The sequence below is a fragment of the Paenibacillus sp. PAMC 26794 genome, assembly GCF_000316035.1.
In the GTDB taxonomy this organism is placed as follows: Bacteria; Bacillota; Bacilli; order Paenibacillales; family Paenibacillaceae; genus Paenibacillus.
This window is the reverse complement of record NZ_ANHX01000059.1, coordinates 1-57671: the sequence shown is the minus strand read 5'-3', so window position 1 is coordinate 57671 and position 57671 is coordinate 1. Positions and strand designations below refer to the sequence as shown.

At 47.9% G+C, this 57671-nt stretch carries 54 protein-coding genes, 1 pseudogene and 1 riboswitch; of the genes and pseudogenes, 40 read left to right on the top strand and 15 right to left on the bottom strand.

The features are described 5' to 3' along the window. Positions 1-62 precede the first annotated feature (62 nt). The 4 genes from D829_RS0120530 to D829_RS0120515 all read left to right on the top strand — a co-directional run bounded on the left by D829_RS0120530 (position 63) and on the right by D829_RS0120515 (position 4526). The gene (locus D829_RS0120530) at positions 63-1283 is read left to right on the top strand and encodes an MFS transporter (protein WP_017690807.1); all 1221 of its coding nucleotides are present in this window, start codon (positions 63-65) and stop codon (positions 1281-1283) included. Positions 1284-1301: 18 nt separating this feature from the next. Then, on the top strand, positions 1302-1724 hold the full coding sequence (locus D829_RS0120525; protein WP_017690806.1) for a universal stress protein: 423 nt from the start codon (positions 1302-1304) through the stop codon (positions 1722-1724). A gap of 241 nt (positions 1725-1965) precedes the next feature. Continuing rightward, complete coding sequence (locus tag D829_RS0120520) at positions 1966-3390, top strand: aldehyde dehydrogenase family protein (protein ID WP_017690805.1); 1425 nt, start codon at positions 1966-1968, stop codon at positions 3388-3390. Between the two features lie 323 nt (positions 3391-3713). Continuing rightward, positions 3714-4526, top strand: coding sequence for a TipAS antibiotic-recognition domain-containing protein (locus tag D829_RS0120515; protein ID WP_017690804.1), 813 nt, complete (start codon positions 3714-3716; stop codon positions 4524-4526). A 151-nt stretch (positions 4527-4677) separates the two neighbouring features. Here the strand turns inward: D829_RS0120515 and D829_RS0120510 are convergent, their stop codons facing one another. After that, on the bottom strand, positions 4678-5175 hold the full coding sequence (locus tag D829_RS0120510) for a GAF domain-containing protein (protein WP_017690803.1): 498 nt from the start codon (positions 5173-5175) through the stop codon (positions 4678-4680). A 185-nt stretch (positions 5176-5360) separates the two neighbouring features. Here D829_RS0120510 and D829_RS0120505 point away from each other — a divergent pair, with 185 nt between their 5' ends. From D829_RS0120505 to D829_RS0120495, 3 genes are all read left to right on the top strand, one after another. After that, complete coding sequence (locus D829_RS0120505) at positions 5361-5657, top strand: hypothetical protein (protein WP_017690802.1); 297 nt, start codon at positions 5361-5363, stop codon at positions 5655-5657. A gap of 199 nt (positions 5658-5856) precedes the next feature. After that, on the top strand, positions 5857-6429 hold the full coding sequence (locus D829_RS0120500) for a GNAT family protein (RefSeq protein WP_026081309.1): 573 nt from the start codon (positions 5857-5859) through the stop codon (positions 6427-6429). A gap of 47 nt (positions 6430-6476) precedes the next feature. After that, complete coding sequence (locus D829_RS0120495; protein ID WP_026081308.1) at positions 6477-7982, top strand: MDR family MFS transporter; 1506 nt, start codon at positions 6477-6479, stop codon at positions 7980-7982. Positions 7983-8456: 474 nt separating this feature from the next. Here D829_RS0120495 and D829_RS0120490 read toward each other — a convergent pair whose 3' ends face one another. Beyond that, entirely contained in the window at positions 8457-8918 is a 462-nt protein-coding gene (locus tag D829_RS0120490; protein ID WP_017690799.1) for a MarR family transcriptional regulator, read from the bottom strand. Between the two features lie 347 nt (positions 8919-9265). Here D829_RS0120490 and D829_RS0120485 point away from each other — a divergent pair, with 347 nt between their 5' ends. From D829_RS0120485 to D829_RS0120475, 3 genes are all read left to right on the top strand, one after another. Further along, a complete protein-coding gene (locus D829_RS0120485) occupies positions 9266-10597 on the top strand; it encodes an MFS transporter (RefSeq protein WP_017690798.1) in 1332 nt (443 codons plus the stop codon). A gap of 207 nt (positions 10598-10804) precedes the next feature. Next, positions 10805-12154, top strand: a complete 1350-nt coding sequence (locus D829_RS0120480) for a hypothetical protein (protein ID WP_017690797.1) — start codon at positions 10805-10807, stop codon at positions 12152-12154. 49 nt (positions 12155-12203) lie between these two features. After that, complete coding sequence (locus tag D829_RS0120475) at positions 12204-13247, top strand: hypothetical protein (protein ID WP_017690796.1); 1044 nt, start codon at positions 12204-12206, stop codon at positions 13245-13247. 79 nt (positions 13248-13326) lie between these two features. Here the strand turns inward: D829_RS0120475 and D829_RS34105 are convergent, their stop codons facing one another. Together D829_RS34105 and D829_RS0120465 are read right to left on the bottom strand one after the other, a co-directional pair. Beyond that, positions 13327-13524 (bottom strand): type II toxin-antitoxin system death-on-curing family toxin, encoded by a 198-nt coding sequence (locus tag D829_RS34105; protein WP_241230801.1) that lies wholly within the window; start codon positions 13522-13524, stop codon positions 13327-13329. A 197-nt stretch (positions 13525-13721) separates the two neighbouring features. Further along, positions 13722-14015, bottom strand: coding sequence for an AbrB/MazE/SpoVT family DNA-binding domain-containing protein (locus tag D829_RS0120465; protein WP_017690794.1), 294 nt, complete (start codon positions 14013-14015; stop codon positions 13722-13724). A 179-nt stretch (positions 14016-14194) separates the two neighbouring features. Between D829_RS0120465 and D829_RS0120460 the strand changes: the two genes are divergently transcribed. The 3 genes from D829_RS0120460 (at position 14195) to D829_RS31620 (ending at position 16691) form a co-directional block, all read left to right on the top strand. Beyond that, positions 14195-14926, top strand: coding sequence for an ABC transporter ATP-binding protein (locus D829_RS0120460; protein ID WP_017690793.1), 732 nt, complete (start codon positions 14195-14197; stop codon positions 14924-14926). A 21-nt stretch (positions 14927-14947) separates the two neighbouring features. Further along, a complete protein-coding gene (locus D829_RS0120455) occupies positions 14948-16195 on the top strand; it encodes an ABC transporter permease (RefSeq protein ID WP_017690792.1) in 1248 nt (415 codons plus the stop codon). A 112-nt stretch (positions 16196-16307) separates the two neighbouring features. After that, entirely contained in the window at positions 16308-16691 is a 384-nt protein-coding gene (locus D829_RS31620) for a hypothetical protein (protein WP_017690791.1), read from the top strand. A gap of 362 nt (positions 16692-17053) precedes the next feature. Here D829_RS31620 and D829_RS0120445 read toward each other — a convergent pair whose 3' ends face one another. Continuing rightward, positions 17054-18322 carry an NAD(P)/FAD-dependent oxidoreductase gene (locus D829_RS0120445; RefSeq protein ID WP_017690790.1) on the bottom strand — a complete coding sequence of 423 codons (1269 nt, stop codon included), beginning with the start codon at positions 18320-18322 and terminating at the stop codon, positions 17054-17056. A gap of 195 nt (positions 18323-18517) precedes the next feature. Between D829_RS0120445 and D829_RS31615 the strand changes: the two genes are divergently transcribed. The 3 genes from D829_RS31615 (at position 18518) to nadE (ending at position 21818) form a co-directional block, all read left to right on the top strand. Then, positions 18518-20212 carry an ATP-binding protein gene (locus D829_RS31615; protein WP_017690789.1) on the top strand — a complete coding sequence of 565 codons (1695 nt, stop codon included), beginning with the start codon at positions 18518-18520 and terminating at the stop codon, positions 20210-20212. 222 nt (positions 20213-20434) lie between these two features. Next, positions 20435-20869 carry a BrxA/BrxB family bacilliredoxin gene (locus D829_RS0120435; RefSeq protein ID WP_017690788.1) on the top strand — a complete coding sequence of 145 codons (435 nt, stop codon included), beginning with the start codon at positions 20435-20437 and terminating at the stop codon, positions 20867-20869. A gap of 139 nt (positions 20870-21008) precedes the next feature. Continuing rightward, complete coding sequence (gene nadE / locus D829_RS0120430) at positions 21009-21818, top strand: ammonia-dependent NAD(+) synthetase (RefSeq protein ID WP_017690787.1); 810 nt, start codon at positions 21009-21011, stop codon at positions 21816-21818. 124 nt (positions 21819-21942) lie between these two features. On the opposite strand, the gene D829_RS0120425 is transcribed toward nadE, so the two are convergent. Next, positions 21943-22758 carry an alpha/beta fold hydrolase gene (locus tag D829_RS0120425; RefSeq protein ID WP_017690786.1) on the bottom strand — a complete coding sequence of 272 codons (816 nt, stop codon included), beginning with the start codon at positions 22756-22758 and terminating at the stop codon, positions 21943-21945. A gap of 185 nt (positions 22759-22943) precedes the next feature. Here D829_RS0120425 and acpS point away from each other — a divergent pair, with 185 nt between their 5' ends. Both acpS and mutY read left to right on the top strand, forming a co-directional pair. Then, the gene (gene acpS / locus D829_RS0120420) at positions 22944-23342 is read left to right on the top strand and encodes a holo-ACP synthase (protein WP_017690785.1); all 399 of its coding nucleotides are present in this window, start codon (positions 22944-22946) and stop codon (positions 23340-23342) included. Positions 23343-23371: 29 nt separating this feature from the next. Next, positions 23372-24736: an A/G-specific adenine glycosylase gene (gene mutY / locus D829_RS0120415; protein ID WP_017690784.1), complete on the top strand. Its 1365-nt coding sequence runs from the start codon at positions 23372-23374 to the stop codon at positions 24734-24736. 317 nt (positions 24737-25053) lie between these two features. On the opposite strand, the gene D829_RS0120410 is transcribed toward mutY, so the two are convergent. Continuing rightward, positions 25054-25665 (bottom strand): superoxide dismutase, encoded by a 612-nt coding sequence (locus D829_RS0120410; RefSeq protein WP_017690783.1) that lies wholly within the window; start codon positions 25663-25665, stop codon positions 25054-25056. A 418-nt stretch (positions 25666-26083) separates the two neighbouring features. On the opposite strand from D829_RS0120410, the gene D829_RS0120405 reads away from it, so the two are divergent. The 8 genes from D829_RS0120405 (at position 26084) to D829_RS0120370 (ending at position 32956) form a co-directional block, all read left to right on the top strand. Continuing rightward, on the top strand, positions 26084-26509 hold the full coding sequence (locus D829_RS0120405; protein ID WP_017690782.1) for a GNAT family N-acetyltransferase: 426 nt from the start codon (positions 26084-26086) through the stop codon (positions 26507-26509). A gap of 324 nt (positions 26510-26833) precedes the next feature. Next, a complete protein-coding gene (lepB, locus tag D829_RS0120400) occupies positions 26834-27439 on the top strand; it encodes a signal peptidase I (protein WP_017690781.1) in 606 nt (201 codons plus the stop codon). A 171-nt stretch (positions 27440-27610) separates the two neighbouring features. After that, positions 27611-29491: a tRNA epoxyqueuosine(34) reductase QueG gene (gene queG / locus D829_RS0120395; RefSeq protein WP_017690780.1), complete on the top strand. Its 1881-nt coding sequence runs from the start codon at positions 27611-27613 to the stop codon at positions 29489-29491. A 20-nt stretch (positions 29492-29511) separates the two neighbouring features. Further along, positions 29512-30543 carry an HD domain-containing phosphohydrolase gene (locus tag D829_RS0120390; RefSeq protein WP_017690779.1) on the top strand — a complete coding sequence of 344 codons (1032 nt, stop codon included), beginning with the start codon at positions 29512-29514 and terminating at the stop codon, positions 30541-30543. A gap of 165 nt (positions 30544-30708) precedes the next feature. Next, the gene (locus D829_RS0120385; RefSeq protein ID WP_017690778.1) at positions 30709-30972 is read left to right on the top strand and encodes a YneF family protein; all 264 of its coding nucleotides are present in this window, start codon (positions 30709-30711) and stop codon (positions 30970-30972) included. Between the two features lie 51 nt (positions 30973-31023). After that, entirely contained in the window at positions 31024-31617 is a 594-nt protein-coding gene (folE, locus tag D829_RS0120380) for a GTP cyclohydrolase I FolE (protein ID WP_017690777.1), read from the top strand. Between the two features lie 189 nt (positions 31618-31806). Beyond that, the gene (locus D829_RS0120375; protein ID WP_017690776.1) at positions 31807-32661 is read left to right on the top strand and encodes a hypothetical protein; all 855 of its coding nucleotides are present in this window, start codon (positions 31807-31809) and stop codon (positions 32659-32661) included. Between the two features lie 70 nt (positions 32662-32731). Next, on the top strand, positions 32732-32956 hold the full coding sequence (locus D829_RS0120370) for a hypothetical protein (protein WP_017690775.1): 225 nt from the start codon (positions 32732-32734) through the stop codon (positions 32954-32956). Between the two features lie 148 nt (positions 32957-33104). Here D829_RS0120370 and D829_RS0120365 read toward each other — a convergent pair whose 3' ends face one another. After that, the gene (locus D829_RS0120365) at positions 33105-34385 is read right to left on the bottom strand and encodes a Fe-Mn family superoxide dismutase (protein WP_017690774.1); all 1281 of its coding nucleotides are present in this window, start codon (positions 34383-34385) and stop codon (positions 33105-33107) included. Positions 34386-34535: 150 nt separating this feature from the next. Continuing rightward, complete coding sequence (locus tag D829_RS0120360; RefSeq protein WP_017690773.1) at positions 34536-35561, bottom strand: alpha/beta fold hydrolase; 1026 nt, start codon at positions 35559-35561, stop codon at positions 34536-34538. Between the two features lie 359 nt (positions 35562-35920). On the opposite strand from D829_RS0120360, the gene D829_RS0120355 reads away from it, so the two are divergent. Together D829_RS0120355 and thiC are read left to right on the top strand one after the other, a co-directional pair. Beyond that, complete coding sequence (locus tag D829_RS0120355) at positions 35921-36664, top strand: IclR family transcriptional regulator (protein ID WP_017690772.1); 744 nt, start codon at positions 35921-35923, stop codon at positions 36662-36664. Between the two features lie 148 nt (positions 36665-36812). Beyond that, a riboswitch (TPP riboswitch) is annotated at positions 36813-36926 on the top strand. Between the two features lie 418 nt (positions 36927-37344). Continuing rightward, entirely contained in the window at positions 37345-39129 is a 1785-nt protein-coding gene (thiC, locus tag D829_RS0120350) for a phosphomethylpyrimidine synthase ThiC (RefSeq protein ID WP_026081306.1), read from the top strand. A 534-nt stretch (positions 39130-39663) separates the two neighbouring features. Here the strand turns inward: thiC and D829_RS0120340 are convergent. From D829_RS0120340 to D829_RS0120325, 4 genes are all read right to left on the bottom strand, one after another. Next, positions 39664-40350, bottom strand: a complete 687-nt coding sequence (locus D829_RS0120340) for a hypothetical protein (RefSeq protein WP_017690770.1) — start codon at positions 40348-40350, stop codon at positions 39664-39666. 179 nt (positions 40351-40529) lie between these two features. Continuing rightward, positions 40530-40697 (bottom strand): hypothetical protein, encoded by a 168-nt coding sequence (locus D829_RS33785; protein WP_017690769.1) that lies wholly within the window; start codon positions 40695-40697, stop codon positions 40530-40532. Between the two features lie 465 nt (positions 40698-41162). Next, positions 41163-41981: a zinc ribbon domain-containing protein gene (locus D829_RS0120330; protein WP_017690768.1), complete on the bottom strand. Its 819-nt coding sequence runs from the start codon at positions 41979-41981 to the stop codon at positions 41163-41165. Positions 41982-42054: 73 nt separating this feature from the next. Beyond that, positions 42055-43005: a YafY family protein gene (locus tag D829_RS0120325; RefSeq protein WP_017690767.1), complete on the bottom strand. Its 951-nt coding sequence runs from the start codon at positions 43003-43005 to the stop codon at positions 42055-42057. Between the two features lie 84 nt (positions 43006-43089). On the opposite strand from D829_RS0120325, the gene D829_RS0120320 reads away from it, so the two are divergent. From D829_RS0120320 to D829_RS0120300, 5 genes are all read left to right on the top strand, one after another. Beyond that, the gene (locus tag D829_RS0120320) at positions 43090-43785 is read left to right on the top strand and encodes a response regulator transcription factor (RefSeq protein WP_017690766.1); all 696 of its coding nucleotides are present in this window, start codon (positions 43090-43092) and stop codon (positions 43783-43785) included. Further along, a complete protein-coding gene (locus D829_RS0120315; RefSeq protein ID WP_017690765.1) occupies positions 43778-44866 on the top strand; it encodes a HAMP domain-containing sensor histidine kinase in 1089 nt (362 codons plus the stop codon). The genes D829_RS0120320 and D829_RS0120315 overlap by 8 nt, the downstream gene beginning before the upstream one ends. A 99-nt stretch (positions 44867-44965) precedes the next feature. Then, a complete protein-coding gene (locus D829_RS0120310) occupies positions 44966-45829 on the top strand; it encodes a D-Ala-D-Ala carboxypeptidase VanY (RefSeq protein WP_017690764.1) in 864 nt (287 codons plus the stop codon). 28 nt (positions 45830-45857) lie between these two features. Further along, entirely contained in the window at positions 45858-46418 is a 561-nt protein-coding gene (locus D829_RS0120305; protein WP_017690763.1) for a VanZ family protein, read from the top strand. A 13-nt stretch (positions 46419-46431) separates the two neighbouring features. After that, a complete protein-coding gene (locus D829_RS0120300; RefSeq protein ID WP_017690762.1) occupies positions 46432-46641 on the top strand; it encodes a hypothetical protein in 210 nt (69 codons plus the stop codon). Between the two features lie 139 nt (positions 46642-46780). On the opposite strand, the gene acnA is transcribed toward D829_RS0120300, so the two are convergent. After that, positions 46781-49495 carry an aconitate hydratase AcnA gene (gene acnA, locus D829_RS0120295; protein WP_017690761.1) on the bottom strand — a complete coding sequence of 905 codons (2715 nt, stop codon included), beginning with the start codon at positions 49493-49495 and terminating at the stop codon, positions 46781-46783. Positions 49496-49872: 377 nt separating this feature from the next. Here acnA and D829_RS0120290 point away from each other — a divergent pair, with 377 nt between their 5' ends. From D829_RS0120290 to D829_RS0120260, 7 genes are all read left to right on the top strand, one after another. Next, positions 49873-50877, top strand: coding sequence for an amidase domain-containing protein (locus D829_RS0120290; protein WP_026081304.1), 1005 nt, complete (start codon positions 49873-49875; stop codon positions 50875-50877). A gap of 138 nt (positions 50878-51015) precedes the next feature. Continuing rightward, entirely contained in the window at positions 51016-52116 is a 1101-nt protein-coding gene (locus D829_RS0120285) for a D-alanine--D-alanine ligase (RefSeq protein ID WP_017690759.1), read from the top strand. A gap of 30 nt (positions 52117-52146) precedes the next feature. Then, positions 52147-52470, top strand: coding sequence for a hypothetical protein (locus tag D829_RS0120280; RefSeq protein WP_017690758.1), 324 nt, complete (start codon positions 52147-52149; stop codon positions 52468-52470). A 155-nt stretch (positions 52471-52625) separates the two neighbouring features. Then, positions 52626-53627 carry a UV DNA damage repair endonuclease UvsE gene (uvsE, locus tag D829_RS0120275; RefSeq protein WP_017690757.1) on the top strand — a complete coding sequence of 334 codons (1002 nt, stop codon included), beginning with the start codon at positions 52626-52628 and terminating at the stop codon, positions 53625-53627. 98 nt (positions 53628-53725) lie between these two features. Further along, positions 53726-54598: an inositol monophosphatase family protein gene (locus D829_RS0120270; RefSeq protein WP_036661747.1), complete on the top strand. Its 873-nt coding sequence runs from the start codon at positions 53726-53728 to the stop codon at positions 54596-54598. A gap of 55 nt (positions 54599-54653) precedes the next feature. Next, positions 54654-54944, top strand: a complete 291-nt coding sequence (locus D829_RS0120265) for a hypothetical protein (protein ID WP_017690755.1) — start codon at positions 54654-54656, stop codon at positions 54942-54944. A gap of 303 nt (positions 54945-55247) precedes the next feature. After that, positions 55248-56570 (top strand): stalk domain-containing protein, encoded by a 1323-nt coding sequence (locus tag D829_RS0120260; protein WP_017690754.1) that lies wholly within the window; start codon positions 55248-55250, stop codon positions 56568-56570. A gap of 865 nt (positions 56571-57435) precedes the next feature. Here D829_RS0120260 and D829_RS33780 read toward each other — a convergent pair. Further along, positions 57436-57671: pseudogene (locus D829_RS33780) on the bottom strand (hypothetical protein); the annotation flags it as partial.

Genomic DNA, 57671 nt, shown 5'->3' with positions numbered 1-57671 from the left:
TTTCACTGCTATTTTCAAATAAAAAGTTTCACCACATAAATCATTCACAGGAGGAATTACGTATGAAAAGAGAGCCATCATTACCGGACGAATTGCCGTCATCACGTGGAGGCTTGCTGTCTCAACCGAGAGCGGTATGGGCGGTCGCCTTTGCATGTATCATATCCTTTATGGGTCTGGGTCTGGTTGACCCGATCTTGCCTGCAATTGCAGATCAGCTGCATGCTTCCAAAAGCCAGGTGTCGCTGCTATTTACCAGCTATAACGCTGTAACCGGGGTAGCGATGCTGATTACAGGTGTCGTATCCAGCCGGATTGGTGTGAAGTGGACGTTGCTCAGCGGTATATTATTGATTATTATCTTCTCCTTCCTCGGCGGTACCTCAGACACGGTAGGTGCACTGGTTGGTTACCGCGGGGGTTGGGGACTAGGGAATGCGTTGTTCATCGCAACGGCGTTATCTGCTATTGTGGGACTGTCCACGTCAGGGACAGCCAAAGCGATCATTTTGTACGAAGCAGCACTTGGTCTCGGGATTGCGGTTGGACCGCTGCTTGGTGGTGAGCTGGGTTCCATCTCTTGGCGCGGCCCGTTCTATGGGGTGGCTGTCCTGATGGCGATTGCCTTTATAAGCATTACATTTATGTTGCCCAAGATGGCCAAACCGAAAACACGCAGTTCTTTTTCCGATCCATTCAAAGCATTAAGTTATCCTTCACTGAAAACATTGGCGATTACCGCCTTCCTGTACAACTTTGGTTTCTTTACCTTGATGGCTTATTCACCTTATGTGATGAATCTGGATGAGCATGGCTTGGGTTATGTATTCTTTGGCTGGGGACTGATGCTGGCGATTACGTCTGTATTCGTCGCACCAAGATTGCAACGCCGATTCGGTTCGGTGCCGTCCATGAGTGTCATGCTTACATTGTTCGCGATTGATCTGGTTGTTATGGCAGTAGGTACGGTGATGGGTTCACCAACTACCGTTATTGTTGCAGTCATTGTAGCGGGGATTTTCCTTGGGATTAACAACACGTTGATTACAACGGCTGTTATGGAAGCTGCACCTGTGGAGCGTTCTGTTGCTTCTGCTGCATACAGTTTTGTTCGTTTCATGGGTGGTGCACTTGCTCCATGGCTTGCAGGTAAATTGTCCGAGTGGTTCCTGCCAGAAACGCCGTTTTATTTTGGCGCATTAATGGTTCTGATTGGTGTCGTGGTACTGCTGGTACGCCGTCATCATCTGCGGGATATCGATTACGCCATTACATCTCATTAATTCACAGGAGGAATTGCAATGCTGAAACATATATTGGTTGCTGTTGATGGATCGGATCATGCGCATAAGGCTTTGGAACAAGCACTGATCCTGGCTGAAGATATGAAACAACCCGCAAGTCTGTTGATCGTGCATGTTAATCCGGCCATCTCCATTAATGAACCTGCATTGGGTGTTGATCTGGAAGCTCGTATTGCCGAAGAAGGGCAACATATTATAGAACCGGTGACTAATCAATTGTACGGGCGTGACGTTGCGTATGAAACGCTGCTGATTGCAGGTGATCCCGTTAATGAGATCTGCCGTGTGGCGCGTGAACGAGATTGTGGAATGATCGTGATGGGTACCGGCGGGAAAGGCATGCTCGCAGAGATGATCGTGGGCAGTGTCAGCCATGGCGTGTTAAAACATGCAGATTGCCCCGTCCTGACGGTTAAATAGGTTGTGAAATCCTTTATAATGCAATAGCTCAAGATCGCCACAATGGCTCATCAGGTACGTTACAAGCTATGATTGCCGAAGACCGTAGTGGGTTGATGGAACAGAAATAGTGTATAAATAGATTATATAAATTGAACTGAACTTTTACATGAGACAGCGATTGTATGGTTGTTCTGTCATCGAAGTGGCAGTGTAATATTCTTTAGTTCAATAGGTTCGAAAAGAATGGAGGATGCAGCATATGAAAAAACAACATCTGTTTATCGGTGGCAAACCCACCGAATCCGTAGATTATAAAACACTTCAAGCACCATACTCCGGGGAAACGCTGGCAGAAGTCTCGTCGGCTTCAGCAGAGGAAGTGGAGGCTGCTGTTGCAGCTGCGGTTCAAGCTGGGAAGGCAATGCGCCAGATGCCTGCACATCAGCGTGCAGATATTCTGTACAAGTTGTCCTCCATGCTTGAAGAACGCAAGGAAGAAGCAGCGCGAATCATTGCACTTGAAGCGGCGAAGCCGATTACCGCAGCACTGGCCGAGGTTGACCGGACGGTGGAAACGTATCGTTTTGCCGCTGAAGAAGCCAAGCGACTGACCGGAGAGACGGTTCCGATGGATGCAGCCAAAGGTGGGGAAGGACGTATCGGCTATACGATGCGGCAACCTCTAGGTGTCATCGGTGCGATTACACCGTTTAATTTTCCAATGAATCTGGTAGCCCACAAGGTAGGTCCAGCGCTGGCAGCGGGCAATACGATTGTTCTCAAACCTGCGGAGCAGACGCCTCTGTCTTCCTATTACATCGCTAATCTGCTTCAGGAAGCCGGATTGCCGGATGGTGCACTGAACGTGGTGAGTGGTGACGGCAAAACCATTGGTGATGTGCTTGTTGAGCACCCTCGTGTTGCTCATATTACGTTTACAGGCAGTCCAGCGGTAGGCACGAGCATTCGTAGCAAAGCAGGACTAAAACGCGTGACATTGGAGCTTGGGTCGAATGCAGCAGTGATCGTGGATAAGGACGCAGATCTGGACAAAGTGGTTCCTCGTTGTGTGACCGGTGCTTTCACGTATCAGGGACAGGTATGTATCTCGCTACAGCGGATTTACGTACATCGTGATATTTCGGATGAATTCATCCAGCGTTTTGCTGAAGCAGCTAAACAAGTGGTGGTCGGAGACCCGCTGAGCCCGGATACGGTGGTTTCTGCGCTGATTACCTCCAAGGATGTACAGCGTACACTCGACTGGATTGAAGAAGCCAAACAGGCAGGGGCTGAGGTGGTAGCAGGCGGTCAAGCTGAAGGAGGCATTCTTCGTCCAACGGTATTGATTAACGTTCCGCGTGATGCCAAGGTATCCTGTCAGGAAGTGTTTGCACCCATCGTTGTGATCAATACGGTAGATTCCGTTGAAGAGGGTATTGAACATGTTAACGACTCAATATATGGGCTTCAGGCAGGCGTATTTACAAACGATATCCATACCGCCCTCCATGCTGTCGATCAGATCGAAGCAGGTGGAGTTATGATTAATGATATTCCCACATTCCGAGTGGATCACATGCCCTATGGTGGGGTGAAACAAAGTGGGATTGGGCGTGAAGGTGTAAAATATGCTGTAGAGGAAATGACGGAATTGAAGTTTGTCATGTTTAACAAAGGGTGATTCGCTTCGTATCCTGTGCCAGAATAATGGCACAGGTTTTTTTATATGAAGATCATGGAAAAAGTTTTCAAAAATACATGCGGATTCTTAGCCGACTGCGGGTTCACATCTGATGAGACGGGTATAACATAGTTAACATACCGCAACATAACTGACCAAACGCCGCTCATATCACCGAAGCATGATGTACCCATCCAGAGCACGAGCGGAATGAATCGGTACAGCATTGCCGAAAGTTTTATATTCTCTCATTATTCAAATAAAATGCAGTATGAATTAAGCCTGAACTCTGGAGTTGCAGGACAGGCAGGAGGTGTATTCAAATGGCATATTCCATGGTTGACGTATCGGGAATGTCAGGCGTAAGTCTGAACGAGCTGAGCCAGTATGCGGAGACAGGTCTTCTGAATCCTGCATTTGGGGATGTAGATGAGGACATCTATTATGAAAAGCAGGAATTATTGAGACTCCAGCAAATCCTTTTCTGTAAGGAAGTAGGTATGAAGGAGAATGAGATTGCCCCAATGCTCCGGGATAATCCTCAGGATGTCATACGCATCATGAAGCAGCATAGCATTGATATTCTGGAGAAGGCACTCCGTCTGCATGGATTGATTCAGACACTGGACAAAACGATCTCTCATTTGCAAGATGAAAAGGAAATCGATGAACATGAACTTTATTTCGGTTTTGTAAATAAGGGGCGTCACCAGTTGCTGAATGAATCGGGTTCTGACCCTGTAGTCACTAATGATATGAGCCATGTGCAGACAGACGGTGCTCAGAGGTCCGACATCCAATCTTCCAATTCATCCACATTGCCTGAAAATCAGGAGATGAAGTCAAAAGAAGATTATCTGGATTCCCAGGCGAAAATTGATCAAGTTCATCTGGACTTGCAACAGGCCATTGAGGATGGATTGGAGCCCGGTAGTGCGAAAGTACAACAGATTATTGGCAGGCATCTTGAATGGATCAAAGGTTATTATACACCCACAGCTGAGATCTATCGGGATTTGGCCAATCTGTATGTAGAGCATAAAAATTTCCGTCAGATGTATGATGGTTACCACCCGAGGCTGGCTGAATTCCTGCGGGATGGGATGATGATTAAAGCGGAACATGATTTATCCTAGATGCATAAAGTAACATGGGCGAGCAAGAACATGGGTGTGAATCATAATGGATAACAAAGAGCGCAAACCTCTGAGAGGACTGCGCTCTTTGTTATTACGGGTTCTTCATCATCGTGTGTGATGAGACTCCGATCACCTTATTCATCATTTCCTAAAGGGGTATGGTTGCCTCCAACTGCTCTGTGAGCAGGCTTACGGCTTTCTCCAGGAAGACGCGGTCTTCGTCGTCAAAACGGTTTTTGATCGGGCTGTCGATATCCAGCACCCCGTACAGTTCGCCGTTTTTAATAATCGGCACGACAATCTCACTGTTGGATGCTGCATCACAGGCAATGTGGCCTGGGAAGGCATGAACATCATCAACGACCAGGGTACGTTTTTCCGCAGCAGAAGTGCCGCATACACCACGTCCCAGTGGAATTCGGATACAGGCAGGCAGTCCTTGGAATGGCCCGAGGACCAGTTCTTTTCCATCATACAGATAGAAGCCGACCCAAGTGGTATCGGTCATAAATACATTGAGCAGCGCAGCAGCGTTCGCCAGATTGGCAATCGCACTAGGTTCATCGCGGATCAGAGCACTTAACTGTCCCAGGACGGCGGTGTGCTGCTCACTTCGTGTTCCTTCATAGGAAACAGCTTGAAACATGGTAAATCACCCTCCCGAGCAAAATGGTACTTATTTTCAAGATAGTGCAGAGGATGCGGTTAGTCAAGCGGAGGATTTCGGAAAGGGAAGGGAATACCTGAAGAATCCTCCTGTTTCTCAGCTTCTTGGGTGGGGTAATTACTTAGCAACCACGGAGGGCTATAACCCGGGAAGGAGCTTGGCTTATGCATGCAGAGGTACAGAATCTTTTTGTACGGATTCATCTACTATATATCGCGCAAAATCAGGATTTGAACGTTAGCGAGGCACTGCCTCTATTGGAAGAACGGGGATATCGCGTTGGAGAGCGGGAGATCAAGCAGGAGCTTGAACACCTGACACAGGAGAACTTCCTGACCGCCCACGGGGATCAATGGAGCCTAACCGGGACTGGCATTGAAGAATTCAAGGAAATCACGGCTGTGTTTGGCCGGGTTAGCGATGAATTACTGGGGAAGGGCAAGAAAACGTCCAAAGCTTAAAATTCATTTGGACAAGCCATGATTCCGTAATTCACTCAAACTTGAATGGATCCATACGTACAACAAGACCGGGAGCGAAATTGGCCCGGTTTTTTGACGTGTGTCCATGACTGAATAGTTGCCATTCGGCGCAGGTTATGATTAGATGACTAGTGAATATTATGGTCTGCGGAGATAGATCGGATCGGAGTGTCTTTATATGTATAAATGCAAAGGAAGAATTCCCGAAATGGAGACTGCGCGGCTTCGTCTGCGTAAAATGCGTCGCCGGGATGCGGCCCAGATGTTCGTATGCTGGTCAGATCGCGAGGTGACCCGTTACATGAATCTTGCACCCATGATTGGGACAAGCGAAGCGGCAGACATGATTGGACTGCTCAACCAAATGGCAGGAGAAGAGGATGCGATCCGCTGGGGGATTGAACTCAAAGAAACAGGCAGGCTCATCGGCAGCTGTGGCTTTAACACATGGCAGCTTGAAGGCGCATTCCGGGGTGAGATCGGTTATGAGCTAGGACGTGATTATTGGCGTCACGGTTATATGACGGAGGCTTTCTCGGCATTGCTGCCCTTTGGGTATGAGACCATGGGTCTTAATCGAATTGAAGCGCTGGTTGATCCGCGTAATCTGGCTTCCGGCGAGTTCCTGACAAACCGGGGCTTCACGCGAGAAGGGCTGCTGCGACAGGTGCAGCATACGTCCACCGGATACAAGGATATGGTGATGTATTCCATGTTGTATGATGAGTTCCTTCGTAAGAAAGGTAAATAAAAGAGAGAAACGAAGAGAGAAGGGTTTGTGTGAATGCAACTGGAGGTTTGAAGCGCAGTTTTATCTTGACGGGGCTGTTGCTCGCGACATTTCTGTCAGCGATTGAAGGCACCGTGATTGGTCCGGCGGGACCAACCATTGTCAGTGAACTGGGGAGTGTACAGCTGCTTAGCTGGATTTTCACCGCATATCTGTTGACGATGGCAGTGAGTACGCCCATTTTCGGTAAAATCAGTGACTTGTATGGACGAAAGCCTGTATTTCTGATTGGCTGTGCTTTATTTTTACTGGGTTCACTCCTGTGCTGTCTGTCGCAGAATATGGAGCAGTTGATTATTTTCCGGGCTATTCAGGGGATTGGTGCGGGGGCGGTAGTTCCTGTTACATTTACGATTATCGGGGACATCTACGCCATTGAAGAACGTGGCAAAATCCAGGGCTGGATTAGCTCCGTGTGGGGTATTTCCTCTCTGGCAGGGCCGCTGCTTGGCGGTTATTTTGTAGACAATCTGGGCTGGCAGTGGATCTTTGGTTTTAATGTGCCATTTGGTTTGCTTGCGATGTGGTTTGTATTCCGTTATTTGAAGGAAGATATCTCTCCACGTACAGCCAAAATTGATTATGTCGGTGCACTGACCTTCACAGTGGGTATTACCGCATTGTTGTTTGTCCTGTCGGCAGGTGGGCAGTATTATGCCTGGAGTTCTCCGTTGATTGTTGTGCTGAGTGTGGTCGCCGCTCTGTTTATTATTTTATTTTTCGTGGTGGAAAAAAGAGCTCAGGCCCCTATGGTTCCACTACATTTGTTCCGAATTCGGGACATCCGTGTGGCGAATATCGCCGGACTCCTGACCAGTACTTTGATGATCGGCCTGACCAGTTATTTGCCGCTCTGGGTGCAGGGGGTTCGGGGAGGAAATGCGACTGAATCCGGGCTGCTGCTCGCGCCGATGTCGGTGGGTTGGCTCATTGGTAGTGTGATGGCAGGCCGCCTGTTAATGAAAATTGGATCACGTATGACCGCATTGATTGGGTTAACCGGAATTGCGATTGGATCGGGTGGACTCTTTCTGGTCGGCGGGACATCCCCGCAGGCTGTGCTATTTATATTGACCTTTATTTATGGTCTCGGTTTCGGTTTTGCGTTTACGATCTTCACCATTATTGCGCAGTCTTCTGTAGGGTATAAGGAACGTGGTTCCTCTACGGCACTGCACACGTTCATGCGTACGTTGGGACAGACGATTGGTGCAGCGGCTTTTGGTACTTGGTTGAACTATCGGATCTCCACGTTATCGAGTGAGCAGAATCTGGCGGAGGCTGGGATATCGGAGAGTGATCTGAATGAACTGCTCGCACCACATACGGATGCAGCCCTATCTGATGACAAATGGGCGTTGCTGCGTAACGTGCTGGAAGGAAGCTTGCATTCCCTGTTTGTGATTATGTTTGTCATTGCATTGGTGTCGTGGGTAACGACGCTGGCTTTACGCAAACGTTTAATTGTACCCGAAGATGCAGATGCTCCACCGCAGCCACAAGGCTCGAAGTAAAAAGTGGATATATATATACAAAAAACATATGAAAAACCGGATTCGCCGATGTCAGGCAAATCCGGTTATTTTTGTTGATGGCACACGTGCAGTGGACTAGAGTACATCTTCAAACTCAGGCAAGTGATATGTTTGGGATGTCTGGGTCAAAAGCATTTTGAAGTACAGGCTGGTTAATCCTAGTCAATCATCCAGACGAAATTCTAAGGAACTGAGGACGTCTTATTTGACCTTCTGCTCCTCTTTTTAAATTGTAAGGAACATGAGACACGTTATTCCCCGAAATCACCTGGAAAACACGTTGTAAACGGCTGTTTATTCAAAGATAGCGTGTGTCAGATTCCTTAGAATGCTGCGAGCGCTTCAAACCCCTGAGTAAGACGTCACAGGTTCGTTAGCGTTAGCGCTCCCGCTCCATATCTGCTCCAGTACATTCTGTTACGCTCCGGTTTTCGGCAGGTTTGAAAAGACGCTCTAGCTGCTTGCTGATAAACGGTCTGCAGAATGTGCAAGCCTTCCCAAAAGTTCGGACAGCAATTCCTTGTCTTCCTCACTTAGTCCACTTACAGCCCGATCAATCTTCAACGCATAGCCTGGATAGATGTCATCCATGGTGCGCTGTCCTTCTTCGGTCAGTTCCACAAAGATGATACGTCTGTCTTGCGGACAATGTTTGCGGTGTAACAATCCTTTTTGCTCCAGCTTATCAATCACATAGGTCACATTGCCACTTTGCAGCAGAAGTTGTGCGCCAACCTGTTGAATCGGCTGAGCTCCTTTCATATATAACACTTCGAGCACCCCGTATGCGGTGGGGTTGAAGCCATGCACTTTGCTTCCGGATACAGCGTGTTCATTCACGCTCTTGAATGTCTGGGCCAAGGTGCGGTACAGATGAAGTGAACGTTCGGTTCCGATTTCTTGTAATTCCAGCATGCTGATCCCGCCTTTTCAGATTAGTTTTATAAGTTGAAATGATGAAGAGGGGTCCTCTCCGTTATGCTGTTCATGTAAAAGAGTATTTCAACTTATATGAGTTGGTTAGTTATGTTTGACGATTCAGGTTGTCGCCATGGTTTAATTGTAAACTTCTATTTCTACGAAAAACATGCGATATGTCACAAGATTTGCATTTTTAGCATTTAAAATTTGATCATTCATCATGCTGAAAAATTATCCTTCAGATGTCGCTTTTTCTCCGCCTCTGGCAGGAGGTTGAGTCAAGGGCTGCTCTATATAATGAGTTCATACTATGAATTGGAAGGTAATGGAGGAGAAGAAGGATGACAAGTGAGTTAACGTTTGAGGTACAACGACCGCTGAAGAATAACCGATCTTTTGTAACATTGATGGTGGCACAGGCCATTTCCAATCTGGGTGATTGGCTACATCTGCTCGCAATCCTGACCCTCGTGGGTATCCGCTGGAATGCAACGCCTTGGGAGATTACATTTGTCACACTTTCCGCAGCACTACCCATTCTGTTGACAGGGCCATTCGCAGGCACGCTTGCAGATCGCCTGAACCGAAAATGGCTGATGATTGTAGCTGATGGTGCACGGATTATCATCGTGGGTGCGTTAATTTTTGCTGACCAGATCTGGCACATCTACATACTGCTTGTCCTCAAATCCCTGTTCGATGTCATGTTCTCTCCGGCCAAAAACGGAAAGCTGAAGGAAATTGTACCTCGCGAACAGCTTGCGCAAGCTGTATCCATCAGTTCGGTGATCGAACAGATGTCCAAAATTATTGGTCCAGCGCTTGGTGGACTGCTGGTAGCCGCTTTTGGCATCACCTGGTGTTTTGTTCTGGATTCAGCGTCTTTTCTGATCTCCGGCATCATTTTATTGTGGATTCCTGGAACTCGGGTGATCCAATCTGCAATTCATAACGTAACAGAAGTAGAAGAAGAGACAGCTGGGGGTGTTCGCAACCGCCAAAAAGATTCTTTTTGGAAGGAAACACAGGAGGGCATCCGCATGCTCGCATCTCTCCCTTATGTAGGAACGTCTCTGATTTTGCTTGCTTCAGCCATACTTTTTCTGCAATTTGCTGATTCACAGACTGTGGTGTTATTCAGACAACTTCCCGGAATTTCAAGTGATCTGCTGGGATGGTGCGTGGCAGCAAGTGGCGTAGGTACTTTAATTGCAGCGATGAGTGTGCGGAAGTGGAAGCATGCAGGGCATGTTTTGAAAATGGGTCTGGGTACCATACTCATGGGTCTGGTTATCGGCGGAGCCGGAATCATTGTCGTGGTCTGGCCGTCTGCCGGACTTAGTGCGCACCTGCTGCTTATATCCGTCTTTGCCCTGGCAGGTGTCGGAATAGGGTTTGCGATTGTACCCTTTCAGATCCTGTTGCAGGAACAGACACCTGAGGCGATGACAGGCAGGGTGTTTGGAACGGTAGGTAGCGTGATGACAGCCAGTAATATTATGGGCCCGGTGGTAGGCGGATTCATGGTCACCTCTTTTGGTGTAGTGCCGGCTTTTGTCTGTTCAGGCATTTTGCTGACCCTGCTTGGGTTGATTTATTTGATGAAACGTAGCGGGGAAAAAGCCGATCGGAATGGCTCCCTTACAGCCAAGACAATGATTGCAGGCGACTGAAAACAGGCCGGATCTTCTAAGGTTAGAACAGTTAAAATGAAGATTCGAATGTACTTCAAATTTTAAGGTTTTGATTAAAAAGCGTTTGAGTAAACGCCTTCACATTTAATGAGGAACAGGCATAAATCCCTGTATTCTAATTATTCCTAGGGGAAAACTCATATGCCTTGTCCCACCAACGCATTAGCGGAAAGGGGGTGAAGCAACTTGAATGTAAAGTTACCAAAATCGATTGTGCGTCTTGGAAGCATACCACTGGCTATACTTGCCGGGACTTTGCTTCTCGGAGTTGGATCGTCACATGTATACGCGGATGATGCTCAGGTATCTTCTGAAAAACCGACCAGTGGATTGTCGCTAAATCTGTTTTCGCGCGATTCGGATGGCGGGTTGAATCTGACTCCGTCAGTATCGGTATCCACACCACTGCTGGATGTTGAAGTTCCATCGATCAAAGCGAATGAATCCACAGGTAAGCTGAGTGTATCTGAGCTGAAAGTAGATACACCGCTTGGATCGGCCGGAACATCAGAGATTGGGATTGATGCGAAGAAGGGAACCGTCGAACTGCCGTCTGTACAGGCGGATACACCGGTGATCAAAGCCGATGTATCAAGCAGTCAGGTGAACCTCAACGAAGGTACAGCTTCCTTGCCTGGCGTTACCGCAGAGGTACCCGAGGTGATCAAGGCAGAGACGTCTGCTGTGAAAACAGACCTTCGGCAGGGCAAGGTTGAATTGCCTTCCGTGAAGGTGGATGTACCTGAAGTTACTTCGGTCAATATCTCCTCATCCCGTGTGGATCTGAGTAAGGGAAATGTCCAGCTGCCATCTGTGAAAGCAGAAGTTCCAGTTGTAGACGTATCCGCTGAACTCAATCCTGATCAGGAAAAGGTGGAGATTCCAAGTGTGAAGCCGGAACCGCCTGTAGTCACTCCGGAAAAGCCGACGCTCGTCAAAACACCGAATGGTGAAACTTCCAATACGAGTGCACTCGCAGATCCTGTTTCATCTCAGAACAACGAGGAAGGACAGGACGCAGTACAGGTTACGGGCAAAGTGATTGAAGTCACCCCGGAATCAGAAGTACGTCCAGAGCAACCTGTTGTTCCGCAGGCATTGCCTGTGGAAGGAACCGATCTGACGCAGGATTCCGATGTTAGTTCAGGTTTGCCAGACAACGAGTTATTCCTCGTAGAGCAGCCATCTGCTGAACCATCTGTCACTGAACAAGTGCAGAGTAACCAGGAAGCCGATCTGAAACAAGATGATGCTGATGCAACATCTCCATTGCAGCCTCGCACAGAACGACCAGCAAGTTGGTCTGTTGCAGTAACTTCTCCCGGAGCAGCTAATGCTTCCGCCGGGACAAGCTCTGGTTCGTCCGGTGTAACTGGAGGCGGAGCAACCGCTCCAGCCGCTGCACTTCCGGGAGCAACAACGGGTCTGGTTACGCCAGATCACGATTTTTCCTTCCGAATGGAACGGCTCGATGGGTTCAGTCAATGGTCACAGGCACCGCCTGGGCGACCGCCGCAATATACCTCTTTCTCTTAGGCAACAATGGTGTTAATTCAACCAAAATTGAGAAGGAGTGTATATAATCATGAAAAAAGTGAATCGTTGGGTAAAATTGTTGGTATTGTCGGGTACGTTGGTGGCTGGATTGCTGGGAGCTTCGCAGGCAACTTACGCAGATAGCTATAGCAATAACAGCAGTGGCAATCTGGATCTGAATGCAGGTTTGCGCCTGGAGCTGGGATCTCTTCTGTCAGGACACCGTGACACTGGTTACGGAAACAATGGTAGCTACGGAGGTTCATCCAGTGCAACTGGAGCATTGAATTTGGATCTTGGCCTTAATGCCGGCTTATCTTCCGAGAGTATGAACCGTTACAATGATCGTTCTTCCGACCACACAGTTGAGCGTAGCAGTTCTGGCAAGCTGGGCCTTGGCCTGAATGCCAATGTGTCGGGAGAAGGTACAACGATGAGCGACTATTCACGAGGCGGCGAGGATCGGAACGTAAACAGCAGCTATGCGAGTGAAAGTCGTGGAGCACTGGATCTCGGTCTGAACGCAAAAGCAGAAGGAGAGAGTGCAACAATGGCTCAATCCGAACGCAACAACAGCGTGAAAGACAGCGAGCGTAACACGAACAGTAGCTATGCGAGTGAAAGCCGTGACGTACTGGATCTGGGTCTGAACGCGAAAGCCGAAGGAGAGAGTGCAACGATGGCTCAATCCGAGCGCAACAACAGCGTGAAAGACGGCGAGCGTAACACTAACAGTAGCTATGCGAGTGAAAGTCGTGGAGCACTGGATCTGGGTCTGAACGCAAAAGCAGAAGGAGAGAGTGCAACGATGGCTCAATCCGAGCGCAATAACAGCGTGAAAGACAGCGAGCGTACCGTGAACAGCAGCTATGCAAACGAAAGCCGCGGTGCACTGGATCTGGGTCTGAACGCGAAAGCGGAAGGTGAGAGTGCTACAGTAGCTCAAACTGAACGCAACAACAGCGTGAAAGACAGCGAGCGTAATGTGAACAGCAGCTACGCAAACGAAAGCCGTGGCGCACTGGATCTAGGTCTGAACGTGGATGCGGATGCAGAGAGTGAAACTACATCTGTGGTGGAGACAAATCGGTAATATGAGATTTTCACTGTAATATGAAGAAGCAGGGGCTCCGGAACCCCTGCTTCTTTTTTGCATTTATAAGACATATCAGTTAGCGTTCTTCTGAATGTTCTTCTAATAAGCGTACTATCTTTTCAATTGTATACTCGCTTTCGGCAATGTTGACCATAAATTCTACGGCATATTTACGTTCCATCTGCAAATGGTAGCCATTCACTCGCAGAAAGGACTTGGTTACAAGATAAGCTGTACGTTTATTTCCGTTATTGAAACAGTGGTTTTTAACCAATGACTCTAATAAGGCAGTAGCTCTATCAAATATGGAAGGGTAGGTATTCTCTCTAAACAAACTTTGGAGAGGTCTATTTTATCGCAGAATCCAACAAAGCAGAATCCTTAACCCCAGCTTGTGCTGTATCATTCATCTTCTTCATCATAAAATGGTGAGCGGCTACTACTTCTTCAATGGAAAGGAATATGGTCATCTTAACGATCCCTTAAATCATTAAGGATATCCTCATCTTCTTCGAAAACGTCGAAGAAAGCTTCCAGTACTTCGGGTCTTACATTTTCGGGTATTTTCATTTGTTTAACCTTTTTTAGTACAATTTCTCCCTGACTGTTTTCAATAAATTCAATCTCATTTCCCTGAGAAAGATGGAGCTTATCAATCAAAACCTTAGGCAAGCTAATGCCCAAGCTTTTTCCCATTTTTCCCATTTTGCGAGAAAGAATTTTTCTTTTGGAATGCTCCTCTTTCATATGAGCCCCACCATTCATGATATATTCCTCTTATAGTATGATCCAACTTATAAAAGTAAAACGTTAGTATGTAATAACATTAATACATGAATTGTAAATCAAAATGCTCAAAATGATCAAACATACAACCCGCAACTCGATTACAATAAAACATAAAGAATGAAATAAACGCCTGATCAGAACAGGGAGTGAATGATATGGGAACGGAATATAAAAGCACGGAAGTACAGGAGTCCATATTGGACGTACATATTACAGAGGCAGGATACGAGCCAGGACAATCGACCATACGCAATATTCGAATGAATGTGGCACGAGGAGAACTGGTAGGTATTATCGGACCAAATGGTGCGGGCAAAAGTACTACAATCAAAACGCTTCTTGGTCTGTTGGAACATGCGAACTATGAAGTGACGATTGGAGGAGATGGTCGTTATGCCTATATCCCGGAGCAACCGGTTTTTTATGAATATATGACCCTATGGGAACATCTTGATTTGGCCGCAGCAGCGTATGAAATGGAGGAAGAAGCTTTTGTTGCCAGAGCGGAGGAACTGTTGGTTCGCTTTGGCATGGACCATGTTCGGAATGATCTTCCAGCTAGTTTTTCGAAGGGCATGCGGCAGAAAATGATGCTGATGATCGGATTTCTGTCTTCACCGGATATTTATATTGTGGACGAGCCGTTCATCGGACTGGACCCTCGTGCCACCAAGGATTTTCTGAAATTGCTCGATGACGAACGTCGCCGCGGTGCGGGTGTGCTCATGTCTACGCATGTACTGGATACCGCTGAACGAATCTGCGACCGATTCATTCTGATTGCTTCGGGCAGATCTGCTGCCGAGGGAACATTGGATGAGATCCGTGAAGCGGCAGGATTGCCGGAAGCCTCTTTGTTTGACTGTTTCGATATACTGACGTCTTAGATAGAGAGAGGGTGAGAGAGGATGGAAACTTCCCAGCGTTATACACCACTTCGTTTATACAGGCGAAGACGCAAAGAGCACTTCAGGGAACAGATGAAAAATCTCAGACTCGTCGTGGATTGGACGGTTTGGGTATACCTGCTTGTTCCGGGTCTGCTCTATCTGATTGGATGGTACACGAGTCTGTGGACCAAATCACTGCCTGCATGGGCGACAGGATTACCGCTCCCCGTACTGACTGGGCTGATTGACGTCGTTATGCTTACCGGTGGTGTGTTGATATTTGTGGAGGAAGCGGATGTATTATTTTTGAAATCAAGGCCGTTGTGGATGCGAACGCTAATGAGGCAAGGGCTCTACCGGTCCTGTCTGCAACATCTGGGCAAAATGATCCTGATTACAGCGCTGACTGCTCCCCTGTGGTCCCGTGTCTATGAGATGTCGAATCTCCAGATTGCACTTATGGCTGTCTGGTTCGGTGCAGTAGCGTCATTCCAAGCCATAACACTGCATATGACGAAGGTACGATATACAGGATGGCGGCGCTGGATTCGGATGATTCCTCTCGTCATTGGCATAGGTTATATGACCATTAATGCCACATCATGGATGCATGGACAGACGTGGGAAATCTTATTTGGAATCGTAATTATCATGCTTCTTCTAATTACAGTTGGACAGATGAGGCTATTGATGAAGGGAACGTTTGAAGGGGATGTGCGGGAGGATCTGCGGAGCAGGCTGCAGCTTACAGCTCTAATGTTAAGCCGGGCAGTGAGCAAGCCGAAAGCCCCACGAACACGGTCCATTATCTTCCGCAAACCGCGTAAACTGTTACGCAATCGTTCCATCGCGAATCGGACAGCGGAGATTGCTTTCAAGGCATTTTTCCGGAACTCGGCCACGATGAAATTGTATCTGCAGCTTGGCGGACTATCCATCGCAGCAGTTGCATTGCCACCTTTTCCGGTCAATGTCATCGTGTGTGCGTTATTAATCATCATGTTGACGGTGATGTTTTATCGTTCTTGGGACGTTTTTGCCACGTCGGACTATGTTCAGCTTATAACATATGACTCGGAGGCGCTGCATCTTGCAGGTTCAATGATGGTTCGGATGTTGTTCATCCCGATTGGTATTCTTATGGGATTCACGCTGGGATTGGCCTGGCTCGGCTGGATCGTCGGTATTCTGACAGCTGCAGGTGCGGTGGCTTTCGGACTCTGTGTCTTATCTATTGCCGGATGGGTCCGGCTGACCCGCGCCTAAAGGAATTCCTTTCTAATTCGGAGCATATCACGCGCTAGTTCTGCCCATGCTATAGAAGAATAATCTCATCTATGGATGATGAGAGATTAGCTGTAGCAAGGAGGAAGAGACGATGATGGATAATAGCGAACTACAGGTGCACTTTTCAGACGATTCAGCGTTGAATGCCGCAAGGGCAACCTTGGAGGAATTGGGATATAAGCCGTATCAGTCCGGCCCGCTGGAATTGTACATCCCTACAGATCGCCAAGATCCTCTGTCTGCCGTAGAGATTGTACAATCTCATGGAGGAAGTGCCGTATTTGCCTCACAAACGGAAGAACTGGATCAGTTTCAGAATATATCAATTCCGGCTCATCTCGTGAATGAAGACTGGAATGAGGGTTATGCGAGTGAAAACCAGGGAAATCAAACTGAGCAAGGCAGACATAACTATAGCGATGACCCGACATACGATGATTCGGCTGATGGATTCTCAGGCAGTGTGAAGGCATAGAAGCATCACAAGCTAAGAGCAGTTCGAGCCAATTTATCCAAAATGGAACAATGCCCAAAAACCCCGATCGTCCACAGATGTGGATATCGGGGTTTTTAACATCTGAAGCAATTCATCATGCACTTAAATGTGTAATACCTAGTAGTGAGAGTTCAAAAAGTTCGGTTTTCAGTGCCGAGAAGATGGAATGAAGCTAGAAATGGAGTAGCGGAGCGTAGGAAAACTACGTGAGCAACTACAATGTTTCTGAAGGAAACATACTTCGTAAGCATCAACCTATTTCGGCTGAATTTCATATTCGATGCTGATGATGCCATTAGGCATGATTCGTAATCAAAAGCGGACTTTTTGAACAACCTCTATTATAGTTTAGCGTGTTTATATTCTGCTGCATGCATGCCAGCCGTATATCCTGTGGAGAATGCAGCGGTGATATTATATCCTCCCGTGTAGCCGTGAATATCCAAAACTTCACCGCAAAAGAATAGTCCAGGCAGCAGCTTGGATTCCATTGTTTTTGGGTATATCTCCTTTAAGTGGATTCCTCCCCCAGTAACGAAGGCTTCTTTGAGCGATCTTGTTCCGTCTGCACGGAAGGTAAAAGCCTTCATGAGCTCGCACAAGTTGCTTAACATGCCTTTGGGGAAATGGTGGAACGTGAGGTCATCGCTGATCTCCGCGCGTTTCATCATTAATGGAATCATGCGTTCAGGAACCCATGTTTTTAAAATGTTTTTGACAGCCTTGCGGGATTCTTGTTCCAATACCTGTTGCACCTGTGCTTCCAATGCACCTGGGGACAGCTCCGGGAACAGATCAATGCTCATAATGACCTGTGGGTTTCCAGACTTCATCTGAACCTTGCGGATAAATTGGCTGCAGCGCAGTGCAACCGGTCCAGACACTCCAAAATGCGTGAAGATCATATCCCCGCGATGAGAGATGACTGTTTTTCCTTTGGCATCCACTACGGATAGGGCGATATCCCTCAAAGACAAACCTTGCAGTTCTTTGGACTGAATCCAACTCTCTCCAGACACAATGGGCACTTCGGTCGGATATAACTCTGTAATGGTGTGACCCGCAGCCTCAGCCCAGGGATAACCGTCTCCGGTAGATCCGGTTTGGGGTACGGACTTGCCGCCGGTAGCAATGATGACAGAGCGCCCAAGAATAGTTTTACCAGATATCAATTTAACACCCTGTACCTGCTGACCGTTCTGAATAATTTCCTTGACCGGTTCTTTGGTGCGAATCTCAACGCCGAGGGAGACAATTTTGCCTACCAGCGCATCCACGACTGTTTTCGCTTTATCGGTTACAGGGAACATTCTGCCGTTGTCTTCTTCTTTCAGGGCAATTCCGAGATTCTCGAAGAAACGCATGATTCCCTGGTTGTCCAGATTCTGAAACGAACTATATAAAAAGCGTCCATTACCCGGAATATATCGGATGAGTTCATCCGTTTCCTTGGCATTGGTTACATTGCATCGACCTCCGCCAGAGATGCCGAGTTTACGACCCAGTTGATCTCCTTTATCCAGCAGAAGCACGGAGGCTCCATGCTCGGCAGCAGCAACGCAAGCCATCAGGCCCGCAGATCCACCACCAATTACAATGACATCATACATATGTTATTACCCTCTTTTTTTATTGATTTTGTCTGTTTTACGAAAAATGTGTCTACTCCTGGCTTTTTCTGAAATATAATGGAGTTATGAGCAGTTCTATTGTGCAGTCTTAAGGGATATATTGTAATATACTGTCGCCTATGTTTTAATCAGAAATACATGAGGGAATGTGCAGGCAGAGGAGGAGATGGCATTGTGGTTGCGTTAAAGGACATGCTTTTACAAGTACTGCTGGCAGGGTCGGCGGTATTTCTGATTCCCTTATTGCGTCTGGTACTCTCCAAGCGGGCTATTGCCAGAATGGAACATGCCGGAACCGTTCATACCAGTTTTGCTGTGACAAGTGTCGCGAGCATGTTATTGTGTCTGCTGTTTGCGCTCTATGCAAGCCCGATGGCCGTACCCATATCATTAAGCATCGTACCTGTGATACTTGTTATTTTGTATTGTAAGTCCGCTATAGGCGTAACGCTGTCCATTCTACATATTCTCTTCTATTTTCTTTTTGCGCATCCCTATGATTTGTACGGATTTCTCCTTCATACGGGCATTCTTCTCTATCCTATTGTATGGTTGTCTGCCAAACGATTCAAGCATAATACACCTTCACGCAAAATGGCGATCCTCATCATCCTGATTACAATGGAACTGGTTGTAACGAGTCTGTTATGGATCGCATCCCTCCAGAATGAATCCACATACTCTGCGACCTACATGATACTTACAGCACTTGGATATACCGCTGGAGCCATTGTTGCGGGCAGTCTGAGTCTGCTATGGCTGGAACGGATGAAGCACTATCGTGGGCTGGAGCAGCATCTCTCGGAAGTCCACGACCGATACATAGCCGAAACGGAGAAACTTCATCAGATTCTGAACGCAGTGCCTCTCTCCATTGCCACCGTAGATAAACAAGGCACAGTCATGTTTGTCAATGAGATGATGGAGCAAACGGCAAGGGAGCAGCTACCTTGTACCTCCACGCCTGATCTCATTGGACAGCCTGCCAGTCAATTTGTTGAACAAGGTCAGGCGGACAAGATGGATAAAAGCATTCGCAGAGCCGTCGTTCATGGTGAGATTAGTGGGTTGACCGTTCGTTACGGTGCACATGTATTTCAGTCCCGAACCGTACCGATTTATGCCTTTTCATCAGAGTCTGCGAGAGAAGTTACAGGAGCCATGCTGATCATTCAGGATATCACGGAGCTTGAGATGTTGCGAAGTGAACTGGATAATGTGGATCGTCTCAGTCTGGTGGGGCAGATGGCTGCAAGCATTACGCATGAGGTGCGTAATCCAATGGCGGTTGTGCGTGGCTTTCTTCAACTCATGCAGGAAAAGAGTCCTGACTCCCTCGATCACTATTACCGGATCGTTCTGGAAGAGCTGGACCGGGCCAACAGTATCATTAATGATTTCTTGTCTTTGGCTCAGAATCGTATTGCCGAGAAAGAAGAATCCCAGCTGCACGATATCATACATGAACTGAGTCCGTTGTTATGGGCGGATGCGAACCTGCGTGGTCAGAGTATTGAACTCATGTTGGCCCATAATGTGCCGAAGCTGCATCTCAATTCTAAGGAAATCAAACAGGTGGTGTTGAACCTGGCCCGTAACGGGATGGAAGCCATGAATGAGAAGGGTGTGCTTACGCTGGAGACACGGATAGTGGATGATAAGGTGGAACTGTGTGTACGTGACACAGGACCTGGTCTACCCAGAGTGAAGAAGGAAAAGCTGTTTGAACCTTTCTATACGACAAAAGCCAAGGGAACCGGACTTGGATTGTCTATGTGCCTGAGTATTGTGGAACGACATAATGGAACCATTACTGTGGAATCGGAGGAAGGCCAGGGCACGACCTTCAAAGTGGCATTTGAACGTTAGTCATTCAGCATATTTTGCCAGACATTGAGACATAATATTATGGAAGAAGCCTCTCCGCAGGCGGTTTCTGAATCTTGCTTTCATTGCTTATGGATGTATAATAGGAATAGCACATCATTACATCCATAATGTTCGATATGAATGTAACGTTGTTTTGGAGAGTTTATTGGCCTTTAATTTTATCGAGATCATAGAACAACCATTTATAAGGAGTGAAACCGAATGTCGATGTCATTTGATCAATACATGAAAGATATGGTTCAACCGATGCGGGATGATTTAACTCGTCTAGGAATCCAGGAGTTGCGTACTCCTGAAGAAGTGGAAGCAAGTCTTCCGGATGCAAAAGGAACAGCGCTGGTTGTCATTAACTCTGTATGCGGATGTGCCGCTGGTCAATGTCGCCCAGGTGTGTCCCAAGCACTTCAGCACGATATTACACCGGATCACCTGTACACTGTATTTGCTGGTCAGGACAAAGAAGCAACTGCAAAAGCACGTGAATTCTTTGCACCGTATCCTCCATCTTCACCGTCCATCGCTCTGATGAAAGACGGAGAACTCGTTCACTTTATCGAGCGTCATCAAGTGGAAGACCGTTCTGCAGAGGATATTGCGGCTGATCTCAAAAGTGCATTTGACCGTTACTGCCGTTAATTCGCTCCAATAGAACGCCCCGCCCTTCGGATCACCGATGCCGGGGCGTTTCATTTTGGATAGATAAGGTTATTGAACCATTCGGACCTTTCAAGCTGGACATCAAATTTCATTCATTTAGAAACGGGGTGTGTGAACGATGAGTTTGCAACAACAGATCATCGCTGAATTGAAGGTTAAACCAAGCATTAATGAAGAAGAGGAAGTACGCAAGCGTGTTGATTTTCTGAAGACGTATGTGAAAAATGCGGGTGCCAAGGGTTTGCTGATTGCGATCAGCGGCGGTATTGACAGTGCAGTGGCTACGGCGCTTTGCAAAAAAGCGACGGACGAGCTTACGCAAGAGAACAACCAAGAGTACAAAACGCTTGGTGTGTTCCAACCTTATGGTGAACAATCCGATATCGACCACAGCTACGCTGTAGCCAAAGCATACGATCTAAAGCATGTCGTGGAAACCAATATCGAAGATGCAGTTAACGAGATTGCGCTGGAAGTGGAGCAAGGTTTCAAATCCTTGGGCAGCCCACGCCATATGACTCACCAAGGCAAAGGTAATGTCAAAGCGAGAACTCGTATGGTTATGCAATATGCGCTTTCGTTTGAAGAGAACCTGCTCGTTGTAGGTACGGATCATGCGTCCGAAGCCATCACGGGATTCTATACCAAATGGGGCGATGGCGCTGTGGATATCACACCACTGAGCACCCTGAACAAACGTCAGGTACGCCAGCTGGCAGCATATCTGAACGTTCCACAGGCTGTTTTGGACAAAGCACCATCGGCAGGGCTATGGGAAGGTCAGACGGACGAAGATGAGCTGGGAATTTCGTATGAAGCGAACAGCGACTATCTCGAGGGCAAACAGATCGATCCGGCTGCACAAGAGCGCCTCGAAGCGTTCTATACGCGCACACATCACAAACGCAATGCCATTCCTGGTATCTAATACGGGTGATGAGCATGATCGTTATATAGGGAATGCAAAAGAGTCACTGCTCACGCAGTGACTCTTTTTGTTATGTGGAACGAGAAATCGCAAAAATCCAGGTGACTACTATATTAAAGATGTGTTAGCTATTCCAGTCTTTGATCTGTTGCAGGGTTTGGGTGATGGCTTGCTCCAGTTGCGGAGTGGTTTCTTCAAATGGATGTACCGTATTAAAGGTGTGGTTCCCTTCAGGTATCTGGTGCCATGGGATATCAGGGCGGGCTTGAACAAGTGCGGCAGAACCGTCCCGTAGACGCGGGGGATCTTCTGTTCCCTGAATGAGTGCGACTCGCACAGGTGAAGAAGCCAAGCGATCAATGATAGCGTAACGTTCGCTATGCTTGTCCAGGTCTTCCAGAATAGCCACGTCCAGTGGCATCTGCTGGCCTGTTCGTCCGTTAACGACATGGCTGCGGCCATGCGTACGCATTTCTTCTTTTTGCTCCGCTGTGAAGAGATCCAGATTGGTTACGCCATTCCAGGAGATGACACCTGCCACCTGCTCGGGATGATCCAGTGCATAGATGAGACTTACGCCCGCACCGCGGCTATGACCAACCAGGTATACAGGAAGTCCAGTGAATTCAGGTTGTGTAGCCACATGTTCCAGTACCAAGGCCAGATCGGCAAGCTCCCGGCTGTAGGTATTGACTGCGAACTTTTCAAGTTCAGAGAATTGCTCCAGATATTCGCCGATACCGTTGTGAGAGAAATTAAAGGTCAGCACATGATGCGTCTGGCTTAGCTGTGCAGCTGCGTAGGGGAACATGCCCCAGTCTTTGAAGCCTTTGTATCCGTGAGACAGAATGATAACACCTTGAGCGGGTTGTTGTGCAGGAAAAAAGTCGCCGCGAATGATCGCATCTACGTCAGTGGGCAATTCAAAAGTTATGGGCATTATTCAGACCTCCTAAGAATTTCAGACGATTCCTAATTCATATTTTAGCATATATGGTAATGCGGATAGGTACTCGCTTCTGATCGCCCCTCCTGCTACAATAGAATACGTGTTCGGAGAGTTACGGATCATGTGATTGAATGGAGATCTTTTACAGTATAAAAGATTAAGCGGGTGAAGCGTTGATGATATATGGCATTGGTAATGATGTGCTGGAGATTGGACGTATGCGGAAGTTATTGTCCGGTCGCCATGCGGAAGCTTTTCTGAAACGAATTTTAACGCCAGCAGAGCGGGAGATCGCGGTTCGTCGAGGGAAGCGGATGACGGAGTTTATATCCGGTCGATTTGCAGCGAAAGAAGCGGTGTCTAAGGCATTTGGCTGCGGTATTGGTGGTGTCATGGGATTCACTGACATTGAGGTGCTGCCTGATGGGACAGGACGTCCCGTGGCCTCGCTGTCCAGTCAAGCCTGGGAACGTCTGCAGCTGCCATATGATAAGCAATATGACATTCATTTGAGTATTACACATCAGACGGAATTGGCAGCGGCCTTTGCGATCGTGGAACAGATGGAAAAGTAGTTAGCTTGGCAATAGGAGAGGACGGAAATATGGGTTTACAGGAACAGAAACGACATTTCAGCGTGAATTTGCTGGACTGGTATATGGTCAACCGACGGGATTTGCCGTGGCGTCGCCACAACAATCCGTATTTTACATGGGTATCGGAGATTATGCTTCAGCAGACTCGGGTAGATACGGTAATTCCGTATTTCAATCGTTTTATCGGGAATTTCCCGACCGTGCAAGCTTTAGCGGAGGCACCCGAAGAGGATGTGTTGAAAAATTGGGAGGGACTCGGTTATTACTCCCGTGCACGTAATCTTCAGGCAGCCGCGAGACAAGTCATGGAGCTGCACGGAGGCGAGATGCCGCAGGACAAGCCGGCTGTCTTTGCATTAAAAGGGGTGGGCCCGTATACTGCCGGGGCCATTCTCAGCATTGCCTTCAACCAGCCGCAGCCTGCGGTAGATGGCAATGTCATGCGGGTACTGTCCCGATACTTCCTCATCGATGAGGACATTATGAAGGGCAGCACCCGGGTGTTGATGGAAGAGCTCGCAGGAGAGCTCATTCCGGAAGGGCGGGCGCGTGATTTCAATCAGGCGCTGATGGAGCTTGGTGCGCTGGTGTGTACACCCAAAGCGCCGCACTGCCTGACTTGCCCGGTCATGGAGCAATGTTCCGGCCGCATCGCCGGAAGAGAGCTTACACTGCCGGTCAAGACCAAGGCGAAGCCGCCGCGCCCTGAGCAGCGGCTGGTCGCGATTGTGGAGGGCCGCGGTGCTCATCGCGGCCAAGTGCTTGTGCGCCAGCGCCCAGACACGGGCCTATTGGCCCGCATGTGGGAGCTGCCGCATGTGCTCGCGGCGCCCGCCGCAGCGAGCAAGAAGGCGGCGCCGCTGGCGGATGAGCCGGCCATGGCATTGCTGGCCGGCAGTCTGTGGGCGGAAGGCTTCGCTGCCCGCCCGGAAGGGCTGGCTACCCATGCGGAGCATGTGTTCAGCCACATTGTCTGGAGCCTGCAGGTGTACAAGTGTACCGAGCAGGACCAGAGCAGTGAGCTTCCGCTGATCGCAGCGGAAGCCAGAGCCGCCTACGATGCACAGGCGGCAACAAGGCAGGGCACAGCCTCATCATCAGCTGTGTCACCTGAGTCAGACACAACGCATTCATCGGAGCCAGGCACGCCTAATGCGCAGAATACCTTAACATCGCTTAACGATGGAGAGATGTTGGCACCATCTGATGTTAGTGACCTAGCGCTGAGCACTGCGACACTGACAGGTAAAGGCGATGGCTTGACCTACCGCTGGATCGGTCCGGAAGATATGGACAAGATGGCATTCCCGAATATATTTCTGAAGCTGATCAGCAGTTATTTTGCCGGTGCGTATGATCAAGTGAATGAGTAGATGGGGGAGCTAACGAACTCCAGAGGTCTTATCATGTGGATAAACGACAATTATAAATTCTAACGAACCTGAGTGACGTTATCATAGCTCAAATCAACCCAAAAGTGCGCATCCAAGCCCGTATTTGGGGAAATAGCTACTCTGAGATTCGTTAGGTTCGCGATACGATGAAATATGGAGCAATAGCGTGTCTTGGGTTCGTTAGAAACAAAACACCCATTAACTCTAACTATAGCGATAGCAAAAATAGAGCCTGATCACGGTCACGACGACCGAATCAGGCTCTATTTTATGTTAACTGTTGCATGCTAACAGTCTTATTTTGCAGAAGCGTAACGTTTGTTCACTTCATCCCAGTTGATTACATTCCAGAAAGCGGCGATGTAGTCAGGACGTTTGTTTTGGTAGTTCAGGTAGTAAGCGTGCTCCCATACATCCAGACCCAGAACCGGAGTCAGACCTTCGAAGAGAGGGCTGTCTTGGTTAGGTGTGCTAGTGATGGACAACTTGCCATCTTTGCCAACTACGAGCCAAGCCCAGCCGGAACCGAAGCGAGTTGTAGCTGCTTTAGCGAAATCTTCTTTGAATTTATCATAGCCACCCAGTTCGCTATCGATTGCTGCTGCGATATCGCCTGTAGGAGCGCCGCCGCCGTTAGGTCCGATGATTTCCCAGAACAAGCTGTGGTTAGCATGTCCACCACCATTGTTGCGAACCGCTGTGCGGATGCCTTCAGGTACGCTGTCAAGGTTAGCAATCAGATCTTCCAAGCTTTTTTCTTGCAGTTCAGGAGCGCTTTCCAGAGCTGCGTTCAAGTTAGTTACATAAGTATTGTGATGGCGATCGTGGTGGATTTCCATCGTTTTTGCATCGATATGTGGTTCCAGTGCGTCGTTAGCGTAAGGAAGTGCTGGTAATTGAAAAGTCATAATGAAATACCTCCTGAGATTTTAGTTTTTTTGAAAACAGGTACATATGTAATAATACCCTTGCCACTAATATTAAACCGCATTCGAGCTAATTAAGCAACATTTTTGTTTATTAAGTCCCCCGAGTTGTTGATCTAATGATGGGCCAGAGACAACAAACATATTTTACCCTTTATTCAACTATTTATGTGTTTTCAGACGTTAAAATGGATGTAAAGTTTAATATTCGTATGTAAACGGTTACAATTAAGCGCTTTCAAAAGAAAATGCGTGTTTTATGGAGAAAAGTATGGTTTAATTGACGAAGAAGCGGTATTTTCTCGTTTTTTGTCATTATATGAACATTGGGTTTTTGGTAAAAAGGGATTCCCTTTTTGTAAAAACCTCATCTAAGCTAACGAAAAGGGAGATTTAAGACATGCACGTTCGTTCCTTTCAGTTGAGTGATGCAAGCCAGATGACGGAGCTTCTCCAGGTTGCACTATCGGAAGAGTGTTATGAGAACACGATGGGCCCGTTTGCCCGTCAATTGTCATGGGATTCTGACCTGATCATGGTTGCTGAAGAAGAGGGAGACCTCGTCGGCGCTTTGATCGGTACGATTGATCACAACCAAGGTTGCATCTACCGTATTGCGGTACATCCAGACTATCGTCGCCGTGGAGTCGGCAAAACACTTGTCGAGGCTATGGAACAGCGGTTCCAGCAGCGTAAAGTCAGCCAGGTATGGGTGGCGGGTGATGAGCACAACAAAGTAGCCATGCCTCTATATGAAGCAATGGGTTACGGTGCCAATCAGATTATGAGCGCTTTCCAGACTCTTAGTATTTTGTCTAAAGCTTAGTTTGCATGTTTAAAAAGAAATAAAAAAAGATGTTCATTTCATATTAGGCATATCTCTTTAACGTGTAAGAACGTGAGGGATGTGCCTTTCTATTTATATGAGTGTTCTTCACGTCATATTCCTCTGGTTTTCTCATTTTCTAACATACTTCGGAGTCTCCGAATTCTATTTAAATTAACGCGACTATCCCGGCTGTATTCATAATATTCAAGGTATTGGTGCTCATAACCAATTGTTTCACTCCCTCAAATGAAGTAGACTGAAAGGGAGTATGATCACCATGTTACAAGTTTAATTCAACTAATTAATAAATGAGGTGTCCCTTTGAATCCCAATAATCATTCAATGGAACATGTGGCTTCCGAGCAACATAATGAACCGTCAAAGCCTGAACAACCGGGGAAATCCTGGGTTGTCGAGCTGTGGGACTGGGTCAAAACGATTGTTGTTGCTTTTGTAATCATGATGATGCTGAACCTGTTTGTGTTCAATCTGTCGATGGTCAAGGGACAGTCCATGCAGCCGACACTGGTTGAGAGAGATCGCCTTTTCGTCAACAAAATCGTATACCATCTGGGTACTCCTTCCCTATCAGATGTGATCGTACTTCGTGATCCAAGCGAAGGCGTGGAGAAGAAGGATTTTCTGGTGAAACGGATCGTTGGACTTCCGGGAGATACAATTGAGGTTAGGGATCACCATCTATATGTGAACGGCGAGCAACAAGCGGAAACGTACACCGATATTGAGGTGCAGGACCCTGATTTTGGCCCAATCACATTGGAGCCGGATCATTTCTTCGTGATGGGGGATAATCGTCATGAAGGCAAAAGTAAGGATAGCCGAGTGTTTGGCAGTATTACATCCGACCAGATTGTAGGCAAGGCTGAATTTATTTTCTGGCCGTTTTCTGAATTGAAGAAATTGTGAAATGCTGACAGGACAACAACTTCAGACTTCATTTTGCGTTAAACCATATAGACTCATTCCGTTTGAATTCAAGTATGCAAGGCATATATAGAAATTAACGCCTGTCCTCTTACCGTGAGGCGGGCGTTCACTATTTACGGAATAAGTGTCGGAAGAAGAGAGGGAAGAAAAATGACGAGCGTACAGACCGGGGCAGCACAGGATGCCTCCGTATGGGAGAAGTTAAAACAGGAGATCAAGGCAGCTGGCCCCGGACTGGGCATTGATGATATCGGATTTGCTTCGGCTGATCCCTTTGTTTCCCTGAAGTCGCTGCTGGAGCAGTCGCGGGATAAGGGGTATGCTTCAGGCTTTGAAGAGCCGGATATTGAAAAAAGGGTGCACCCCGCCTTAAAAGATGGCGAGCCCGCTTCACTTATTGCAATAGCCGTGGCATACCCATCCAAGATGGTAAATCCACCGAAGTCGGAGCCTGGTGCGTATCGAGGCATTTTTGCCCGTTCGGCTTGGGGTCAGGATTATCATCAGGTCCTGCGTGTAGCGATGGACAAGCTGGTAAACTTTATACGTGAACGTGTACCTGAGGCCATGATCGAAAGCATGGTAGACACCGGAGCACTGGTAGATCGTGCGGTGTCCCAGCGTGCGGGGATTGGTTTTAGCGCCAAAAACTGTGCCATTATATCACCCAAATTCGGTTCATGGATTTTTCTCGGAGAACTGGTAACGAATATTCCTTTTCAACCAGACACACCTGTGACCGAAGACTGCGGTGAATGTACAAAATGTATTGATGCCTGTCCTACAGGAGCATTGGTGGGGCCGGGGCAGTTGAATTCACAGCGTTGTATTTCTTTTGTAACCCAGACGAAAGGGTTTGTGGATGAAGAATTTATGCTGAAAATAGGCAACCGTCTGTACGGTTGTGACACGTGTCAGATTGTCTGTCCGAAGAACCGGGGCAAGAACTGGGATCACCATCCCGAGTTTCACCCCGATCCGGAGATTGTGAAGCCACTCCTGCTGCCGCTGCTGGACATCGGTAACCGGGAATTCAAGGAACGTTTCGGTCAGAGTTCCGCCGCTTGGCGGGGCAAGAAGCCGATTCAACGCAACGCCGTTATTGCCCTGGGCAATTTCAAAGACAAAAGTGCTGTACCCAAACTTACAGAAGTACTAAAACGTGATCCGCGCCCGGAGTTGCGGGGAACCGCAGCCTGGGCGTTAAGCAGAATTGGAGGAGAAGACGCCATGAGAGCAATTGGGGAAGCTGCCGCTAACGAACAAGATGGGAACGTACTAAGCATGCTGCAGAAGGCCGAGGAGCGACTGAGTTCGTCCGAGACCTTACCCAAACAGCCACAGGCTGGACAAGTGAGTGAGAAACAGCCAGAGGAACAGAACAACGAGAACAATGCCTTGCGTGCGTTACAACAGGATTTGAAAATGGAAGCTGGGATTGAACCGGGTAGTGAGCAGTCTGCACAGCCTGCCAAACCGGAAGCCGCAGCGTGGAAACCTTCAGCCGTTACGGGTCTTCATGGCAAGCCCGTATACTACGACGAGGTACTGACACCGATTGGCACTCTTACGTTATGCGCGACGGATGAAGGACTGTGTCACATCGATTTTGGCGCCTTTCACGTACGCGAAGCTCATCTGCAACAATGGGCACGCATCTGGATTGGCGAGTATCGATATGAGAAGAATGAAGAGAAGCTCAGCGAAGCTGCAAAGCAGGTACAGCAGTATTTTGCAGGGGAGAGAAAAACGTTCGACTTGCAGCTTGATCGGCTTGGAACACCATTCCAGCTACAAGTATGGCAAGTTCTGTCCGATATACCTTATGGAGAGGCCTCATCACACCAACAGGTTGCGGAAATCATCGGCAGACCCAAGGCTGTTCGTGCAGTTCTGGACGCCATTAGCAAGAATCCGATTCCGATTATTATTCCCTGTCACCGTATCAGTGGTAAAGACGGTACCCTGGTGGGTTATGTAGGCGGTCTGCAAACCAAGGAGCAATTGCTCGCATTGGAGCAGCTATCGTAACGTAAGAGCGGGGGACGTTCATGAAGTATGTAAACGTGGAGAGCGTGGAAGCGGGGGAGCTTCTGGGCAAGACGGTATATTCCAGTAACGGCACGGTACTGCTGTCTGCCGGAGTCCAGCTCACCGTATACATGGTCAATACGCTGAAGCGTATTGGCGTGACCATGTTATACATCCAGGATGAAGCGTATAAAGATGTGGATGCAGAAGACATTCTGGATGAAACCACGAAACGGGCAATAATTAACGAAATGAGTGTCACACTCGAATCCATTCGATCTGGGAAAGACTGGAGTCCGAGAAAGGTTGCCCTCAGTATAGAGAAGTTGCTGAATGATGTACTGAACGGGCGTGAAATGCTTGTGCAGCTCACCGATATTCGTACTAAAGACAATGCACAGTATGTTCATGCGATGAATGTATGTTTGTTGTCTTCGGTCATCGGACTGAATATGGGACTCAATTATAATCAACTGAAGGACCTTGCTGTGGGGGCATTATTGCATGATATTGGCAAAGTGGGGGAACCTCCTGGCAGTGGCTCTGCTGCAAATTCTTCGCTGCACCATACATGGCGTGGATTTGAAGTGATTAAGAACAAACGGGAGTTCAGTCTGTTGGTCGCCCATACGGCCCTGCAACATCATGAGCATGTAGATGGTACAGGCATGCCGAGAGGGATCAAGGGGAGTGACATTCATCTGTTTGCGAGAATCGTTAGTGTGGCTAATATCTATGATAATCTCATTAATGGTTTATCCAAGGACAGTTTGATGCCACATGAGGCCTGTGAAGAGATGATGGCGTTGTCTGGTACAAAGCTGGATCGGGACATTCTGATTGAGTTCAACAAGAGTGTATCCGTGTATCCCAATGGTACAGCGGTACGACTGTCCACCAAAGAGACTGGAGTCATTGTGCGTCAACATCGGGGATTGCCCGGCAGACCTGTAATCAGGGTGGCGCGCGGAAGTACGCGTTATTCTCTGGATGTAGTTGAAATTGATCTGGCTCAGCATACAACCGTTTTCATTGAAGCCGTCATGACGTAGCTTGCGTGCGGTTCAACTGGAAAATCCGTTTGCTCAAGGCGTGCGGAAATGCTATGATACTTTCAGGAAATCCGCTCTGTGTCAGGTTTGCAACATGTGTGTCGAACATCATGAAGTGACACGGATTATCAGGCTTTTTAGAATGCATACAGAGGTGTCTAAGAGATGGATATTGTTATACCGATTATTACATTGATTGTTGGTCTGGTCGGGGGATTTTTCATCGGGGTGTTCTACTTGCGTAAACAACTTGAGAAAATGCAAAGCAATCCGGACATGCTTCAGAAAATGGCGAAGCAAATGGGCTACAACCTGAATGGCAAGCAAATGCAGCGTGCCCAGCAGATGATGAAGAATCAGCAGCCAGGAGCGAAAATGCCTCAGCCGCAACAGCATCCTGCGCGTAAAAGTTCGGGCCGCCGAAAATAATAGCAGGGAATAACTGCTTACCTTATGTGGTTCGAAAGGAGGCGTTTGGCAGTGGCTGGCGTTAAAGATTATATGAATTCAAAAGTATCCGACAATCGGGAAAAGATCGAGTATCATGTAGAGCAGATCCTGAAATTGATCGGAGAAGATAGTACACGTGAAGGGCTGCTTGAAACGCCTGCACGTGTGACCCGAATGTATGAAGAAATTTTTGGCGGATATGACGTAGACCCGCGCGATGTGCTCGGTGTCACGTTTGACGAGAATCATGAAGAACTGGTTATCGTCAAGGATATTGTCTACTACAGTCAGTGTGAGCACCACATGGCGCCGTTCTTCGGCAAGGTACACATTGGGTATGTACCAAGCGGCAAGATCGTTGGTTTGAGCAAAATGGCTCGTCTGGTCGAAGCAGTAACACGTCGCCTGCAAGTTCAGGAACGTATTACTTCACAGATCGCTGACATTCTGACAGAGGCCGTTGAGCCTCACGGAGTTATGGTCGTTGTGGAAGGCGAGCACTTGTGCATGTGTTCCCGCGGCGTGAAGAAACCGGGAAGCAAGACGGTAACGTCTGCTGTACGTGGTTCTTTCCGTGAGAATCCGGCACAACGTGCGGAGTTCTTGTCTTTGGTGAAAGATTAAGATCAGGTATGTCCACTCGTTGGACAAGCCGGATGTGTAAGTTCCTTTGGTTTTGGAAGCAGCAGTTTCTAAGCCATAGGATGTGATATAAATAAGCCGTGTTCCCTAGGAACCGGCTTATTTATATATGCGTTGTCATTCCTATATACTGGATACATATGAATTCGTTAAGCCGGAGGTAATGGAACGATGAGTGTACCTTCCCATTCAGATCAACCGGTTCAGCCGGAAAAGGGACTACAGACAGATAAACAGGCTACATTGCGTCTGCAAATCTGGGAGACACCACTCACGCGACAAGGTAGTAGTGTACTCGAAGCTTTTGCTTGGGAAGAAGTTATGTGCAGGCGGGTTGGGGCAGGGCATCTACCTGTTGCACATATATGGAGACACCCAGATGCCTTTGTAGCGGGTCTGCGTGACCGCAGGTTGCCACAGGCTGTAGAAGCGATGGAACAGATTAGAAGCCAAGGGACAGCGGTCTGTGTTCGGCCTTCCGGTGGAGCGGCAGTACCCTTGAACCCAGGGGTAGTTAATGTGTCACTGATTCTGCCTAATCCCGGACATGCCATCAATATTCATGATGATTTCCGGGAGATGGCTTCGATTATTGCCGAGTCGCTAACGCCGTGGTCGAATCAGGCGCAGACAGGCGAGGTTCAGGGTGCTTTTTGCCCGGGAGATTATGATGTCAGTGTAGGTGGGCTGAAATTCTGTGGTATTGCCCAGCGCAGGCAGGCAAAGGCGTATATTATTACTGCTTTTATCATCGTGGACGGTCAGGGTGATCAATTGGCAGCAGATGTGCGACAATTCTATCAGCATGCAGCAGGTGGGGCGAGTGAAGGATATCCTGATGTTCAGCCTGGCACGATGGCAAGTCTGAAAGAATTGGCAGGTGTACCTTCAGCTGCGGCATATACTGCGGCTTTGGTTCGGACACTGCGCGATCGCTATCCACAGGCGGAGACCGGCAGGGTGCTTAGCGTTGGCTCTGAAGAAGTACGCCTGACAGCTGAGCAGATGAAGCTGCGCTACGATTAACACTTTTTACTAGGGCTTGGAATTGGTTAATAGAGATGATATGATGTGATTTCGGAAGGAGAGTGTTAGGATGGACACATTGAGATATACGTATTTATATGAGGTTGTATCATCAGGCGAAAAATCCGAGTTCAGCCAAATGGCAACAAGCAAGGAAGAGGCTGCTGCACTGATCGTTGCACGTATAGCCGATCTGGAGTTTACAGATGAGTCTGATATCAAGCTGGGCGATCTGATCTCCATTAGCAAACAGGTTGGCGACAACTATGTGGCGTGCGAGGGCTGTGCTTCTTAAGTGAACATTTAGAAATAGGAAGTCTCTCAAAATACAAGCAAGTCTCTTTTTACAGGAGGCTTGCTTTTTTGTATACACCAAAAAGAGATATCGTTCAGTCATTCGGCTGGAGATATCTCTTTTTCTCTAATCCATCTAACTCCAAGCCTTAATAAGGCGGCCACAACAACTTGCGTGCCGTTTCGTAACGCTCGGCAACAGCGGGCCAGTAGACAACATTCCACCAATCCTCGATATACTTTTTGCGTTCGTTTTGATGTTTCAGATAGTAGGCATGTTCCCACACATCCAGTGGCAGGAGCGGTACGATATCGGACTGGGACAGGTTCTGGTGTTTTTCCGCCTGCAAAATCTCCAAACGATGTGCTCTCGGGCTCCAGACAAGCATCGCCCAGCCACTGCCTTCCACCTTGTTCGCGGCTTCTGTGAATTGATTCTTAAACGCTTCATAACTCCCGAAATCTCGCTTGATCTGCTCTGCCAGCATACCGGAAGGTTTGCCGCCGCCAGCAGGATTCATAATTGTCCAGAAGATCGTATGCAGGTAGTGGCCTGCCCCATTGAAGGCGAGTTCACGTTCCCAATGTTTGATGAGTTCAAAGTTATTCTTTTTTCGCGATTCCGCCAGCTTCTTCTCTGCTACATTTAGTCCATCCACATAAGATTGATGGTGTTTGTCATGATGGATACGCATCGTCAGCTCATCAATATGTGGCTCCAGCGCATTGTACGCATAGGGAAGGGGAGGCAGTGTGTGTCCTCCAATGGGAACCGGCTTTTCTTTTACGGGAGGTGCTGTAGAGCTGGGTGTGGCTTGTGTTGTTCCGGTAGAAGGCGGTTGAATGGTTGCGGATTGGATCTGAGCTGAAGCGGCAGGTGCATTTATATTCCCCTCTGGAGAAGTTGGAGCTTCTGAAGCTTGGCGATGCATGCTTCCTGACCCTGACGTATGCAACGCATTTTCCAGAAAAAGTGACGGCTCCGAATCCGTTTCACGCAAGATGCCAGGTTGGCCAAGCGTATCCAATACGCCCAGAAAATACTCTGATTCGCGGATAAAATGCAGAATGAGTACTTTGGCAAGCGGAACAGCTTGCACAGCAGCACTTTGTTCCAGAAGAACATACAGCTGTTTGATGAACTCTCTCGATTGCTGCCGAGCTGCCAACACAAGTTGATCAATACAACGAACAATGTAGGGAGCAGGCGGATGGGTTCCAGGCAATAGTTGTTTTAAAAGCTGATTGGCTACTCGCTCACTGTTTGCAAAGGTAACCTCCCATTCCTCCAGTAACTTGACGTATGGGGGCTCCAGATCAGGAACCAGGGCACGAATGACGAGTGTATGTTCTTTCTCCTGCTCTTTCCAGAAACGGATTTCCTCCAATGTCCGCAGAGGCAGCAGGTGACCATATCCATACCAGTTCATCTATGTTGAACCTCCTTCAGATGAAATTCATTGCATGAAGACTGTCTGTTCATGCGTCCCAAGAGTATATTCCGCGAGCTTGTTGTCCTATGAGTGCAAAAAAAAAGAGCCCCTGAGGGCTCTGGAAAAAATTCAATGATTGAAATTTGGTTATTCTCCATTATTCGTGTTTTGCACATCGTCACTGCTTGTTTTCGTTACATGACTCAGGAAAGTTGAGACACGGCGCAGATATTCCTTTGGATGCTCCCGGAAGATCAACTCATGATGCGCATCCTGGACAATCCATACATCCGAGTACGGATTGGTCTGGTTGGCGGCAAGTTGCTCCGCAATTGGATAAGGCGCCTTCTCGTCCTCTGTACCATGGATGAAGAAAATTGGGAACGGATAATCTTCCTTTTTCACTTTCTGGTATGGAATCTGTTGCAATCCGGTACCATTCAGAACAGGGAACAACAGATTCATGATCTCCAGTGTAGGCTGACGCGGGAGATCGATCTGGTTATGAATGTTGTGGTACAGCGTATCCGGCTCAAGCAGGAACGTACTGTCCAGAATCATTGCATCCACTTCCTGTGTAATCAGTCCGGTTTGAAGCGCCGTACCGGCACCCATGGAGAAACCCCAGACAACCAGTTCCTGCGCACCGCGCTGCTTGGCGAACTGAATGGCACCCAGCAATTGCTGTGACTCAGCTTTGCCACCTGTGGCTACAGCTTTGTTCACCTGTGAGGCGAAGCCATAATCGAACATGACCACGTTGAACCCAAGTTGATGGGCATAGTGTGCCAGGTCATACATGGGTACCCATGTTTCTTCACGATTGGCACCATAGCCGTGACTGAAAATAATCGTTTTGCTTGCAGCATTGTCAGCAGGTATATACCATCCCTGCATCGTCCGGCTGCCATCTGCTGCCGGGAACGTGATGTCTTCGTACTTCATGTTCTTGGCCTGCATTGGATTGGAGAAGACCGGTGCTACAGTAGGATTGGATAATACCCATGCGATATAACCATGCAGTGCAATAAAACAAAACAGTAGAAAAAATACAACGGAGAGCAGCAACGCTACGATAATATGTTTGAACCGAATCAGCCTCGGTGATAGGGAAGAGGGCAGATCGGACACTTTTGTATGCAGCGGGGCTTCGCTCTGGGATGTTTGATACATGAATGCCCCTCCTTTGAAGTTCAGTTGAAGATAACAACGACATGAAAAGAGAATTGCGTCGATTTCAGAGCCTGCTTCAGAGCGATATCTTAATGTAATATATCTTTATCGTATGTTCCAATATAGTCAAAGTCAATTGATTGAGGGCATTTGTTACGCAATTGTTATATAGTTCTTAAGATATATGGGTAACATTCCCTTAGTGTGTAAATTACAGGGTATTAAGTCTTATAAAAAGGATAAATTTACACGTTGGCCTATTTCGATTTTGGCTCTTTTTGGTTTACAGATGAGACCGTTTCTCATATAATTTATGTAACCAAGTTTCATGTGATGAAACATGAGGAGGGCATTATGCCATGGAAGATCGTAAGTTAACCGTCCGGGCTGTGGAACGGGCGCTGGATATATTATTATGTTTTACCACACGCAGTGATCTGGGACTCACCGAAATTGCCAGCCAGATCGGCCTGCACAAAAGTACAGTGCACCGTTTGATGGCTACGCTGGAGGATCGAGGGTTCGTGATCCGCGATGCAGCAACAGAGAAGTACCGACTTGGCATCCGAATCTGGGAGCTGTCAGCTCATATGTCCCGCAGTGATGATCCGGCTATACTGCTGTTGCCTGCAATGGAGCGACTGAGAGATCGATTGGGGGAGACCGTGAGTCTGTATCTGCGTGATGGCAGTGAACGGATTCGGATTCAGGCTGTGCAAAGTGATCAGGCGATCCGCCGTGTCGCTCCTGTTGGCGTTAGACTCCCGCTGTCTGTTGGCGCTTCCAGCAAAGTCCTGATGGCTTTTGCCACGGACGAGGATCGTGAAGAACTGATGAACGGGCCGGAATGGCCGGTGTTTATTGATCCGGCGGTGTATTTGGCGCAAATGGGAGACATCCGGGATAACGGATATGCGACGAGTTATGAGGAACGTGAGCCGGGAGCTGCCGCGGTATCTGTACCGATTATGGATCGCAGAGGCAATATTGCAGCTGCCCTCTCGGTCTCAGGGCCTGTCAGTCGACTCTCGCAGGAGACATTGCATGAATACGCACCTGTGTTGAAGGATGCTGCTACGCAGATGGGGCTCATGTTATCCTGATGTTGAGGTAAGTTTTTTCTCCAATTGAGTTGGTGTTCTGGAATATAAAGGTTGTTTTTATGTTCCGGTTGCGCTACTCTGTTATGGACGGCCCAGCGGGGCCAGCTTCATTAAATATGAACGGCGGCTTATGTAAGCCGCAACTTGTTAACGTTACTGGGGGAGTCCGAATTGTCCGGACTGAGACGGAATCGCATGAGATTCCGGACCCTTTGCACCTGATCTGGATCATACCAGCGTAGGGAAGTAATCGGCGATATGACCACAACCACCACATGATGTGACCCTTGTAGGGCTCTGTTAAGGAGCTGCATGAAGGTGCATTATTGGTGATGGACATAAAAGTCGGTTCCTTCGGGGACCGGCTTTTTTATATACAGGGAACAGGCGATATAGCGCGGATTCTATGGGCTTCTTTTTCGATAACCTGCAAAAGTGGGCTTGGATGAGGGGGGAAGTCACCATAGATCCATGATCTGTGCTGACTTCCGGTCTGTTGTGAACTGTACATAAATAATGTCTCCCCTGGTCTGGTGTAGGATCGCTCTTTCTTCTCTGTATTGCGCATGATTGGGACAGGTACGTAAGCGAGCTAATGATGAAACCAACCAAACAAGCGACGAACACTGAGGAGGAGACAAGCGAACATGAGTACAGGAAATCAAACGGGACAACAAGCGATGGAACAGGAACATAACGGTCAGCAGGTGGAAAAGGAAACAGGGGCGGCCGGACGGGTTCAGCCCTTTCCGGGCAGCCGCAAAGTCTACATTCAGGGCTCACGGCCGGACATTGCTGTACCGGAGCGTGAGATAGCCCTTCATGACACGAATACTCCCCAAGGGGTGGAGCATAACGAACCGCTGCGTGTCTACGATACGAGCGGCCCCATGACCGATCCCGCATTTCATGCGGATATCCGTGCAGGTCTGCCATCCCTGCGCACACGTTGGATCACAGAGCGTGGCGATGTCGAAGCGTACCAAGGCCGTACAGTTAAACCGGAGGATAACGGACTAAAGCCCGGAGGGAAGAGAGCCGGCGCTGAAGAGTACCCCGGATTACGAGGCAAACCGCTGCGAGCACAGCAAGGACGCTGTGTGACCCAGATGCACTACGCGAGGCAGGGAGTCATTACGGCAGAGATGGAGTTCGCCGCCATTCGTGAAGGCGTGGAGCCGGAATTTGTAAGGCAGGAGCTGGCGAGTGGACGGGCCATTCTGCCATCCAACATCAATCACCCGGAGAGTGAGCCGATGTTGATCGGTCGTCATTTTCATGTGAAGATCAATGCCAACATAGGTAACTCTGCCGTCTCTTCCTCCATTGAGGAAGAGGTGGAGAAGATGAATTGGGCAGTACGCTGGGGATCGGATACGGTGATGGATCTGTCCACAGGCAAAAACATTCATACCACCCGGGAATGGATTATCCGCAATTCACCTGTGCCGATTGGTACGGTGCCGCTGTATCAGGCGCTGGAGAAGGTGAATGGCGAAGCGGAAGCGCTGACCTGGGAGTTGTACCGTGACACACTCATTGAGCAGGCAGAGCAGGGCGTGGACTACTTTACGATTCATGCAGGTGTACTGCTGCGTTATATCCCCATGACCGCCAAGCGAATGACAGGCATTGTGTCCCGGGGCGGGTCCATTATGGCAGCATGGTGTCTGGCGCATCATCAGGAGAATTTTTTGTACACCCATTTTGAAGAAATCTGCGAGATTATGAAAAGGTATGATGTGGCGTTTTCGCTGGGAGATGGACTTCGTCCAGGCAGTATCTACGATGCCAATGACGAAGCTCAGATGGCGGAACTGGCTACGCTTGGGGAACTGACGCAGATCGCATGGAAGCATGATGTGCAGGTGATGATCGAAGGGCCGGGTCACGTGCCGATGCACAAGATCAAGGAGAATGTGGACTTGCAGATGGAGATCTGTAAAGAAGCACCGTTCTACACACTTGGGCCGCTGACGACCGACATTGCCCCGGGTTACGATCACATCACATCCGCCATTGGTGCGGCCATGATTGGCTGGTTCGGCACGTCCATGCTCTGTTATGTTACGCCAAAAGAACATTTGGGCCTGCCCAACAAGGATGATGTGCGGGAAGGGGTCATCGCCTACAAGATCGCAGCTCATGCCGCCGATCTGGCAAAAGGCCATCCGCGTGCTCAACGCCGCGATGACGCATTGTCCAAGGCACGCTTTGAGTTCCGTTGGCGTGACCAGTTCAACCTGTCACTGGACCCTGAACGTGCGCTGTCCTACCATGATGAGACACTGCCGGCAGAAGGGGCCAAAGAAGCTCATTTCTGCTCCATGTGCGGACCGAAGTTCTGTAGCATGCGCATTACGCAGGACATTCGGGCCTTTGCCGCGGACAAAGGATTGTCCGAGAATGAGGCTGTAGCAGCGGGCATGCAGGAAAAGGCCGAGGAATATCGGACACGGTCCTAGGCGCCGGTACAGCGCAAGCTGGGAAGTCTGACATCGTATGAAGGTGAGAATACTGCTATCATGTCGTCTTCTTCATCTTATTGATCAGCTTCCTGATACTTTTTATCAGTATTATGGTTGATTGTCTAGCAGATGTTTAATAAAATGAATATAAGTAAACACAAATAAGAGTAGCCAGGCCAATGGCTACTCCTGCACAGCATTTGCGGTGGGTATTCCTCCGAGTGCAGCAAGTTCAGATGAAGTGACCCGTCAGGCCGTCAACCTGTGGCGGGTCACTTCTTTTTACGATCGATGTATGTCAGGAGCGCAATAATTAACATCGCGAACACGATTACGTCGTTAAAAGAGAAGTTCATAGGATCACCTCCCACTGGAGGCAAGCCTATTTCCCACCACAAATTGGCTGTACAAAGTGATTATACCATTTGAAATGCTCTTGTTCGAGAGCATTTTTATTTTGCAAAAGGAGTCAATATAGTAGTTTTCACATGTTTTTAGTGATTGTAATACTTCACTCCAAATCCGCTACTACTATCGAGTCACGCCCAAATTCTTCTCCAAATACGCCGCAAGCAATGCCAGCGGGCTATGGATTGGAATACCGCGATCTATTGTAATCTGTGCAGCTGCGGGAGCCATAGAGAGTTGGGCTGCCACTACCGTTTTACCCGGATACTGCTCAGCAATCTGCTGTAAGCCTTCACGTACCGCTTCGAGATACCCTTGCTGATCTCCACGCATAATCAACTCAAATGTCCCAGGGATGCATACCGCTTCCGTCTGAGATGTCTTGGCAACGTGTAGTTGCCCATTCTCATCCTCTTGCTGTAATGCCTGATTCACCCGTGCCATCGTTCCTTCAACGGTTGCCGGGTTGGTGAATGCTATTATGTAATCTCCTGGTACTCGCTGTATCTCCTGCAATAACGGATCATCTATGCCGATCACAGGCACAGGGACCTGTGTGGCTTCCTGCTCCAGTACTGTCGCAAACAGGGTACACGTGACCAGAATGGCATCGGCATGACACTCAGCGATCCATTGGAGCGTCTGGGCTACCTTCTCGTGAATGACAACCTCGGAAAAGTCAGCGTCATGTTTAAGACGGTCCAGACCTGGATCGACGTAATGGACCAATTCAACTTTATAAGGAGCAAGCGTTTCTTCAATTAAGGCGATGTTGGAATAATGAGCGTGAAAACAACCAATGGTGATCATGTGCTAAGTCCCCCTGTTACAGTTCGTATATGTCATGGATCTCGTAGATATTTAAACCATTATAGAAACATGTCTGAGAACTGTACAGTCGTTTATGGCTCAATGCCAATAACCGCCCTTCCGCCAAGCTGCGGAAAGACGGTCGATAACCGGATTCGAATAGGGTCCGGTGTCCATTTTTATCTAAGGGAAGGAGAAGCATTTTTCTTCGCCATTTTTTGCTGTAAAATTTCATGAAAGGATAGACCTTGAGTGTTCTCATTCTCCTTTTTAGGAGCAGTGGTCGCCGTGTTGCGCGGATATTGGTGATGGTACGGGATCATTTGCTGAATAGGCATGCGGATCATCTTGGTTCCTCCTTTGATGCGTTTTTTTGAATTATGTATTTCGACTGGTTACCATGCCAGGTGAGCATATAGGTACATGTGACTTATTAGACGAAATAGAAGAGTTTAAAGCGTAATTTCAATTGGATTGTAGTGATTTTACCCCGTATTCAGGAGATGTAAACGTTTTTAGGAAAATTCAGGAGTAAAGGACCTGATATGAGAGGTTTGATATGGGAGGATCGAATTGGTTGTTATGTGAATAGTCCCAATTTTAAGGAAGTCAATGGTACCCGCTTATGAGGCATATTGTCTGGTTAGATGATGCAAAGCATGCTAACTAACTTGGTACCATGGTCGGGTTGTTTAGGTGGTGATGTAGTTCCGGATATAACAAAAAACTGCCGAGTATACTCGGCAGCTTGCGTGATATGAAGAAGGATGCGAGGAAACTTTGATCCTGTCTGAGGTGCTATAGTGTTGGCTTTATCTACTTTGGCGAACAGCGATGTATATATCCACTTGTACACTTTCGGGATTCAGGCTACGTTCATCATACAACTCGAAATCTCCTGTGAATGTACGATCACTTTGTTTGTCCCATGCCCACACGGCTCCCCATGCTTCGTGAGCAACCTCCGCCATCGGTCCTTTTCTGGAAGTGAATACGGCGTAAGTTGCAGGAGGGAGTAGTATGTCGTCCAATCCTTCAGGCAATGATTCGTTCGTACTGACTTCATGGCCTACCAGTATGGTGTATTCTCCGGTTATCCCATCGGTGTAATCCGTGTAACAACCATAGCGAGCAACTTCAGGTGCAGGGAGGTGCTCTGAAGCAAAATAATTGTTCCAGAGTCCCTGAATACAGCCTTTGCCACTGATCTCAATGGCATTGGTTGTACGGGCGGATACGCCAGCAAGACGTTTGCCTGAGAGCGTGACATAACGAATTGGCTGGGTTGAGAACGAATAATCTGTTGTTACCTGACCAGGATTAGCAGAAGCAGTAGAGTTTTCAGCGAGAGATTCTGCATGTTGATCCGTTGTATTCGTGCGCCAACGCTTCAAAAAAGGAAGCTGGTTACGCAGCATCGAACGAGCGGATTCCTCATCCATGCCCTCGTCCTTCAGAATGGCAGTGCACATCTCCGTCATGCCTTCAAGTGACATACCGGGCTGCTCAAACTTGCCCTCTTTGTAACAATAGATACAGTATTCGCGGGTTGTGCTTCCATCTGCTTCCGTTCCGAATTGGGCAGGGGTTGTGAGCGGCATGCCGCAGCTTTGACATACAGTGACGTTCATGATTAGTTCCTCCTCATATATGTACAGATTGTATATATCTGAAGTATACGGGGAGGAACTGGACAGCTGTCTGTCAGGTTTGAGTCGGAGGTATATAATTTTGTACAATTTGCTCGGCGATACGGCAGATCTCGTCTCGAATATGCTGAGGTTCCAATACCTCAACGTCCGCGCCGAAGCCCAGAATGAACCCATATAACCAGCCATCCTCTGGGAAAGCAACCTGGTTGATATAATACCCAGTCCCATCAGGCATGACGTTCTCGATCCCAAACCATTCTTCCGCAATATGACGGACGCGAGGATGGAATTTCAAGGTTAACCTAGCTTGATTGTTCGGACGGCTCCATTCCTGTTGCCAGGGTCTGTCCTGTGGGTTGATGACTTTACGCTCGAAGTGCTCATTAGCAAGCGTGACATCTTGCATACGAACAAGCTTGAACATGCGAAATTGATTCCGCTCGTGGCAAAAAGCATACAGATACCAGGAATGCTTCTTGAGTACGATGGTATGAGGGTCGGCAGTTCGGTGAGTATGGATACCTTCCGCACTGCAGTAGGTAAAGGTTACGGGGCGTAATTGATCCATACCCCGTTCGATAAGTTCAAGCTTGATTTTCAGCGCTTCGGGATGCGTCCAGGTTGAATAATCAACGATGAATCGATTGGTATTGGCCTGAAAATCGTCATTTTTGGATTCAGGTACGATACTGCTGAGTTTTTCGACCAGAAGCTCACGCGCCGCATTAGCATGGGAAGTGGATACACTGCGCAGGGCAGTGACGATGGAAGCGAGGTCCTTGTCTGTTAATACGTTTCGATCCAGACGGTAACCCTCTGCCAGACCAATCCCGCCGCTTGCCCCCTGATACGTCACCACAGGGATACCGGCTTGACCCAATGTATCGATGTCCCGATAGATGGTCCGGATCGATACTTCGAACATATCTGCCAAGTCTTTGGCTTGTACCCGTCCACGATTGATTAGCAGCACCACGATGGCTAATAAACGCTCCAGTTTCATATGTATGGACTCCTTTCATTGGTTTATCTGTTGGATTCAAATATGTTATATTGTTGAGCATCACACATAGGAGTGGAATAAGCAATGAAGCGAATTACGATTCTGATCGCAGACGATGAAGTTGAGATCGCTGATCTGGTTGCTTTACATTTACAAAAAGAAGGATATCACACCATCAAGGCCTTTGATGGGAAGACGGCGGTTCAAGCTGTTCAGACTCAAGCGATAGACTTGGCGATTCTGGACATTATGATGCCTGGCATGGACGGGTATGAGGTGACCCGTAAAATTAGGGAGCAGCATCATTTACCGATCATTTTTCTGAGTGCCAAAACGTCGGATATGGACAAAATTACGGGACTCGTGATGGGCGCGGACGATTATATGACCAAGCCATTCAATCCGATGGAGCTTGTTGCCCGGGTTAACTCTCAGTTGCGTCGTTCTCTGCAATTCAGCCAGTCTGCGCCTGTGCAGCGCTCTATTCTGGAGAAGGGGGGGCTCATCATCATGCCAGATCAACATCGTGTTACACTCTACGGCAAACCAGTGGAACTAACACCGAAGGAGTTCGACATTTTGTATCTGCTCGCGAGCCACCCCAAGCAGGTGTTCAGTGCAGAAAATATTTTTGAACAGGTATGGGGAGAAGCCTATTACGAGAGTGGGAATACCGTGATGGTCCACATTCGGACCCTGCGTAAAAAGCTGGGAGAAGATGTGAACAAGAACAAGTTTATCAAAACCATCTGGGGTGTGGGGTACACGTTTAATGACTAAACGAAGAAGTTTTCGCACAACCATGATTATGTTGTTAGGGTTAAGCATGCTTGCCTCTGGTGCAATTACCTATGGCATTTACAAGCTTTTACAAGCCTATTATTCGGGTGTCCGTTTAGAAGATCCGCTTGCTGAATATCGTCATTTTATGAGAAGTATCGGAGATATCTATTTTTTCCTGCTCTTATTTATCCCGCTCGCCATTCTATTTTTCTTCTGGTTTACCAAGCCCTACGCGACGTATTTCAAGGACATTTCCACAGGAATCAGTCATTTGGCGAATGGAGACTTTCAGCATCGTGTACAGATCTCATCCAAGGACGAATTAGGTACGATTGCAGAGGATGTGAATCTGGCGAGTGAGAAGCTACGGGAAGCAGTGGAACGAGGGGACTTTGCTGAAAATAGTAAGGACCAGCTTGTCGTCAATCTGGCGCATGATCTGCGAACACCGCTGACGTCTGTGCTTGGATACTTGGATCTGCTCATGAAGGATGATCAGCTGACGGAGGAACAGGTTAGGCACTTTACGTCGATTGCCTTCACCAAATCACAGCGTCTAGAGAAGTTGATTGATGATTTGTTCGAAATTACCCGCATGAATTATGGCAGGCTGCCTATAAACAAGACACAGCTGGATCTTAGTGAGCTGCTGAAGCAGATGAACGAAGAACTCTATCCTGTATTTGAAAAGAACCAACTAGTCGCCCGATTAAAAATAGACACTGACCTTACGATCTCCGGCGATGGCGAGTTGCTGGCACGTGTGTTCGAGAATCTGCTGATTAACGCTGCACGACATGGCAAGGATGGCATGTACGTGGATATTAACGGATATCGTGATGCAGAACAGATCATTATTCAGGTGATTAACTATGGTGGACATATTCGTCCGGAGGAATTGCCGCATATCTTCGATATGTATTACACTGGAGATCGTGCCAGGACCCCTCAGGACGAGGGGACAGGCCTCGGCTTATTTATAGCTCGCAATATAGTGGAGCAACATGACGGTACGATCTCGGCCCAGAGCGATGTGGTGCGGACGTTGTTCGAAGTTCGTTTGCCCGTATTCCAATAAAGTTCGACGTCAAATTTAAGAAAAACTTTAAAATTGCCCTGCTTTTTCTTTAACTTGTTTTGTCTATCCTTAATGTATGAGGTAAAAGGAGGAACAAGTATGAAAAAGTGGGGCTTTTTAATATGTATCGTTTTGATCGGATATATCGTTACACAATCACCAGGATGGCTTCAGCAGAAGCATGAGTTGCCCATCGAGATTCAGAATACGCATGAAAATCCTGCAGGTTATACGGCATCCGTCACTGGAAATATTCATGATCAGGTACATAAGGGGAACTTGTTATTGGTTAATAAGCAATACCCTGTTGACGCGGAAGGGGTTAAATCCGATATTGTATATGTGGCAGATGAGGATGAGCTGCTTCGTGGATATGGAATCATGGATCAAAAAATCATGTTATCCCGGCAGGTGGCGCAGGAGTTTCAGAGGATGGTCGAAGCAGCAGGCGAAGAGGGAGTTCGATATTTTCTCATCAGTAGTGGTTACAGGGATTTTGCGAAGCAGGACGAGCTTTATCGGGAAAAGGGTTCAGACTATGCGCTTCCTGCGGGACACAGTGAGCACAATCTCGGGTTATCCCTGGATGTCGGTTCCAGCTTGGCTGCCATGAATGAAGCACCAGAGGGAGCATGGCTGGAGAAGAATGCATGGAAATACGGATTTATTTTGCGTTACCCGAAGGATAAAGTGCGCATCACAGGTATTCAATATGAACCATGGCACTTTCGATATGTAGGCCTGCCCCATAGTGCTGTCATGCATGATAATAATCTGGTGCTGGAGGAGTACCTTGAATTGTTAAAAGAAAAAGAGAACATTACTGTTGAAGTAGAGGGTGAGGCGTATCATATCCGCTATTACCGTGCCACCCAAGATATGACCGTGTACATACCTGAGCAAGGCCAAACTGAAATATCGGGTGATAACATGGATGGCGTCATCGTCACCGTAAAGAAATAACAGGGCAGTACAAAGGAGGAGGAGCAGCATGAAGCACAACAACCAGAAGAAAAACAAACATTACATCCTTTGGATTGCCGTTTTCATTATCTATGTATATCTACTTACGAAGCTGATCCTGTTTAAAGGAAGCTCAGTCGATTTTGGCATCGTGAAGGTTCGACTGATGGCGTTCTTGCAACAACCGGATTTGGTTCATACCCGAACCGTCAACCTGACACCATTTCAGGAAATCTCACGAGACTGGAACAGTCTGTCGTTACATCGTCCGGGAACCGCAATCCATCTGGTAGGCAATATACTGGCCTTTATCCCACTGGGCATCTTCATTCCTGTGTTGACGGGCAACAAGTTATTCTCTGGAGTAAAGGTACTCTTGCTTTCTCTGCTGCTCAGTCTGGGCTATGAAGTGACACAGTTAGTGACTGGCATGGGCATATTTGATGTGGATGATCTGATGCTCAATACGCTCGGCGGCTTGATTGGATACATTGTTTTCACTATGGCTATGGGTCTGAAAAAGGTGTTGGTGGGAGGAGAATCCCGCGGGACGACGAAAAAGTTAAATTCTAAGGAAAGTCACGTGTAAGGAGGGGAACAACTTGATTATAATGGCTGTACTGTTCATTAGCGCAGGGCTAATGTTTCTCGTGTATCCACATAAGGTAACGGATGCTTCAGAAAAACAGATTACGGAGCGATTGATCATGTCTAGATGGGTTGGAGGCTCGTTAATTGCTCTGTCGTGTTTGTTTCTGATCATGGGTACGATTCAACTGTTAGATCAAGCCTCACATCACATTGGGCATTAAAAGGAAGTTGGCCTTGAAGATTGATTTTTAAATGTATCCCGATTATGAAAAGCAAAGCCAAAAAGCTCCCCGCCACGTGCTGATTGCACGTAATGGGGAGCTTTTCTGTATAAATTCTTCACATTAATGATTCATGTAATTAAGCTTTTTTCATCATTTGACGCAATACGGTTTGCAGGATACCGCCGTTATGGTAGTAATCCACGTCAACCATGCTGTCCAGACGAGCGATGACAGGGAATTCGAACTGTGTACCGTCTTCACGAGTTACGGTAACTTTCAACTCTTGTCCTGGCTTCACATCATTGCTGAGGCCAGTAATGTCATACGTTTCACGTCCGTTCAGACCAAGGCTGGACCAGCCGTGACCTTCCTGGAATTGCAATGGCATTACGCCCATGCCGACCAGGTTACTACGGTGAATCCGCTCGAAGCTTTCCGCGATAACGGCTTTGACGCCGAGCAGGAATGTTCCTTTTGCCGCCCAGTCACGGGAGCTTCCTGTACCATACTCTTTACCAGCGATAACGATCAGGTTCTGTCCTTCATCCTGATACTTCATGGAAGCATCGTAGATGGACATTTCTTCGTCGGTTGGCAGGTACTTCGTAACACCGCCCTCAGTGCCCGGAGCCACCTGGTTACGAATACGAATGTTGGCGAATGTACCACGCATCATGACTTCATGGTTACCACGGCGTGAACCGTAGGAGTTGAAGTCTTTGCGCTCTACGCCATGCTCTTTCAGGTACAGTCCAGCTGGGCTGGATGGTGCAATATTACCTGCTGGTGAGATGTGATCCGTTGTTACGGAATCCGCAAGCAATGCCATAACGCGTGCAGAACGGATATCTGCGATATCGTTCAACTTGTCGCCAAGCTCTTGGAAGAACGGAGGATTCTGAATGTACGTGGAGTTCGGGTCCCACTCGTACAATTCACCTTCCGGTACAGAAATCGCATTCCAACGCTCGTTAGCTGTAAATACGTTCTCGTACTTGTTGCGGAACATCTGAGCGTTCAGGGAACTTGCGATAGTATCCTTGATTTCCTCGGAGGTAGGCCAGAGGTCTTTCAGGAATACAGGCTCATTGTTCGTATCATAACCGATTGGATCGGTTTCAAAGTCAATATTCACGGTACCCGCAAGTGCATATGCCACAACGAGTGGTGGTGATGCCAGGTAGTTGGCTTTAACCTGTGCATGCACACGGCCCTCGAAGTTACGGTTACCGGACAATACAGCCGCTACGGTCATATCGTTCTCAGCAATAGCTTCGCTCACTTCGTCCGGCAGTGGGCCGGAGTTACCGATGCATGTTGCACAACCGTAGCCGGCAACGTTGAATCCGAGTTTGTCGAGGTACGTGATAAGGCCTGCTTTTTCTAGGTACTCGGTAACCACAAGGGAACCTGGTGTCAGACTGCTTTTCACATATCCTGGTTTGGTCAGGCCGCGTTCAACTGCTTTTTTCGCCAGCAGTCCCGCTCCAACCATAACACTTGGATTCGAAGTATTTGTACAACTTGTGATCGCCGCGATCACAACAGCGCCTGCTTTCAGTTCACTGGTGGAACCGTTCGGGTGCTTCACAGGTACGGTTTGTTCGATTTTCTCATCGCTCAGCCCGTAGCCGCCTTTATCTACAGGTGTGCGGATGATGCTGTTGAAGCTTTCTTTCATTTGTGTCAGCTCGATGCGATCCTGTGGACGTTTTGGTCCTGCAAGACTTGGTACAACTGAGCCGAGATCCAGTTCAATCACATCTGTGAATTCAGGATCAACGGTGCTGGAAGTACGGAACATGCCTTGAGCTTTGTAATAAGCTTCAACCAATTCTACCTGTTCGTCAGGACGGCCAGTACTGCGCAGATAGTTCAACGTTTCACTATCGACAGGGAAGAAGCCGATGGTAGCGCCATACTCTGGTGCCATGTTGGCTACTGTTGCACGGTCAGCCAGACCCATGTTGGCAAGACCTGGTCCGTAGAACTCAACGAATTTACCAACAACGCCTTTTTTACGAAGCAATTGGGTAACGGTCAGTGCCAGATCCGTTGCTGTTGCGCCTTCACTCAGGCTGCCTGTCAGTTTGAAACCGATAACGTCGGGTGTTACAAAATAAAGCGGTTGGCCCAGCATACCTGCTTCAGCCTCAATACCACCAACACCCCAACCAACAACGCCAAGTCCGTTGATCATGGTGGTGTGGGAGTCTGTACCTACGAGGGAATCCGGGAATACAACGGTCTCGCCGTCCACGGTTTTGGTTGCTGCCACGGAAGCCAGATACTCCAGGTTAACCTGGTGAACGATCCCTGTGGATGGTGGAACTGCACGGAAGTTGTTGAATGCCGTTTGCGCCCAACGCAAGAAGCGGTAACGCTCTTCATTACGCTCAAACTCAACTTTGATATTGTAATCAAGTGCATCGTTGGTACCAAAAGCATCAACCATAACGGAGTGGTCGATAACGAGATCGACCGGTACGAGCGGGTTGATCTGTTTTGGATCGCCACCTGCTTTTTTCACAGTATCACGCATTGCAGCGAGGTCAACGACAACCGGTACACCGGTGAAATCCTGCAGAACGATACGTGCAGGAATGAATGGAATTTCCTTGTTATTATCACGGCCATCTGCCCAGCCGGTCAGTTGTTTTACATGTTCTTCGGTAATGGCACGTCCGTCGAATTGACGAATTGCTGCTTCAAGCAACACTTTAATGGAGAAAGGAAGCCTGGAAAGATCGCCGTGGCCGTTTTCCTGAAGAGCATCGAGACTGTAGTAGCGGTAAGACTTGCCTCCAACCTCAAGACTGCGAGCGGCGGAGAAATGATTCTTTGCTGACATACATGTACCTCCTTGGGATGTGTCGGTGAGATGAAGAAAACGTTCATTTAGGTGAAGAACAGGCCTTCATCGTTCCGTGTTCTTGTTCGTTAGTTTCATCAGATGAAACGTAATTTCATAATCATAACTTTAGTTTTAAGTATACCGTTTTCACCTCCGTACGTAAAGGTCTTTTTGCCTGATCAAGCAAGCTTTTGAACCGATGAAGGCGTTTTCGCGAAGCGAGCAGGAATAAGATATCTCGTGTACCTGTATTTGCCGAATTTTGGATCTCCCTCCTGAGCCGTGTACATACAACCGAGGACCCACTCATATGAATAGTAGGAGTTTATATACGCAATGAATTATTCCAGACAGAACTCATGCCAAAGGGGGACATAGGCTTGGAACGGGAATGGAAGAGTGCCTTATATACTTACGTGAACCAGTACAATCGCTGTGAGATCGACTACCGTCCACAGACCAGCGAACGGATCGTTACCGATCCTGACTTCGTGGTGGAACGGGGAGAGCGGATGGCAAGGCTGGACGAATGGTATCGTAAGCGGCGCGCCGTGCCTCTTCGCAGCGAGACCAGCGCCAAGCTTGTGCGCACGCTTATGGATGGCCAGGAAGAAGCGGTGGTGGATGTACAATTGTACAGCAGACTGTTCTACGAGAAGAGCGGGATTAGCCACCGGGAGGACCGGATTGAGCGGGAGCGATTAACCTTTCTGCGGCAGAGTGGTGGATGGATTATTGGACGGGTCGAGCGAGAAGTGCCGGAGCGTCGCCCTGCTGGGGAAGGACGTCCGTTTCAACAAGCTGATTTTGTACAGGCGATGAATCGGCCGCTGCTGAATCGGGAAGTGTTGGGTCAAGGAAGAAGCTCACGGCAACAGTCATATCGCAGAGATCTGGTGGTTGCCTATGCAGATCGGTGGTGGAATGCGGGGAATCCGGCATTTGAGGAATTTGATGTGGATTGTACCAATTACGTGTCCCAATGTCTCTTTGCAGGGGGCGCACCCATCCACTATACTGGTAGAAGAGAAGCCGGCTGGTGGTATAAAGGGTATGTGAACGGCTCCGAAATGTGGAGTTACAGTTGGGCAGTTTCCAACAGTCTGGAGCGTTATTTGTCAGGCAGCAGCTGGGGTCTGACCGCGACAGAAGTGGAGCGTCCTGAGCAGCTGATGCTCGGCGATGTTATTCTCTACGATTGGGATGGAGATGGACGATTTCAGCACAGCACCGTTGTGACCGCGTTTGATGCGGGCGGTATGCCGCTTGTTAACGCACATACGGTTAGTAGCCGTCACCGATTTTGGGATTACCGGGATTCTTACGCTTGGACGGAGCGGACGGTATACCGGCTTTTTCATATTGCAGATGAGTTTTGATGACGAAAGATTTTCGGGATGCGGTGACGCAGACATCCAGTTCCGTGTAAAATAAGACCAGGGTAACGCAAGCAGAATAACAAGGGTGCTGAGCATGCAAACATGACAGCATCAGGCACAGATAATCGGAGGGTACACATGAGTATGGATAAATTAAAAGTAGGCGTCGTGTACGGCGGAAAATCGGGCGAGCATGAGGTGTCGCTGCAAACGGCGTTTGCTGTAACAAACGCATTTGATTACGAAAAGTATGAACTGGTTCCTTTTTATATCTCCAAGCAGGGGACGTGGAAAAAAGGACCTGTCATGCATGCGCCGTTCGCGCAGATTGGAGATCTGAAGCTGGAGCAATCAGCGGGTGGAACGCAGGATGCGCTGAACGCCCTGTTTGGCCGTTTGTATGGCGGAGCAGAAGCGCTGGACGTGATGTTCCCTCTGCTACATGGTACGTTTGGAGAGGATGGTACCATTCAGGGTATGTTCGAGATGGCGGATATGCCATATGTAGGTGCAGGTGTACTGGCTTCGGCTGGCGGCATGGACAAAGTGGTCATGAAAAAGCTGTTTGCACAGGCTGGCATTGACCAATGTGCCTTTACGTATTTTAACGCGACACAATGGAAGCAGACAGAGCACGAAATGATCGTACAGGTCGAAGATCAGCTGGGATATCCTTGTTTTATCAAACCGGCGAATCTGGGCTCCAGTGTAGGCATCTCCAAAGCACGTAACCGCGATGAGCTGAAGACAGCTGTCGAGTTCGCACTTCGGTATGATACGAAGGTTGTCATTGAGGAGTTCGTTGAAGCCCGCGAAGTTGAGGTCAGCGTCCTCGGCAATGACGAGCCCATGGCTTCCGTTCCAGGGGAGATCGTATCTTCCGGTGAGTATTATGACTATGCAGCCAAGTATATTGATGGTCAATCACAGATGCTGATTCCAGCTCCACTGGACCCAGAGGCCGCAGATCGCATTCGCGAGGCAGCTTTGCAGGCGTTCCGTGCGATTGAAGGTAACGGCATTTCACGTGCGGACTTCTTCATTCGGAAAAATGACGGCGCCTTGCTTATTAATGAAGTCAACACCATGCCTGGTTTCACACCATACAGCATGTATCCACTTCTTTGGCGTGAGACAGGTGTATCGTATGCCGAACTGCTAGATCGCATGATTGAGCTGGCACTGGAACGTTACAACCGCAAGCAGGCACTGAATTACGAGAACGGCGTACAGGCGTAGCCTGCGACCACAAGATCAGGAGGGATATGCATGGGATTTCAGACTGAATTCAATTCCGTATGCAAGTTCAAGAATGAGCAGGAGCTGTTCGAACTGCTTGAATACGGACGCGGCAAAATGGTCAAACAGGGCTTCCGGGTATTTCCTACCGGCCAGAAAGTGATTGCATACACACCGGATAACGTGGCTGTAGCCATCGTCAAGATCGTGGTTTCCATTGCGGAGATCAACTTCCAGGGGCAAGAGGTAACCGAGGTGGAGATGCTACTTATCCGCAAATTGACTGAGGAAGAATCACGCATTCAGACTGCCCTTGCGGATGAGATGTTCTTTGGAGAGCAAGCACAGGAGTAGTTGTTGACTGTAGGTGCGGGTCGGAAGGACTGATTTGCCAGAATACGATTATGGTCACTCTTTTAGGGTAAAACTTGGTTATATACAGTGACGGTACATCCTGACGGCTGAATATGCCATGCGGGTTCTCCGCCCTAATAGAGAGGAAGAGATTCATGCTCGTACGCTTTGGTTACGTGGCAATGTCCGTGCTTATAGAGAACGCCTCGCCTTCCCGGACCATGACCATGTCGAGTTTCAACAAAATCGATGACAGGGAAGCAGCAATCCGCAAGCTCGAACGGATTGCAGCCGAGAACCTGCACAATACATTACGTTTGCTCAGGCACAACAAGGGTAGCCATATTCATGTATATCGCTTCTCTTCCAAATTGATTCCACTGGCAACACACGAGGACCTGAATGACTGGGACCCGTTCCCGGCACTGAAGCAGGACTTTGCGGCCATTGGTGATTTTGTGAAGGAAAATCATATGCGTGTGTCCTTTCATCCGGATCATTTTACCGTACTTAGTACCCCCCGCGAGCAAGTTCTGCACAACTCGATTCGCGACCTTCGTCATCATGTTCGGATGCTGGATGCTATGGGGCTGAATGCCACTGCCAAGAACAATATACATATTGGTGGTGCATACGGGGACAAGCCTTCGGCGGCGCTTCGTTTTGAAGAAAACTTTTTGAAGCTGGATCGGGATATTCAAGAGCGGCTCACACTCGAAAATGATGACAAAACGTTCAATGCGCCTGAGACACTGGCCGTGTGCCAGCGCCTGGGATTGCCCATGGTACTGGATATCCATCACCAGTGGGTGAACAACGAAGGAGAACAGGCATGGGATCTGTGGCCTGATATCCTAAAGACTTGGCAGTCACCGCTTGCCCAGGCAGATTCACCGGCCGATCAGCCATTGCCACCCAAAATCCATGTCTCCAGTCCGAAGAGCGAGAAGGATCTGCGAGGTCATGCTGATGGTGTAGAGGTAGAGCCTGTGCTCGACTTCTTGCGTCATATCGCAGCAGACACCCCAAGGCTTGACGTGATGATTGAGGCGAAACGCAAGGATGAGGCTCTTGTGCAACTGATGCAGAAGCTGGCATTCTATCACGAAGAGGGTGTGGAGTGGGTGGACGAGTCTACCGTCATCATTCATCAGTAGTGCCAAAAGGGGCTTGGGCAACGAGAAACTTTACGACCTGTGGGGCGTATACTTTTAACAAGTATTTCAACTTTTCGTAGATTGATATAGAAAGTAGAGTGAACGCTTTGAATGAGAAGGAAAAGACACCTTATGTCGTGACAAGCAAAAGCTATACTGCCGTTGCCATTAATGCAGCTTCCAAAGCTGGCGAATGGATCAAAAGCCGTCTTGGGACGGTAACTGAACTTGGCACCAAATATTCACCCCAAGATCTGGTGACCGAAGTGGATAAAGGAGCGGAGCAGATGATCCGCCGCCTGATTCTCACGCATTTTCCCCACCATGCCGTTCTGGGTGAAGAAGGCGTCGAACCGGGACCGGAAGCTTCGGCAAAAGCACTGAAAGAGACCGAGGAAGAAGAGTTCCTGTGGATTGTTGATCCTGTGGACGGAACGACGAACTTTGTACACGGATTCCCGTTTTATTCGGTGTCCATCGCATTGGCTCATAATGGGGAAGTCATTGTCGGCGTGATCTACGACCCTTCCCGTGATGAAATGTTTGTTGCGGAAAAAGGGAAAGGAGCTTATGTTCACGGAAACCGGATGCTTGTATCTGGTGAACAGGAACTGGCTCAGAGCCTGATTGCGGTTGGATTCCCGGCAGACACAACCTTTGCGTTACCACTGAATATGGCCGCTGTGCAGGCGCTTGCTCCGCAAGTTCGTAACTTGCGTGCAGGCGGATCTGCCGCCCTTCATCTGGCATATGTTGCCGCAGGACGTCTCAGCGCCTACACCGAAGTTGGACTGAAACCTTGGGATATTGCCGCAGGCGCGCTGCTGGTTGAAGAATCAGGCGGTAAGGTAACCGATACCATCGGAACGCCTTATCAACTGTCTGTGAATCATGTCGTTGCCAGCAATGGCAAAATCCATGATGCACTGACGGATGTGTTGAAGGAAGCGAAGGCAACCGGGCTGGAGTGAGTGTTCAATAGTAATAGTTAACGCATGTATGACTTTAATTAAAGGAGCGAAAACAATGGATGAATCCAAAGAACTGGAACGACGGCTCAGTGATATGCTGACGGAAGGGGACATGGAAGAGTCCGGCGACACCGATCAGCGTGAACGCCAGCTGATTCCTCCCAAATATGAAGTGCGAATCCAGACAGAACGTGATCCAATTGTCGAGGAAACGTTAAAGTACCGGAAGATGGCACGCGAAGTGGACGATCGTTATGATCGGTATCTGGAGCGAGCTACCGGGAACAAACCGGAGAGCGACACGGATCATTCGAATTCTGAGGACTTGGATAAGCCGCAATCTTAATTAATCACAGAACGTCATATCTGAACTTAGTAAATAACAGGCTCCCCATCAGGGAGTCTGTTATTTCATGTGTGTTCTCAGCAGAGAGGACAGCGCCTACTTTAAAATGATAGAATAGAGTAACACCAACCGATGTCATTGGAATGACCAATGTACTATATATTAGTGAGGTTGTTCAAAAAGTCCGCTTTTGATTACCAAGGATGCCTAGCTTCATCCCATCTTCTCGGTACTGAAAACCGACCTTTTTGAACACGTACATTTAGTGTAATCATAGATTCACGAAAAGGAGTGTTACCCTGAATGAAGCGTAAACGTATATGGGAAAATACAGCTGCCGGTTTAACGGCAAGCATGTTGGCAGGAATGCTGCTCTTTACATCATCTGCACTGCCTGCACACGCGGCTGACACCAAAACCGGTGTATTGCCAGCGGGTACTAACGAGGCTTCGCTTACTGCGAAGAAAGATGCAGTAGCCGTAACCAAGGAGTTCCGCATCGTCACATTGGGAGATTCCATAACGGTAGGTTATGAGCCCAACACAAAAGAATTGCCTTATGGTTATGTAGAACGTTTGAATGAGCAAGGTTTGCTGCATGGACGTACACAGGTGGACAACTACGGGATTGCCGGATTGAAAACCAGTGGCCTGAAAAACTTCACGACTGCAATTAAGGATGGCAAAACGCTGACTTCAGAAGCCATTCAACCAAGTCTTCCTGATCCAAGAGCGGGACAGATCGGAGCCAATACTGCTGCAATCCGGGAGAGTGTAGCGCAGGCGAATCTGGTTGCAATCACCATTGGGGGAAATGATGTATCTGAGCTTCTCGGTACAGCAGACAAACTGAGTGATCAGGAGCTGCAAGCGAAGGTAAAAGAATTACTCGCAACATATACAGCTAATGTAAGTGCAACGATTAATGATATCCATGCAATTAATCCGACAGCTACAATTGTCATCGCCGACCAGTATCAACCGATGCCAGAAGTAGCAGGCAAGGCACTCTATGCCAAATTGATGGAGGCATCCCAAGGCTTCACACAGACCATTGATGGAATTGCAGCTCAATTCACTGCTCAGGGTACCGATGTCAAAGTCGCACACGTGGCCAAGGAGTTTGTTGGTGGTGAAGGCACGATGACTCATATGATCAAAGATCGTGATTTCCACCCGAATCAATTCGGATATACAGCGATTGCCGAAGTATTTGCCAAAACGATCTGGGGAGATTACACCAAGCTGACTGCACCTGCGACAGGTGAACCAATGAACATTATCGTGAGTGGCAAAACATTGAATACACCGTACAAACCAATTATCCGTAACGGCAAAAACTTTGTGGCGATTCAAGACATCGTGAATGCGGTCGGTGCAACAACGGTGTGGGATAACAAAACTTCAACTGCAACGATTACATACGGAGACCGGAAGGTTGCCGTGAAGATTGGTGCCAATGCGGTGAAGGTCAACGGAGCATCCGTTACCGTGGATACACCTGCATTCCTGAACAAGGTAGGCAAAGAGTCCAAAACATATGTACCGCTTGCCATGGTAGCTGAAGGTCTTGGTTTTGACGTGCAATATGTAGCGAAGCTGAAAACTGTTTTTGTTAATCCGTAAATTGTATATACGTATTTATTAAATAAGGTTTGGAAATACGAAACTAATTAAAATGAGAATGCCGACACCTTCCTTTATGATTAGGAAGGCGTCGGCATTTTTACTTGGCAGACTGAATGAAATTATAAGGTTGTACTACTTTTGCGCTTTTTGTACAGATGGTGAATCCAGGTGAAGATCCATTCCATAATATGATATAAAACGGAAATGGATAGAGCGGACCAGAAATCCTGGATATACACCCCTTCAAAGATCGAGGCCAAAAAATAAATAATGATACTGTCTATTATTATTGTGACAGAATTTCTAGTATAAACTGAAACCCGTCTTTGTACACCATAGTTCAAGGCAGCAATGATAATAGGATGAATGATTGTTTCGAAGAATATAAATCCAATTAAAATAAATACAGAAAATATAATCCCATCACCAATCTGTTCAAAATATAAAGAATTACTCATTTCACCAAAAGTATAAAAAAACAAACTGTATAATGCTGTGAAAAAAGCAATAGGCACAATGATCAATAGAGATAATAAAGGGATAAGCCAAAGTCTTACGTTTACGGGTGGGGGTGTTTCTTTATCTCTGCGAGCTATAAACTTAATGACTTCATTTAGTGATACAAAAAGAAAAAGTAATAAAATAAAGAGAATAAGTATATGGGTAGAATTCATATTTCCTCCTTTGGAATTATTAGTATCTAAATTGCTTTAATTGCCATAAAAATAAAATATACTTTACTTCTTAAGAAGTAAAGTATATTTTTTCAACTAACTCAAGATTATGCTAAAAAAGTGATTTTTGATAAATTACAAGTAATAAAGTCTGATTGAGGTAAAAGTATTTTTAAATTACCTTTAATTTAAAGCCCTGCTAACCAAACAATGTATGTTGCAATTTCATAAGCCTCTGCTGGTGGAATTCCAATACTAACAAGCCCAGAAGCAATAATATTTTCTTGCCAGTTCGTAATAGAATCGAGTAAATCTGCAATTTTACTTGAATATTTGATCACAAAATTACCTGCACTAGGACTAAGTTTTGAGAGTAATTTACCTAGGTAGTCTCCACCGTAGCGAAGGGCAGAAGTGATTGCTT

Bases quoted from the DNA above. Each gene is read 5' to 3' on its own strand.
- D829_RS0120530 (WP_017690807.1), top strand. From the start codon at position 63: ATGAAAAGAGAGCCATCATTACCGGACGAATTGCCGTCATCACGTGGA.
- D829_RS0120525 (WP_017690806.1), top strand. From the start codon at position 1,302: ATGCTGAAACATATATTGGTTGCTGTTGATGGATCGGATCATGCGCAT.
- D829_RS0120520 (WP_017690805.1), top strand. From the start codon at position 1,966: ATGAAAAAACAACATCTGTTTATCGGTGGCAAACCCACCGAATCCGTA.
- D829_RS0120515 (WP_017690804.1), top strand. From the start codon at position 3,714: ATGGCATATTCCATGGTTGACGTATCGGGAATGTCAGGCGTAAGTCTG.
- D829_RS0120510 (WP_017690803.1), bottom strand. From the start codon at position 5,175: ATGTTTCAAGCTGTTTCCTATGAAGGAACACGAAGTGAGCAGCACACC.
- D829_RS0120505 (WP_017690802.1), top strand. From the start codon at position 5,361: ATGCATGCAGAGGTACAGAATCTTTTTGTACGGATTCATCTACTATAT.
- D829_RS0120500 (WP_026081309.1), top strand. From the start codon at position 5,857: ATGTATAAATGCAAAGGAAGAATTCCCGAAATGGAGACTGCGCGGCTT.
- D829_RS0120490 (WP_017690799.1), bottom strand. From the start codon at position 8,918: ATGCTGGAATTACAAGAAATCGGAACCGAACGTTCACTTCATCTGTAC.
- D829_RS0120485 (WP_017690798.1), top strand. From the start codon at position 9,266: ATGACAAGTGAGTTAACGTTTGAGGTACAACGACCGCTGAAGAATAAC.
- D829_RS0120475 (WP_017690796.1), top strand. From the start codon at position 12,204: ATGAAAAAAGTGAATCGTTGGGTAAAATTGTTGGTATTGTCGGGTACG.
- D829_RS0120465 (WP_017690794.1), bottom strand. From the start codon at position 14,015: ATGAATGGTGGGGCTCATATGAAAGAGGAGCATTCCAAAAGAAAAATT.
- D829_RS0120460 (WP_017690793.1), top strand. From the start codon at position 14,195: ATGGGAACGGAATATAAAAGCACGGAAGTACAGGAGTCCATATTGGAC.
- D829_RS0120455 (WP_017690792.1), top strand. From the start codon at position 14,948: ATGGAAACTTCCCAGCGTTATACACCACTTCGTTTATACAGGCGAAGA.
- D829_RS31620 (WP_017690791.1), top strand. From the start codon at position 16,308: ATGATGGATAATAGCGAACTACAGGTGCACTTTTCAGACGATTCAGCG.
- D829_RS0120445 (WP_017690790.1), bottom strand. From the start codon at position 18,322: ATGTATGATGTCATTGTAATTGGTGGTGGATCTGCGGGCCTGATGGCT.
- D829_RS0120435 (WP_017690788.1), top strand. From the start codon at position 20,435: ATGTCGATGTCATTTGATCAATACATGAAAGATATGGTTCAACCGATG.
- nadE (WP_017690787.1), top strand. From the start codon at position 21,009: ATGAGTTTGCAACAACAGATCATCGCTGAATTGAAGGTTAAACCAAGC.
- D829_RS0120425 (WP_017690786.1), bottom strand. From the start codon at position 22,758: ATGCCCATAACTTTTGAATTGCCCACTGACGTAGATGCGATCATTCGC.
- acpS (WP_017690785.1), top strand. From the start codon at position 22,944: ATGATATATGGCATTGGTAATGATGTGCTGGAGATTGGACGTATGCGG.
- mutY (WP_017690784.1), top strand. From the start codon at position 23,372: ATGGGTTTACAGGAACAGAAACGACATTTCAGCGTGAATTTGCTGGAC.
- D829_RS0120410 (WP_017690783.1), bottom strand. From the start codon at position 25,665: ATGACTTTTCAATTACCAGCACTTCCTTACGCTAACGACGCACTGGAA.
- D829_RS0120405 (WP_017690782.1), top strand. From the start codon at position 26,084: ATGCACGTTCGTTCCTTTCAGTTGAGTGATGCAAGCCAGATGACGGAG.
- queG (WP_017690780.1), top strand. From the start codon at position 27,611: ATGACGAGCGTACAGACCGGGGCAGCACAGGATGCCTCCGTATGGGAG.
- D829_RS0120390 (WP_017690779.1), top strand. From the start codon at position 29,512: ATGAAGTATGTAAACGTGGAGAGCGTGGAAGCGGGGGAGCTTCTGGGC.
- D829_RS0120385 (WP_017690778.1), top strand. From the start codon at position 30,709: ATGGATATTGTTATACCGATTATTACATTGATTGTTGGTCTGGTCGGG.
- D829_RS0120375 (WP_017690776.1), top strand. From the start codon at position 31,807: ATGAGTGTACCTTCCCATTCAGATCAACCGGTTCAGCCGGAAAAGGGA.
- D829_RS0120370 (WP_017690775.1), top strand. From the start codon at position 32,732: ATGGACACATTGAGATATACGTATTTATATGAGGTTGTATCATCAGGC.
- D829_RS0120365 (WP_017690774.1), bottom strand. From the start codon at position 34,385: ATGAACTGGTATGGATATGGTCACCTGCTGCCTCTGCGGACATTGGAG.
- D829_RS0120360 (WP_017690773.1), bottom strand. From the start codon at position 35,561: ATGTATCAAACATCCCAGAGCGAAGCCCCGCTGCATACAAAAGTGTCC.
- D829_RS0120355 (WP_017690772.1), top strand. From the start codon at position 35,921: ATGGAAGATCGTAAGTTAACCGTCCGGGCTGTGGAACGGGCGCTGGAT.
- thiC (WP_026081306.1), top strand. From the start codon at position 37,345: ATGGAACAGGAACATAACGGTCAGCAGGTGGAAAAGGAAACAGGGGCG.
- D829_RS0120340 (WP_017690770.1), bottom strand. From the start codon at position 40,350: ATGATCACCATTGGTTGTTTTCACGCTCATTATTCCAACATCGCCTTA.
- D829_RS33785 (WP_017690769.1), bottom strand. From the start codon at position 40,697: ATGATCCGCATGCCTATTCAGCAAATGATCCCGTACCATCACCAATAT.
- D829_RS0120330 (WP_017690768.1), bottom strand. From the start codon at position 41,981: ATGAACGTCACTGTATGTCAAAGCTGCGGCATGCCGCTCACAACCCCT.
- D829_RS0120325 (WP_017690767.1), bottom strand. From the start codon at position 43,005: ATGAAACTGGAGCGTTTATTAGCCATCGTGGTGCTGCTAATCAATCGT.
- D829_RS0120320 (WP_017690766.1), top strand. From the start codon at position 43,090: ATGAAGCGAATTACGATTCTGATCGCAGACGATGAAGTTGAGATCGCT.
- D829_RS0120315 (WP_017690765.1), top strand. From the start codon at position 43,778: ATGACTAAACGAAGAAGTTTTCGCACAACCATGATTATGTTGTTAGGG.
- D829_RS0120310 (WP_017690764.1), top strand. From the start codon at position 44,966: ATGAAAAAGTGGGGCTTTTTAATATGTATCGTTTTGATCGGATATATC.
- D829_RS0120305 (WP_017690763.1), top strand. From the start codon at position 45,858: ATGAAGCACAACAACCAGAAGAAAAACAAACATTACATCCTTTGGATT.
- acnA (WP_017690761.1), bottom strand. From the start codon at position 49,495: ATGTCAGCAAAGAATCATTTCTCCGCCGCTCGCAGTCTTGAGGTTGGA.
- D829_RS0120285 (WP_017690759.1), top strand. From the start codon at position 51,016: ATGAGTATGGATAAATTAAAAGTAGGCGTCGTGTACGGCGGAAAATCG.
- D829_RS0120280 (WP_017690758.1), top strand. From the start codon at position 52,147: ATGGGATTTCAGACTGAATTCAATTCCGTATGCAAGTTCAAGAATGAG.
- uvsE (WP_017690757.1), top strand. From the start codon at position 52,626: ATGCTCGTACGCTTTGGTTACGTGGCAATGTCCGTGCTTATAGAGAAC.
- D829_RS0120265 (WP_017690755.1), top strand. From the start codon at position 54,654: ATGGATGAATCCAAAGAACTGGAACGACGGCTCAGTGATATGCTGACG.
- D829_RS0120260 (WP_017690754.1), top strand. From the start codon at position 55,248: ATGAAGCGTAAACGTATATGGGAAAATACAGCTGCCGGTTTAACGGCA.